The 56,743-nt window shown below is 63.6% G+C and carries 51 protein-coding genes; 31 read left to right on the forward strand and 20 right to left on the reverse strand.

What is annotated here, in order from left to right:
• The first annotated feature begins 11 nt into the window (after window positions 1-11).
• The 3 genes from rpoZ to KP004_RS04455 all read left to right on the forward strand — a co-directional run bounded on the left by rpoZ (window position 12) and on the right by KP004_RS04455 (window position 2,896).
• Entirely contained in the window at window positions 12-218 is a 207-nt protein-coding gene (rpoZ, locus tag KP004_RS04445; protein ID WP_015721519.1) for a DNA-directed RNA polymerase subunit omega, read from the forward strand.
• A gap of 120 nt (window positions 219-338) precedes the next feature.
• Complete coding sequence (locus KP004_RS04450) at window positions 339-2,489, forward strand: RelA/SpoT family protein (RefSeq protein ID WP_216801185.1); 2,151 nt, start codon at window positions 339-341, stop codon at window positions 2,487-2,489.
• A 26-nt stretch (window positions 2,490-2,515) separates the two neighbouring features.
• Window positions 2,516-2,896 (forward strand): RidA family protein, encoded by a 381-nt coding sequence (locus tag KP004_RS04455; protein WP_216801186.1) that lies wholly within the window; start codon window positions 2,516-2,518, stop codon window positions 2,894-2,896.
• A 74-nt stretch (window positions 2,897-2,970) separates the two neighbouring features.
• On the opposite strand, the gene rpmB is transcribed toward KP004_RS04455, so the two are convergent.
• A complete protein-coding gene (gene rpmB, locus KP004_RS04460) occupies window positions 2,971-3,162 on the reverse strand; it encodes a 50S ribosomal protein L28 (protein ID WP_012531640.1) in 192 nt (63 codons plus the stop codon).
• A 105-nt stretch (window positions 3,163-3,267) separates the two neighbouring features.
• On the opposite strand from rpmB, the gene KP004_RS04465 reads away from it, so the two are divergent.
• Window positions 3,268-3,858, forward strand: a complete 591-nt coding sequence (locus tag KP004_RS04465; protein WP_216801187.1) for a YdcF family protein — start codon at window positions 3,268-3,270, stop codon at window positions 3,856-3,858.
• 187 nt (window positions 3,859-4,045) lie between these two features.
• Here the strand turns inward: KP004_RS04465 and metG are convergent, their stop codons facing one another.
• The 4 genes from metG to tmk all read right to left on the reverse strand — a co-directional run bounded on the left by metG (window position 4,046) and on the right by tmk (window position 8,185).
• A complete protein-coding gene (metG, locus tag KP004_RS04470) occupies window positions 4,046-5,575 on the reverse strand; it encodes a methionine--tRNA ligase (protein ID WP_216801188.1) in 1,530 nt (509 codons plus the stop codon).
• Window positions 5,572-6,510, reverse strand: a complete 939-nt coding sequence (locus tag KP004_RS04475) for a PSP1 domain-containing protein (RefSeq protein WP_216801189.1) — start codon at window positions 6,508-6,510, stop codon at window positions 5,572-5,574. The genes metG and KP004_RS04475 overlap by 4 nt, the downstream gene beginning before the upstream one ends.
• 64 nt (window positions 6,511-6,574) lie before the next feature.
• A complete protein-coding gene (holB, locus tag KP004_RS04480; RefSeq protein ID WP_216801190.1) occupies window positions 6,575-7,537 on the reverse strand; it encodes a DNA polymerase III subunit delta' in 963 nt (320 codons plus the stop codon).
• Window positions 7,538-8,185 (reverse strand): dTMP kinase, encoded by a 648-nt coding sequence (tmk, locus tag KP004_RS04485; protein ID WP_216801191.1) that lies wholly within the window; start codon window positions 8,183-8,185, stop codon window positions 7,538-7,540.
• A gap of 246 nt (window positions 8,186-8,431) precedes the next feature.
• Between tmk and rnc the strand changes: the two genes are divergently transcribed.
• The 6 genes from rnc to KP004_RS04515 all read left to right on the forward strand — a co-directional run bounded on the left by rnc (window position 8,432) and on the right by KP004_RS04515 (window position 16,142).
• Window positions 8,432-9,130, forward strand: a complete 699-nt coding sequence (gene rnc, locus KP004_RS04490) for a ribonuclease III (RefSeq protein WP_216801192.1) — start codon at window positions 8,432-8,434, stop codon at window positions 9,128-9,130.
• Window positions 9,127-10,179 (forward strand): elongator complex protein 3, encoded by a 1,053-nt coding sequence (locus tag KP004_RS04495; RefSeq protein ID WP_216801193.1) that lies wholly within the window; start codon window positions 9,127-9,129, stop codon window positions 10,177-10,179. Before rnc ends, KP004_RS04495 begins: the two co-directional genes overlap by 4 nt.
• A 137-nt stretch (window positions 10,180-10,316) precedes the next feature.
• Entirely contained in the window at window positions 10,317-11,213 is an 897-nt protein-coding gene (gene era, locus KP004_RS04500; RefSeq protein WP_216801194.1) for a GTPase Era, read from the forward strand.
• Window positions 11,214-11,484: 271 nt separating this feature from the next.
• Window positions 11,485-13,011, forward strand: a complete 1,527-nt coding sequence (locus KP004_RS04505) for a NapC/NirT family cytochrome c (protein WP_216801195.1) — start codon at window positions 11,485-11,487, stop codon at window positions 13,009-13,011.
• Window positions 13,012-13,458: 447 nt separating this feature from the next.
• Window positions 13,459-14,133 (forward strand): PTS sugar transporter subunit IIA, encoded by a 675-nt coding sequence (locus tag KP004_RS04510; RefSeq protein ID WP_216801196.1) that lies wholly within the window; start codon window positions 13,459-13,461, stop codon window positions 14,131-14,133.
• A gap of 2 nt (window positions 14,134-14,135) precedes the next feature.
• The gene (locus KP004_RS04515; protein WP_216801197.1) at window positions 14,136-16,142 is read left to right on the forward strand and encodes a proton-conducting transporter transmembrane domain-containing protein; all 2,007 of its coding nucleotides are present in this window, start codon (window positions 14,136-14,138) and stop codon (window positions 16,140-16,142) included.
• A gap of 246 nt (window positions 16,143-16,388) precedes the next feature.
• On the opposite strand, the gene nrfD is transcribed toward KP004_RS04515, so the two are convergent.
• Genes nrfD through KP004_RS04530 form a run of 3 tightly spaced genes read right to left on the reverse strand, consistent with a single transcriptional unit; the run spans window position 16,389 to window position 18,894 of the window.
• Complete coding sequence (gene nrfD / locus KP004_RS04520; RefSeq protein WP_216801198.1) at window positions 16,389-17,636, reverse strand: NrfD/PsrC family molybdoenzyme membrane anchor subunit; 1,248 nt, start codon at window positions 17,634-17,636, stop codon at window positions 16,389-16,391.
• 2 nt (window positions 17,637-17,638) lie between these two features.
• Window positions 17,639-18,421: a 4Fe-4S dicluster domain-containing protein gene (locus KP004_RS04525; RefSeq protein WP_216801199.1), complete on the reverse strand. Its 783-nt coding sequence runs from the start codon at window positions 18,419-18,421 to the stop codon at window positions 17,639-17,641.
• Window positions 18,418-18,894: a cytochrome c3 family protein gene (locus tag KP004_RS04530; protein WP_216801200.1), complete on the reverse strand. Its 477-nt coding sequence runs from the start codon at window positions 18,892-18,894 to the stop codon at window positions 18,418-18,420. Before KP004_RS04530 ends, KP004_RS04525 begins: the two co-directional genes overlap by 4 nt.
• 401 nt (window positions 18,895-19,295) lie before the next feature.
• Here KP004_RS04530 and KP004_RS04535 point away from each other — a divergent pair, with 401 nt between their 5' ends.
• The 13 genes from KP004_RS04535 to KP004_RS21255 all read left to right on the forward strand — a co-directional run bounded on the left by KP004_RS04535 (window position 19,296) and on the right by KP004_RS21255 (window position 35,236).
• Window positions 19,296-21,272 carry a proton-conducting transporter transmembrane domain-containing protein gene (locus KP004_RS04535; RefSeq protein WP_239026940.1) on the forward strand — a complete coding sequence of 659 codons (1,977 nt, stop codon included), beginning with the start codon at window positions 19,296-19,298 and terminating at the stop codon, window positions 21,270-21,272.
• A gap of 208 nt (window positions 21,273-21,480) precedes the next feature.
• A complete protein-coding gene (locus tag KP004_RS04540; RefSeq protein ID WP_199389066.1) occupies window positions 21,481-22,389 on the forward strand; it encodes a respiratory chain complex I subunit 1 family protein in 909 nt (302 codons plus the stop codon).
• Between the two features lie 4 nt (window positions 22,390-22,393).
• The gene (locus KP004_RS04545) at window positions 22,394-23,035 is read left to right on the forward strand and encodes a hydrogenase (protein ID WP_216801201.1); all 642 of its coding nucleotides are present in this window, start codon (window positions 22,394-22,396) and stop codon (window positions 23,033-23,035) included.
• Window positions 23,036-23,039: 4 nt separating this feature from the next.
• Window positions 23,040-24,473, forward strand: coding sequence for a proton-conducting transporter transmembrane domain-containing protein (locus KP004_RS04550; protein ID WP_216801202.1), 1,434 nt, complete (start codon window positions 23,040-23,042; stop codon window positions 24,471-24,473).
• On the forward strand, window positions 24,470-25,981 hold the full coding sequence (locus tag KP004_RS04555) for a hydrogenase large subunit (RefSeq protein ID WP_216801203.1): 1,512 nt from the start codon (window positions 24,470-24,472) through the stop codon (window positions 25,979-25,981). Before KP004_RS04550 ends, KP004_RS04555 begins: the two co-directional genes overlap by 4 nt.
• A gap of 97 nt (window positions 25,982-26,078) precedes the next feature.
• Window positions 26,079-26,837, forward strand: a complete 759-nt coding sequence (locus tag KP004_RS04560; protein WP_216801204.1) for an NADH-quinone oxidoreductase subunit B family protein — start codon at window positions 26,079-26,081, stop codon at window positions 26,835-26,837.
• 96 nt (window positions 26,838-26,933) lie between these two features.
• The gene (locus KP004_RS04565; RefSeq protein WP_216801205.1) at window positions 26,934-29,474 is read left to right on the forward strand and encodes an ATP-binding protein; all 2,541 of its coding nucleotides are present in this window, start codon (window positions 26,934-26,936) and stop codon (window positions 29,472-29,474) included.
• Window positions 29,475-29,544: 70 nt separating this feature from the next.
• A complete protein-coding gene (locus KP004_RS04570; RefSeq protein ID WP_216801206.1) occupies window positions 29,545-30,273 on the forward strand; it encodes a hypothetical protein in 729 nt (242 codons plus the stop codon).
• Window positions 30,274-30,406: 133 nt separating this feature from the next.
• A complete protein-coding gene (locus KP004_RS04575; protein ID WP_183347803.1) occupies window positions 30,407-30,607 on the forward strand; it encodes a cold-shock protein in 201 nt (66 codons plus the stop codon).
• A 323-nt stretch (window positions 30,608-30,930) separates the two neighbouring features.
• On the forward strand, window positions 30,931-31,065 hold the full coding sequence (locus KP004_RS21250; protein ID WP_275423150.1) for a hypothetical protein: 135 nt from the start codon (window positions 30,931-30,933) through the stop codon (window positions 31,063-31,065).
• 52 nt (window positions 31,066-31,117) lie between these two features.
• Window positions 31,118-31,810, forward strand: a complete 693-nt coding sequence (locus KP004_RS04580) for a lipid-binding SYLF domain-containing protein (RefSeq protein WP_216801207.1) — start codon at window positions 31,118-31,120, stop codon at window positions 31,808-31,810.
• Window positions 31,811-31,903: 93 nt separating this feature from the next.
• Window positions 31,904-32,599, forward strand: a complete 696-nt coding sequence (locus KP004_RS04585; protein WP_216801208.1) for a PilZ domain-containing protein — start codon at window positions 31,904-31,906, stop codon at window positions 32,597-32,599.
• Between the two features lie 132 nt (window positions 32,600-32,731).
• Window positions 32,732-35,236 carry an ATP-binding protein gene (locus KP004_RS21255; RefSeq protein WP_216801209.1) on the forward strand — a complete coding sequence of 835 codons (2,505 nt, stop codon included), beginning with the start codon at window positions 32,732-32,734 and terminating at the stop codon, window positions 35,234-35,236.
• Here KP004_RS21255 and murB read toward each other — a convergent pair.
• The 3 genes from murB to KP004_RS04605 form a co-directional block, all read right to left on the reverse strand.
• Window positions 35,233-36,198, reverse strand: coding sequence for a UDP-N-acetylmuramate dehydrogenase (gene murB, locus KP004_RS04595; RefSeq protein ID WP_216801210.1), 966 nt, complete (start codon window positions 36,196-36,198; stop codon window positions 35,233-35,235). The genes KP004_RS21255 and murB overlap by 4 nt on opposite strands.
• 161 nt (window positions 36,199-36,359) lie before the next feature.
• Window positions 36,360-37,958 carry a methyl-accepting chemotaxis protein gene (locus KP004_RS04600; RefSeq protein WP_239026941.1) on the reverse strand — a complete coding sequence of 533 codons (1,599 nt, stop codon included), beginning with the start codon at window positions 37,956-37,958 and terminating at the stop codon, window positions 36,360-36,362.
• 625 nt (window positions 37,959-38,583) lie between these two features.
• Window positions 38,584-39,786: an exo-beta-N-acetylmuramidase NamZ family protein gene (locus KP004_RS04605; protein WP_216801212.1), complete on the reverse strand. Its 1,203-nt coding sequence runs from the start codon at window positions 39,784-39,786 to the stop codon at window positions 38,584-38,586.
• A 66-nt stretch (window positions 39,787-39,852) separates the two neighbouring features.
• Between KP004_RS04605 and KP004_RS04610 the strand changes: the two genes are divergently transcribed.
• The 4 genes from KP004_RS04610 (at window position 39,853) to KP004_RS04625 (ending at window position 42,041) form a co-directional block, all read left to right on the forward strand.
• The gene (locus KP004_RS04610; protein WP_216801213.1) at window positions 39,853-40,011 is read left to right on the forward strand and encodes a hypothetical protein; all 159 of its coding nucleotides are present in this window, start codon (window positions 39,853-39,855) and stop codon (window positions 40,009-40,011) included.
• Between the two features lie 66 nt (window positions 40,012-40,077).
• Window positions 40,078-40,872 carry a c(7)-type cytochrome triheme domain-containing protein gene (locus KP004_RS04615; protein ID WP_216801214.1) on the forward strand — a complete coding sequence of 265 codons (795 nt, stop codon included), beginning with the start codon at window positions 40,078-40,080 and terminating at the stop codon, window positions 40,870-40,872.
• A gap of 9 nt (window positions 40,873-40,881) precedes the next feature.
• Complete coding sequence (locus KP004_RS04620; protein WP_216801215.1) at window positions 40,882-41,184, forward strand: hypothetical protein; 303 nt, start codon at window positions 40,882-40,884, stop codon at window positions 41,182-41,184.
• A 38-nt stretch (window positions 41,185-41,222) separates the two neighbouring features.
• On the forward strand, window positions 41,223-42,041 hold the full coding sequence (locus KP004_RS04625) for a c(7)-type cytochrome triheme domain-containing protein (protein ID WP_239026942.1): 819 nt from the start codon (window positions 41,223-41,225) through the stop codon (window positions 42,039-42,041).
• 14 nt (window positions 42,042-42,055) lie between these two features.
• On the opposite strand, the gene KP004_RS04630 is transcribed toward KP004_RS04625, so the two are convergent.
• On the reverse strand, window positions 42,056-43,261 hold the full coding sequence (locus tag KP004_RS04630) for a M20 family metallopeptidase (protein WP_216801217.1): 1,206 nt from the start codon (window positions 43,259-43,261) through the stop codon (window positions 42,056-42,058).
• On the reverse strand, window positions 43,258-43,770 hold the full coding sequence (locus KP004_RS04635) for a GNAT family N-acetyltransferase (protein WP_216801218.1): 513 nt from the start codon (window positions 43,768-43,770) through the stop codon (window positions 43,258-43,260). The genes KP004_RS04630 and KP004_RS04635 overlap by 4 nt, the downstream gene beginning before the upstream one ends.
• Before the next feature lie 473 nt (window positions 43,771-44,243).
• Here KP004_RS04635 and KP004_RS04640 point away from each other — a divergent pair, with 473 nt between their 5' ends.
• The 4 genes from KP004_RS04640 to KP004_RS04655 all read left to right on the forward strand — a co-directional run bounded on the left by KP004_RS04640 (window position 44,244) and on the right by KP004_RS04655 (window position 51,217).
• Window positions 44,244-46,013: an autotransporter assembly complex protein TamA gene (locus tag KP004_RS04640; RefSeq protein ID WP_216801219.1), complete on the forward strand. Its 1,770-nt coding sequence runs from the start codon at window positions 44,244-44,246 to the stop codon at window positions 46,011-46,013.
• On the forward strand, window positions 46,010-50,458 hold the full coding sequence (locus KP004_RS04645; RefSeq protein ID WP_239026943.1) for a translocation/assembly module TamB domain-containing protein: 4,449 nt from the start codon (window positions 46,010-46,012) through the stop codon (window positions 50,456-50,458). The genes KP004_RS04640 and KP004_RS04645 overlap by 4 nt, the downstream gene beginning before the upstream one ends.
• A 112-nt stretch (window positions 50,459-50,570) precedes the next feature.
• Entirely contained in the window at window positions 50,571-50,804 is a 234-nt protein-coding gene (locus KP004_RS04650) for an AbrB/MazE/SpoVT family DNA-binding domain-containing protein (RefSeq protein WP_216801220.1), read from the forward strand.
• Entirely contained in the window at window positions 50,801-51,217 is a 417-nt protein-coding gene (locus KP004_RS04655; protein WP_216801221.1) for a type II toxin-antitoxin system VapC family toxin, read from the forward strand. The genes KP004_RS04650 and KP004_RS04655 overlap by 4 nt, the downstream gene beginning before the upstream one ends.
• A 36-nt stretch (window positions 51,218-51,253) precedes the next feature.
• Here KP004_RS04655 and KP004_RS04660 read toward each other — a convergent pair whose 3' ends face one another.
• The 7 genes from KP004_RS04660 to KP004_RS04690 all read right to left on the reverse strand — a co-directional run bounded on the left by KP004_RS04660 (window position 51,254) and on the right by KP004_RS04690 (window position 56,694).
• Entirely contained in the window at window positions 51,254-51,862 is a 609-nt protein-coding gene (locus KP004_RS04660) for a hypothetical protein (protein ID WP_216801222.1), read from the reverse strand.
• 48 nt (window positions 51,863-51,910) lie between these two features.
• Window positions 51,911-52,399 (reverse strand): hypothetical protein, encoded by a 489-nt coding sequence (locus tag KP004_RS04665; RefSeq protein WP_216801223.1) that lies wholly within the window; start codon window positions 52,397-52,399, stop codon window positions 51,911-51,913.
• A gap of 394 nt (window positions 52,400-52,793) precedes the next feature.
• Complete coding sequence (locus tag KP004_RS04670) at window positions 52,794-53,699, reverse strand: MBL fold metallo-hydrolase (RefSeq protein ID WP_216801224.1); 906 nt, start codon at window positions 53,697-53,699, stop codon at window positions 52,794-52,796.
• A gap of 162 nt (window positions 53,700-53,861) precedes the next feature.
• Window positions 53,862-54,467 carry a transglutaminase-like domain-containing protein gene (locus KP004_RS04675; protein WP_216801225.1) on the reverse strand — a complete coding sequence of 202 codons (606 nt, stop codon included), beginning with the start codon at window positions 54,465-54,467 and terminating at the stop codon, window positions 53,862-53,864.
• Between the two features lie 24 nt (window positions 54,468-54,491).
• Window positions 54,492-55,724, reverse strand: a complete 1,233-nt coding sequence (locus tag KP004_RS04680; protein WP_216801226.1) for an MFS transporter — start codon at window positions 55,722-55,724, stop codon at window positions 54,492-54,494.
• A 65-nt stretch (window positions 55,725-55,789) separates the two neighbouring features.
• Window positions 55,790-56,278 carry a nucleoside 2-deoxyribosyltransferase gene (locus tag KP004_RS04685; RefSeq protein ID WP_239026944.1) on the reverse strand — a complete coding sequence of 163 codons (489 nt, stop codon included), beginning with the start codon at window positions 56,276-56,278 and terminating at the stop codon, window positions 55,790-55,792.
• Window positions 56,275-56,694: a hypothetical protein gene (locus KP004_RS04690; protein ID WP_216801227.1), complete on the reverse strand. Its 420-nt coding sequence runs from the start codon at window positions 56,692-56,694 to the stop codon at window positions 56,275-56,277. The genes KP004_RS04685 and KP004_RS04690 overlap by 4 nt, the downstream gene beginning before the upstream one ends.
• Window positions 56,695-56,743 lie beyond the last annotated feature (49 nt).

The raw sequence follows: 56,743 nt of genomic DNA on the forward strand, positions 1-56,743 counted from the left end.
GGGATTCACTTATGGCAAGGGTTACCGTAGAAGATTGCCTCGAGAAGGTGGACAACCGCTTCCTCCTGGTCATGCTCGCCTCCAAGAGGGTGAAGCAGCTGTTCAAGGGCGCGAAGCCGCTCATCGACAACAGGGCAGCCAACAAGAACGTGGTCGTCTCCCTCAGGGAAATCGCCGCCGGCAAGATCGGCTGCGAGATCGGCAAGAAAGGTCGTTAACAGACGAAAGGGAGACGCATGAACGGTCTCCCTTTTTTTCAAACCGGCTGGGGCTATCGGCTGACGGGGCATCTGCCCCGGTGCTGTTAGCCCCTTCTTTTTCCGCATGAAACGGACGCGATGATACGACTTAACGACATACTCGACAAGGTTTCCTCCTACAACCCGGGCGCGGACCTGGATCTCCTGCGCAAGGCCTACGTCTTCTGCGCCAAGGTGCACCAGGGGCAGACCCGGCTCTCGGGGGAGCCCTACCTGATCCACCCGATGGAGGTGGCGGGGATCCTGGCCGACCTGAAGCTGGATCTTCCCGCCGTGGTGACCGGCCTGTTGCACGACACCGTCGAGGACACCCTCACCACCCACGAGGAGCTGGAGGCGCTCTTCGGCGCCGAGGTGGCGCGCCTGGTGGACGGGGTCACCAAGATCGGCAAGATCCATTTCAAGACCAAGGAAGAGAGCCAGGCCGAGAACTTCCGCAAGATGCTGCTCGCCATGGCCAACGACATCCGGGTCATCCTGGTGAAACTCGCCGACCGCCTGCACAACATGCGCACCCTGCAGTACCAGCCCGAGCCCAAGCAGCGCACCATCGCCAAAGAGACGCTGGACATCTACGCCCCCATCGCCAACCGGCTCGGTATCTCCTGGGTCAAGGGCGAACTGGAGGACCTCTCCTTCCGCTACCTGGAGCCGCAGCTCTACTACGATCTCGCCGGCAAGGTGGCCAAGAAGAAGCAGGAGCGCGAGTCCTACGTCGCCACGGTCAAGGACATCATCAAGAAGCAGCTGGAGGAACACGGCATCAAGGGTGACGTCTCCGGCCGCTCCAAGCACCTCTACTCCATCTACAAGAAGATGCAGAGCCGCAACGTCGACATCGACGAGATCTACGACCTGATCGCGATCCGCGTCTCGGTGGACGACATCCGCGAGTGCTACGAGGTGCTGGGGATCATCCATTCCACCTGGAAGCCGATCCCCGGGCGCTTCAAAGACTACATCGCCATGCCCAAGGGGAACATGTACCAGTCGCTGCACACCACCGTGATCGGTCCCTACGGCGAAAGGATGGAGGTGCAGATCCGGACCGCCGAGATGCACCGGGTCGCCGAAAGCGGCATCGCGGCGCACTGGAAGTACAAGGAAGGGAAGGGGTACGACGAGAAGGAGGTCCGGCGCTTCACCTGGATTAGGCAGCTTCTGGAGTGGCAGCAGGAACTGGACGACTCCAAGGAGTTCATGGACACCGTCAAGGTCGAGCTCTTCCCGGAGGACGTCTTCATCTTCACCCCGAAGGGGGACGTGAAGGGGTTCCCGAAAGGCTCCACCCCCATCGATTTCGCCTACTCGGTGCACACCGACGTCGGCCACCGCTGCGTCGGCGCCAAGGTGAACGGCAAGCTGGTGCCGCTTAAGTACGAGCTGAAGACCGGCGACATCGTCGAGGTGATCACCTCGCCGCACCACACCCCGAGCAAGGACTGGCTGAAGATCGTCAAGAGCTCGCGGGCGCGCAACAAGATCCGCGCCTGGGTGAAGACCGAGGAGCGCATGCGCAGCATCACCCTCGGGCGCGAGATCTGCGAGAAGGACTTCCGCCGCTATTCCCTCAACTTCGGCAAGCTGCAGAAGACGGGTGAGCTTAAGAAGGTGGCCCAGGAGTTCGGCTTCCAGACCGAGGACGACCTGATGGCGTCGGTGGGCTACGGCAAGCTCTCCGCCAACCAGGTGGTCGGCAAGTTGGTCCCGGCCGACAAGATAGAGGCGGCCAAGGAGCAGAAGGAAACCCGCATCGGCAAGGTGATCGGGGCCCTCAAGGGGAAATCGTCCTCCGCCATCGAGATCAACGGCGTCGAGGACGTGCTGGTGCGTTTCGGCAAGTGCTGCAACCCCCTTCCCGGCGACGAGATCACCGGCTTCATCACCCGCGGACGCGGCGTCACCGTGCACACAGCCGACTGCCCCTTTGCCATGGCGCTGGAGCCGGAGCGGCGCATCGAGGTGGCCTGGAACAAGGGGAAAAAGAGCGCGCTGCCGGTCAAGATCCGGGTCGTATGCAACGACGAGAAGGGGATCCTGGCCAACATCGCCACCGCCATCACCAACTGCGAGGCCAACATCTCCAGCGCCTCCATCCAGAGTACGCTGGATAAAAGGGGTGAGAACCTGTTCGAGGTGGACGTCACCGACCTCGATCACCTGAAGAAGGTGTTCGCCGCCATCATGAAGGTGAAGGGCGTCATCAAGGTGGAGAGGTTGAAGAGCTAGTTGAAAAAACCATCAAGGAGGACGGCATGAAGGAAATCATCAGCACTGAAAACGCGCCCAAGGCGATCGGCCCGTACTCCCAGGGGGTGAAAGCCGGGGGCTTTCTCTTCCTCTCCGGCGCCATAGCGCTCGACCCGGCCACCGGTGAAGTGGTGCAGGGGGGAGTCGTGGCGGAGACCGAGCAGGTCATGAAGAACATCGGCGCGCTTTTGGCGGCCGCCGGCCTGGGCTTCCAGGACGTGGTCAAGACCACCATCTACCTGGCCAACATGGGGGATTTTGCAACGGTGAACGGCATCTATGGTGGCTACTTCCAGGAGAACCCGCCGGCCCGCAGCACCGTCGAGGTGAAGGGGTTGCCGCGTGGCGTCCTGGTGGAGATAGAGGTCACCGCTCTTTGCCGCTAAGGGAAGGGGCGGACACAAATAAAGCCGCGGGCGCTGATTGCGCCGCGGCTTTAGGGACTGTGCGGAAGATCTTCTTAGAGAGCCTTGGTGACGTGACCGGAGCGGATGCAGCGGGTGCAGACCTTGATGCTCCTGACGGTACCGTTTTTCACGGCCTTGATCTTCTGCAGGTTCGGGCGCCAAATTTTGCTGGTCTTGTTGTTGGCGTGGCTAACGTTGTTCCCGAAGCTAGGGCCTTTACCGCAAATCTCGCATATTCTGGACATTTCTTTGTACCCTCCGGTGATTACTGAAGTCGCAATTAATAGCAGAAAGTCGTCACGGTTGCAAGTAAAAAGTGGCGGTGTTCTTGTTTTTTCAGGTGCTAAATCATGGCTTTATTGAAGGGGCTGTTCTCCCTGTTGTTGCTGATACTGATCGTGCTGAGTGTGCTGTTCGTGGACTTCGTCTACAAGACCTTCTCCCTTACCCCGCGCGATGTGAAGAGTGACGCCATCGTGGTGTTGACCGGCGGCCGCGGCCGGGTCGAGGAGGGGGTGCGTCTGTACCGGGCCGGGCAGGGGAAGAAGCTGTTCCTGATCGGCGTTGATCCCGCGGTGAAAAAACGCGAGTTGTACCAGGGGGAGGGTGCGGGGAACGTCTACCTGGAGCAGAACTCCCGCAACACCCTGGAGAATGCGATCTACGCCCGGGATCTCATCATGAAGCACAAGGTCGGTTCCATCAAGCTGATCACCTCGCGTTACCACATGAAGCGTTCCACCATCCTGTTCCGCAACGCCCTCCCCAAGGACGTGGCCATCTATCCGCACCCTGTCGATTCCAGCAACCTCAAGGAGGAGTGGTGGAGTCATTCCGGGAGCTTCAAACTCTTGTTCTCCGAGTTCTACAAGTACTGCATCCTGCGTTTCTTCTTCATGTTCGCGCCCGGCGAGCTGCGGCCGCTGCCGGGGAACAACTAAGGCGTCTCACGCAAAGCCGCAAAGGCGCAAAGAAAGAACCAACTGCATAAACAAACAGAGATAAAAGGGATCAAAGGGATAAACCAAACTACGCTTTGGTTTTATCCCCGTTATCCCTTTTATCCCTGTTAAACGTTGTACGCCTTGCTTTCTTTGCGTCTTGGCGGCTTTTGCGTGAGGCTTGTCTTTACTCCGCCTTTTCCTCGATCCTCGGGAAGAGGGCCTCGGCCTTGGCGATGGTGGTGCCGGGCTTGAGGCCGCCCCAGGCGAGCCCTTCGGCGCTGGCTTCTTCCGGCCAACCCAGGCAGCACAGACCCTTCTGCGCGGTCTTGGGCATGAAGGCGGAGAGAAGCGTGTAGACCACCCTCTGGCTCTCCAGCATGTAGTACATGACGGTGGAGAGACGCTCCCGCTGCTCGGGGTCCTTGGCCAGGGCCCACGGGGCGGTTTCATCGATGTACTTGTTGCCGGCGGAGATCACTTCCCAGATCGCCTGCAGCGCGCGGCTGAAGGCCAGCTCCTCTATGAAGTTGTCCACCTGATCGATCATGGCCACGGTCTTCTCACGGTACGCCTTGTCCAACTCGGTTTCCTCGCCCGGCGCCTGCAGTATCCCGCCGAAGTACTTGCCCAGCATGGCGGTGGAGCGGTTCAAAAGGTTGCCCAGGTCGTTGGCCAGGTCGGAGTTGATGCGGTGAATGAGCGCCTGGTGCGAGAAGTCGCCGTCGAGACCGAAGGGGACCTCGCGCAAGAGGAAGTAGCGCACCGCGTCCACGCCGTACTTGTCGACCAGCATGTTGGGCTCGACCACGTTCTGCAGGCTCTTGCTCATCTTCTGCCCCTCGACGGTCCACCAGCCGTGGGCGAACACCTTCTTCGGGATCGGGAGGCCGGCCGCCATCAGGAAGGTGGGCCAGTAGACGGTGTGGAACCTCAGGATGTCCTTGCCGATCAGGTGCACGTCGCAGGGCCAGTACTTGCCGAAGTCGCCGCCCTCCTCGGGGTAGCCGAGCGCGGTGATGTAGTTGGTGAGCGCGTCGAACCAGACGTAGACCACGTGCTTGTCGTTGCCCGGGACCGGGATCCCCCACTGGAAGGTGGTGCGGGACACGGAGAGGTCACGCAACCCCTCTTTCACGAAGGAGATGATCTCGTTCCTACGGCTCTTGGGCTGGATGAAGTCCGGGTTGGCCTCGATGTGGGCCAGCAACTGGTCCTGGTACTTGCTCATCCTGAAGAAGTAGGACTCCTCCTTGAGCTTTTCGGTGGGACGGTTGCAGTCCGGGCACTTGTAGTCGATCAGCTGGGTCTCGGTCCAGAAGGTCTCGCACGGGGTGCAGTACCAATCCTCGTACTCGCCCAGATAGATGTCGCCCTTCTCCATGACCCGCTCAAAGAGGACGGAAACCCCCTTCTTGTGGCGCTCCTGGGTGGTGCGGATGAAGTCGGTGTTGGAGATCTCCAGCTTCTCCCAGAGCGACTGGAAGCGCTTCATGACGCGGTCTGCCAGCTCAAGCGGGGTCTCGCCGGCCGCGGTGGCTGCCTTCTCGACCTTCTGGCCGTGCTCGTCGGTGCCGGTCAGGAAGAAGACGTCGAAACCCTTGAGCCGTTTGTAGCGCGCCAGCACGTCCGCGGCCAGGGTGGTGTAAGCGTGCCCTATGTGCGGGACGTCATTTACGTAGTAGATGGGGGTGGTGACGTAAAAAGCGGGTTTCATTGTGGTTTCTCCTTTTTCCTTTCCTTGACGTCGACGGGCCTGTTGCGGCGCTGCTTGCCGGGACCCTGGGGTTTCCCCTTGTCGCCCCCCTGCTGTTCACCCTTGCCCTGCGGCGGCTTCTTGACGCGGTCGCTGATGTTCTCGGGTGCGATGTCCTCCCCTTTCAGCGTCACCAGCGAGTCGTCGGCCGTTTTCAGCGTCACCGTCTGTTCCAGCACGTTCACCTTGACCACCTCGCCGTCGTGGCAGCCGCACTGCACCCGCTTGCCGCACTTGGGGAGACCCTTTCTGAGCGAGCAGTAGGTGTCGAACTCGTAGGAGAGGCAGCACAGGAGCCTGCCGCATTGCCCCGAGATCTTGCTCGGGTTGAGCGCCAGGTTCTGTTCCTTGGCCATCTTTACCGAGACCGGCTCGAACTCGCGCAGGTAAGAGGAGCAGCAAAGCTCGCGACCGCAGATGCCGATGCCGCCGACCATCTTGGATTCGTCCCTCACCCCGATCTGGCGCATCTCGATTCTGGTGTGGAAGGCGTGGGCCAGGTCCTTGACCAGTTCGCGGAAGTCCACACGGCCGTCGGCGGTGAAGTAGAAGATCGCCTTGGAACCGTCGAAGAGGTATTCAACCTTTACGAGCTTCATGTCCATGTTCCGCTCTTTGATCCGGGCGAGGCAGAACTTGTGGGCTTCCTTCTCCTTTGCCGTGTTAGCGGCAAGGGTCGCCAGGTCGGCCAGTTCGGCCAGACGCTGCACCGGCTTGGTCCCCTCCGGGACCAGCGCGTCGTCCACCTCGATGGGACCCGCCACGACCTGTCCTATGCTTTTACCCCGCTCGGTCTCCACGATAACCCGGTCGCCCGCCTTCACGTTGGCCTTGCCGGCGGTGAAGTCGTAGAGTTTGCCCGCGGTGGTGAATTGAATCCTTACAATCTTTGCCAAAAATGCCTCCAAAGAGAAAACAGGTCTTGGTTAACCTGTGGTTCGTGTACCAGGTGCTACTGGTCTACCGCGCCGCGAGGCGCATGAAGAAAACCTCCAGTGCCAGCCTCGCGTTCACGTTGCGAACAAGCAGGCGGCGCATGCTGACCAGCTGCTCGATCAGTTCGATGCTTGCCTCCTCCGTGCAGCGCCCGGCCTCTCTCGCCACCAGGTGCGCCAGGTCCGAGTTGGCCAGCGCGTCCGGCGTCGAGCGGTAGATGAGCACGTCCCGGAGAAAGGACAGGAGCAGCTCGAGGAATCCGGGAAGCCCTTCCTTATCCGCGGCAAGTTCCTCCGCGGTGGAAAACAGGGTGTTGATGTCCTTGAGGTTCAGGGCGAGCACCCGTTCCAGAAAGCTCACCCGACCTTCGAGGACGCCGTCCCCGGCAACCTCCAGGGCCCGGCTCAGGCTGCCGCCGGAAAGCGAGGCCGCCACCCGCGCCGCCTCTGCCGGGAACTGGTCCCGCACCAGGCGCCCCTCGATCAGCTCGGCCGGTAGCGGCTGGAAATCGAGCGTCTGGCAGCGGGACAGGATGGTCTGCAAGACGGCGGAGCGCTCGGCGGTGATCAGGATCATCAGCGCGTTGCCAGGCGGTTCCTCCAGGGTCTTCAGCAGGGCGTTGCCCGAGGCCAGGTTGAGCTTCTCGGCGCCGTCGATGATGCACGCCTTCTTGGGCGCCTCGAACGGACGGTAGGAGAGCTCCTTCTGCAGTTCCCTGACTTGGTCGATCTTGATGAAGGCGCCGTCGGGCTCCAGGATGTGCAGGTCCGGGTGCTGCCCGCTGGCGATCTTGCGGCAGGAGGAGCAGACCCCGCAGGCCTCTTCCTTGCCGCAGAAAACCGCCTGAACCATGGCCAGGGCGGTCTTTTTCTTGCCGCACCCGTCGATGCCGGAGAAGAGGTACGCATGCGCCACCCGCTCCAGCGCAATGGAGCGCTTCAGCACCGAGATGGCCCGGTCCTGTCCGATTACTTCCGAGAAGGGCATCTAGCGCCTACCTGCCGGGAGTCGGTCCATGAGCGCCGCGGTGACCAGTACCTCGGTCCTCGCCACGTCGCCGGAGCCGTCCACCACCACGAAGCGTTCCGGATAGGCCCGCGCCAGCGCCAGGTAGCCATCGCGCACCCGCTCGTGGAAGCGTACCGATTCCAGCTCGAAACGCTCTTCGCGTGCGCCGGTGGTGGCCTCGATGCGGGACAGGGCGCGGGACAGCCCTACCTGGACCGGGCAGTCGATGAGCACGGTGAGGTCCGGTTGTACCCCGCCGGTGGCGAGCACGTTCAACTGGTGGATGACGTCGAGGTCGAGCTCCCTGCCGTGTCCCTGGTAGGCCACGGTGGCGTCGGTGAACCGGTCGCACAGCACCGTTTCGCCCCGCTTAAGCGCCGGGGCGATCACCTCCTGAACGTGCTGGGCGCGTGCCGCCGCGTAGAGCAACAGTTCGGCCAGCGGCGTGATGGCGCTGTTATTGGCGTCGAGCAGGATGGCGCGCATCTGGTCCGCGATGGGGCACCCCCCCGGCTCGCGGGTCGCCACCACCGTCTCTCCGGCCGACTCCAGGCGCTCCTTGAGGAGCCTCAACTGGGTTGTTTTGCCGCACCCTTCAACGCCTTCAAATGTAATGAAAAAGCCCATGTCTTAGGTCTCATGATCCCCTATAAAATCACTGAATTATATGGGAGGGGTGATTATTATGCAAGATTTAAATGCCCCCGCGAAGGCCTGTGGCGCAAGGGCTGGCCGCCACTGGCGCCGGTTTACGTGACACCGCCGGAAGAGCTCCCTCACGCGGCCACGCCGCTGCCGCTGAGAACCCTATTGCCATGCCGCCCCCCTTTGTCTATATTTGGCTCAAATTAAGGATAGGTACGGGCATTCATCATGAACGAAAAGCTGGACGATACCCTGGCGGGACTCGAGGCGCGCATCAAGTACCGGTTCGCCAACCCCGAGCTGCTGCAAGAGGCGCTGACCCATCGCACCTACGTCAACGAGGCAGGGGGGAAGGACAATCAGCGGCTGGAGTTCTTCGGGGACGCCGTGCTCGATTTCCTGCTCTCCGATCTTTTGCTGCGACGCTTTCCGGAGAGCCGCGAGGGGGAGCTGACCAAGATGCGGGCGGCGCTGGTGGACGAGGTGAGTCTGGCACGCATCGCTGCCGAACTGGAGCTGGGCGCCTCCCTGCGCCTCGGGCGCGGCGAGGAGAAAGGGGGAGGGCGGCAGAAACGCTCGCTTTTGGCGGACGCCTTCGAGGCCCTGCTCGCCGCACTCTATCTGGACGGCGGCATCGAGGCGGCGCGGCGCGTGGTGCACGAGCTGTTCGAGCCCCTGCTGGATTCTCCGGATATGCTCTGCGGGCGGGACGCCAAGACCGAGCTGCAGGAGCAGGCGAGAACCCTGCGCCGGGAGCTGCCGCGCTACCAACTGAAAGAGGCCACCGGCCCCGACCACGACCGCCGCTTCACCGTCGAGGTGTACCTGGGCGATGATCTGATGGGGGAGGGGGTGGGCAGGACCAAGAAAGAAGCCGAGCAGGACGCCGCCCGTGCCGCTACCTTCCTCCTCAAGGGGGAGCGGTGAGACCGCTGCTGGTCCCCTTCTTCATTTCCCACCAGGGGTGCCCGCACCGCTGTGTGTTCTGCAATCAGGTCCGGGTTGCCGGCGCGGCAGGGACCCTGCCTACCCCGGCGCAACTGCTGCACCGCATCGAGGAGTACCACCTGGGAGCTCCGGCGCGGCAACTGGAAGTCGCCTTTTACGGCGGCAGCTTCACCGCTATGCCGCGCCGGGACCAGGAGGGGCTGTTGCTCCCCCTGCAACCGCTTTTGCGCGCCGGCGCCCTGCAGTCGGTGCGGCTCTCCACGCGACCCGATGCAGTAGACCCGGATACGGCGCGTTTCCTGAAACGGCACGGCGTGGCCACCGTTGAGCTCGGTGTGCAGTCGCTGCATGCCGAGGTGCTCGAGCTGTCCGGGCGCGGCCATGGGGCAGACGAGGTGGAGCGGTCGGTGGCGGTCCTCAAGGAGGCTGGCATCGAGGTCGGCATCCAGCTCATGCCGGGACTCCCCGGCGATACGCCGCAGCGCGCGCTCGCTTCGCTGCGGCGGGCCCTCGATCTGAAACCTGCCTTTCTGCGCATCTACCCCACCCTGGTGATCGAGGGGACCGAACTGGCGCGGCGCTACCGCGAGGGAAGCTACCGGCCCCTCGACCTGCCGCAGGCGGTGACCCTGTGCAAGGAGATGTTGGAGGCGGCCGGGCGGGCAGGCATCCCGGTGATCCGCTTCGGGCTGCAGCCCACCTCCGAGCTCGACTCGCCCGGGGTGGTGCTGGCCGGTCCCTACCATCCAGCCTTCGGACAGCTGGTCGAGTCCGAACTCTGCTTCGACCGCATGTGCGACCTGCTCGACGGGGTTCCCGCCGGAAGCCGGGTCAGCTTTGGCGCTCCTCCCGGCAGGGTTTCCGACCTCGTCGGGCAGAGAAGGGCAAACCTCCACCGGCTGGCGGCACGCTACGGCGTGACGGCTTCCGTGAGCGAGGAGCACGACCTCGCCCCCGACGTCATCTCCCTCACCTGGGACGAGCTCAGGCGGCACGCCCGACTCTTCGAGCCTCATTCCCGCCACTAGGCAGAACGCCTGTTCGAGGTATACTGTGTCGGTGCGCCTTACACCGGTGCGGATGCAAAGAACGCTTTCCTTGCCGAATCAATTCCCGTATGTTGTAACGCTTTGACTACCGCAACAAGAGCCAGGAGGGCATGTAGATGTCTGATAAGATATTCCGTTCCGGTTTCGTCTCCATCGTGGGGCGGCCGAACGTCGGTAAATCCACGTTGTTGAACCGCATCCTCGGTGAGAAGCTGATGATCACCTCGGACAAGCCGCAGACCACCCGCAACCAGATCAAGGGGATCCACAACGTGCCGGGGGGGCAGATCGTTTTCCTCGACACCCCGGGCATCCACCGCGCCAAGACCCGCCTCAACAAGTTCATGGTCGAGGAGGCGCTCTCCTCGGTGCAGGGCGTGGACCTGATCCTGTTCCTGGTCGACGGCGCCTTCGATCCCGAGAAAGAGGCGGGCATGATCAAGGAGGTCCTCTCCGGCGTCGAGGCCCCGGTGATCCTGGTGCTGAACAAGATCGACCTGATACCGAAGGGGGATCTGCTGGGGCGCATGGCGGCCTACGGGGAGACCTACCCCTTCAAGGAGATCATCCCGGTGTCCGCCGCTTCCGGCGACGGCGTCGAGCAACTGGTGCAACTGGTGCACGGGCTCTTGCCCGAGGGGCCCTGCTATTTTCCGGACGACATCCTGACCGACGTGCCGGAGCGCTTTATCGTGGCCGAGATCATCCGCGAGAAGATCTTCCGGCTGACCCGCGACGAGGTTCCCTATTCGACGGCGGTGGTGGTGGACAGCTTCAAGGAGCGGGAAACCGGGGTGGTGGCGATCCAGGCCACCATCAATGTGGAGCGCGACTCCCAGAAGGGGATCATCATCGGCCGCAAGGGCGACATGCTCAAGAAGATAGGTTCCCAGGCGCGCCAGGAGATCGAGCGGCTCTTGGACACCAAGGTTTTCCTGGAGCTGTTCGTGCGGGTGAGTGGCGAGTGGAGCGACAACAGCCGCATGCTCAAGGAGTTCGGCTACGACTCGTGATGGGAGGATAACGCCTCCCGGGGCTCCTCATGAGTAATCGCTTGCATCGTATAAGTTTGTTTGATAGTATAACATTGTTTTTTAATTCTGGATCGCTGGCTTCAGTGGTCACTTCAATTCTCCAGTTTTTTCTGCGGGTTTTTCGTAGATAGCCGTTTTAAAATATCGCGTATACATTAACATAGTTTTTTTTGACATAAGTCATGTCGGATAGTAAGGTTCTGCCCTATTTTTCTGTAACCATACGTAAACACGCAAGGAGACGAACACTATGGCACTTAGAAAGTATGCCGGCTACGCCTGGAACCTGATCAGTCTGGTCGGCATGATCCTGGCCGTCACCGCGACGGGCCTGATCATCGGCTTCCTCTCCTACGAGGGGATCACCGGCGTTGAGAAGCCCTACCTCGGCCTGATGACCTACTTCCTCTTCCCGGGCATGCTTATCGTGGGCCTCATCCTGGTCCCGCTGGGCGCGTACGTGGTACGGGAAAAGAGGCGCAGGCACCCCGACGAGGACATCCCCCCGTTCCCGCGGGTGGACTTCAACGACGCGCACAAGCGCCATCTGTTTCTCTTCTTCGTCGTCGCCAGCATCGGCTTCGTGCTCATCGTCTCCGTGGCCTCCCTGAAAGGGTACGAGTTCACCGAGTCGACCACCTTCTGCGGTGAGCTCTGCCACCAAGTCATGGAGCCCGAGCACGTGGCGTGGGCCAACTCCCCGCACGCCAAGGTGAAATGCGTCGAGTGCCACGTGGGCCCCGGCGCCGCCTGGTACGTCAAGGCCAAGATCTCCGGCATGAGGCAGCTCTACGCGGTAGCGTTCCACACCTACCCGGAGACCATCGAAACCCCGATCGACAACCTCCGTCCGGCGCGTGATACCTGTGAGCACTGCCATTGGCCCGAGAAGTTCTACGCCGGGCGCCAGAAGGTGTTCTACCACTACGCTCCCAACGAGGAGAACACCCCGCGCGAGATCAACATGCTGATCAACATCGGCGGGACCCCGAAGAGCGAGCACCACAGGGGCATCCACTGGCACATCGGCCAGGAGGTCTCCTACATCGCTCTCGACAGGCAGCGCTCGAGCATCCCGTACATCGCCGTCAAGGAGAAGGACGGGTCCGTGACCGAGTATATGGATACCGAGAAGCCGCTCTCCAAGGACGACGTGGCCAAGGCGCAGAAGCGGGTCATGGACTGCCTGGACTGCCACAACCGTCCGGCGCACGTGTACCGCTCCCCGGCTGTGGAGATGGACGAGGCCTTCGCCGCCAAGCGCATCGATCTCGGCCTGCCGTACCTGAAGAAGGCCGCGGTGGAGATCCTGACCAGGCCGTACAAGAACAAGGAAGAGGCCAAGGCGACCATCGCCAAGGAACTCCCCGAGTACTACAACAAGAATTATCCGCAGGTGGCCAAGGACAAGGCGAAGGAACTCGCCCACGCCGTGACCGTGGTGCAGGACATCTACAACAGGAACTTCTTCCCCGCGATGAAGATCACCTGGAACACCTATCCGAACCACATCGGGCACTTCTACAGCCCGGGATGCTTCCGCTGCCACGACGGCAAGCATAAGACCGCGGCCGGCAAGGTGATTTCCAAGGACTGCAACATGTGCCACACCGTGCTGGGGCAGAAGCAGGAGAACATCCCTGCGACCAGCGCACCGGTGAAACAGTTCGTCCACCCGGTCGACATCGGCGACGAGCTCTACAAGGCGAACTGCAGCGACTGCCATGCGGCAGGCGGCCAGGACGTCCCCGGCGGCGAGAAGCACGCCAAGAAATAACAGTGGCAACAAAAAGCCCCCGGAGCGATCCGGGGGCTTTTTCATTTCACCGGGACCTGCAGAGTATGTTGCCCACCAAACGTTGAACGTGATCCGCGTTCCCGATGCTGCACGTGAATCGGCGTTCCCCCCCTTTAACGAAGGGGGGACAGGGGGGATTTGCAGTTTAGCCAGGCATCCGCAAAGGACAGGGGGATAAGCACAAGGCAAATCCCCTCTGTCTCCCCTTCGCAAAGGGGAGGACGTGGGGGCAACGGTAGAGCTTCGGTATGGGCTGTTTCCTCTGGGCGAGGCGACAAAGATTCGCTTGTAGTCATGACGGTGTCTTTTCTGCCGATTCGGGCCGCCAACCGGCCGGGAAGATTCGCTTTTTCGACATTAACGACGTTGCATCTTCATCTTAACGGTGCTATACCTTTTCCTGTTCTGCAATGGGGGTAACTGTCGATGTTGATGAAGGCTTCAGAAGTGGCCGCGCTGCTGCACCAGGACGAGAGCACGGTCCTCAAGTGGATCAAGAAGGAAAAGCTCCCCGCCACGCTGGTGCACGGCATCTACCAGATCAACCGGGTCGACCTCCTCGAGTGGGCCACCGAGCACGGCATCAAGGTGCCCCCCGAGCTGTTCGAGGCGGTGCAGGCGGACCTCGACCTTCCTTCCCTGGCCCAGGCGCTGGAGGCCGGCGGGATTCACTGCGGCGTGCCCGGAGACGACAAGCTCTCCGTGCTGCGCAACGTGGTGAACCTGATGCAGCTCCCGCCGCAGGTGGACCCCGAGTTCCTGCTCCAGGTGCTCCTGGCCCGCGAGGCGCTGGGCACCACCGCCGTCGGCGACGGCATCGCCATTCCCCACGTCCGCAACCCCATCCTGCTGCAGACCAAACCGAAGCCCGCGGTATCCCTCTGCTTCCTGGAGCACCCGATCGACTTCGGGGCTCTCGACGGCATCCCGGTGCGCATCCTGTTTCTCATCACCAGCCCCACCGTGAAGGTCCACCTGCACCTTCTGTCCCGGCTCGCCTACGCCCTGCACGACCGGGAGTTCCGGGGCACCCTCAACGCCTGTCATCCCACGACCATCATGGAGGCCGCCCGACGCTGCGAGCGCGGCAAGAGGAGCTGATCATGACCTTCTCCGGCGAGCCTGCGACTTCTCTTGGACTGTTGTTGCTCGCCGTTTGCTGCCAAGCCGTGTCCGGGCTGCCGCTGCTTTGGCGCAAGGGGTCGGACCTCGCCCAGCGCGCGGGAGCCGCCCTCATGGCGGCAGCGTCGCTGATCGGCTGTGCCGGTGCCCTCTGCGCCGTCTTCTCTCCCACCGCCGGAACCTGGCTGCTCCCGTCCGGCCTTCCCTTCGGGGGGCTGGAGGTCGGGGTCGATGCCCTTTCCGCACTGTTTCTGCTCCCCATCTTCATCGTCACCGGCTGCTGCGCCGTCTACGGTGCCGGCTACTGGCCGGTGGCACGCCACATGGAGCACGGCGGCAAGCTCGCCTTCTTCCTGGGACTGCTGTCCGCGGCCCTCACCGTCGTGCTGCTGGCCAAAAGCACCATGCTCTTCCTAATGGGATGGGAGGTAATGGCCCTGGCCGCCTACTTCGCCCTTACTACCGAGGACGAAAAGCACGAGGTGCGCGAGGCGGGGGTACTCTACCTGATCACGGCCCACCTGGGCGCCCTGGCGCTCTTTGCCACCTTCTCGCTCCTCAACGCCGCCACCGGCGCCTACATCTTCCCGGCGCCCGGCTCTCTTACTGCTGCAGGTCCCTTGGCCACCGCCGTCTTTCTGACCGCCCTGTTCGGCTTCAGCATGAAAGCCGGGGTGATGCCGCTGCACATCTGGCTCCCCTCGGCGCACGCCAACGCCCCCAGCCACGTTTCTGCCATCCTTTCCGGCGTGGTGTTGAAAACCGGCATCTACGGGATGATGCGCGTCTTCTCCGCCTTTGCTGATCCGCCGCTATGGTGGGGCGCCCTGGTCCTCGTGTTGGGCTGCATCTCGGCCGTGCTCGGGGTCGCCTACGCCATCGGACAGCACGACCTAAAGCGGCTTCTGGCCTACCACAGCATCGAGAACATCGGCATCATCCTGATCGGACTGGGCATGGCGCTCATCGGCGCGAACCAGGGGTGGGAGGCGCTGGTCGCTCTGGGCGCGGCGGGCGCGCTCTTGCACGTCGTGAACCACGCCCTGTTCAAGGCGCTGCTCTTTCTTTCGGCCGGTTCGGTCATTCATGCCACCGGTACCAGGGAGATCGATCTCATGGGAGGCGTGGCGCGCCGGCTGCCCAGGACGGCGCTGCTTTTCCTGGTGGGAGCGGTCGCCATCTGCGGCCTTCCCCCTTTGAACGGGTTCGTCAGCGAGTTGATGATCTACCTGGGCGCGTTCAACTCGATCGGCGCAGCGGTCGGCCTGGGACCGTCGCTCCCCGCACTGGCCGCGCCGGTGCTGGCGCTGGTGGGTGGGCTGGCGGTTGCCTGCTTCGTGAAGGTGTACGGGGTCGTTTTCCTGGGGCTGCCGCGCTCGAGGGTGCATGAAGGAGCACACGAGGCGGGTGTCGGGATGCTGGTTCCCATGGGGATCCTGGCGGGGTGCTGCGTGCTGATCGGGTTGGCGCCGGGGCTCTTCGTTCCCGTCTTGAATGGCGCCCTGCGCGAGTACGGCGGAGCGCTGGCGTTGCAGCAAGGGGTCGCGGGGCTGGTTCCCTTCGGATGGATTTCGATTCTGGGGGTGGGGCTGCTTCTGCTGCTGGTCCTGCTCTGGGTTTTCTTTGCCAGGCGTGCCGCCATGTTGCCGGTTCCGGTCGCTCCCACCTGGGGCTGCGGCTACCTGAGGCCCGCGCCCCGGATGCAGTACACGGCCTCCTCCTTCGGCGCCATCCTGGTGGGATGGTTCGCGCTGCTGCTCCGTCCCGTGCGGCACCGCACCGAGGTGCAGGGGCTTTTCCCGGGGCACTCGAGCCACGAGAGTCACGTTCCGGAGACGGTGCTGGAGAAAGGGTACCTTCCGTTTCTCGAGTACCTGTTCGAAAAAGCGCAGCCGGTACGGCGTCTGCAGCATGGCAAGTTGAATATCTACATCTTTTACACCTTCGTGACGCTGGTGTTGCTGCTTGCCATTACCAGCGGGCAGTAGCTTCGTGAAAAGAAAGGCGGGCGAATGCGAAGAAAAGCGGGCGAATAATTATTCGCCCGCCTCTGTTTTTGTAACGCCTGTTACCCTTCACCCCCGCCTCTCTTCCACCTGCGCCTAGGCTACGGTGGACATGCCCGGAGGGCGAGGGGCGGCAACGTAGAACTTAGAACTTAGAACGTAGAACGTAGAACTTAGAACGTAGAACGTAGAACGTAGAACGTAGAACGTAGAACGTCCTTCGCCTTTTCAATGTGTTTCCTTGAACACCGGCATCACCTTGTTCAGCAGGTAGAACAGGCAGAACGGCACCCCGGCGACGATGAGGGCGCCCACCAGCCCCTCCTTCAGCGTTTCCATGCTGTCCGGCCACAGCGGCAGGACGTAGTGCATGAACCCTGAGAAGGACGACGAGAACGCCTGCCCGCCGATGACGACGTTCCAGCGCATCATGAAGACGCCCAAAAGCACCAGCACGGTCCCCACCGCTGCCCGCCGTATGGTCAACCCCGGAATCAGGAACAGGACGAACGGCACCAGGTTCCCCAGCCCGTACTGCACCACGAAGATGTTCACGAAGTCCCGCTCATAGATGACGCTCCTCAGGATGTCCCACGACTTTACCGCCGTATAACCCCTGAATATCAGGTCCAAAAGCTCCAGCGTGATGGCCGCCACCATGAACATGAGCAGGTAGCGCGAGGTCATGGCCACGACGTGGGCTTCCGCGCTCTTCAACTCGTCCATGGAGGGGAGCTCGGGGTGGGCGAGCCTGCGCCGACGTGACAGCTGCTTTCGTATCTCCATGGTGAGGATGTAGGTCAGGATGCACAGGGCGATGCCGGAAACGACCGCGGAACAGATGAAGATGACCGGCATGAGCGGCGTCATCCAAAGCGCGTTCGCCTTGACGGAGCCGAAGATGAACCCGGCGTAGCCGTGCAGGAAGCAGGCAACCGGGATACCGGCGGCGGCAAGCTTCTTGACCGCCCGCTCGTCCGCCTCGAGCGCATCGTGGGAGATGTCCCAGGCCCCAAGTGTCAGGATGCTGAACAACAGATACTGCCCCTGTTGCAGTACGGTCCGTCCCTCTATCGCCTTGAGCGCAAGCGCCGTCTCCACGAAGTGCTTGCGAAACACGAACCAGAGCTCGGAGGCGACGATCATGCCGTAGGTGCTGAACACGATGCCGAAGGCGGCGATGGCGGAGGTGAAGTGCGGCGTCAGCATCACCTCGATACCGCGCAGCGGCTGCTGCAGGTGCATCAAAAGGGGGAGCATGGCGACCGGCAGCAGCGCGAAGGAAAACACCAGCGAGAACCGCGCGATCCCCTTCAACTGCTTCACGCCGAAGACGTGGTACAGCGAGGAGAGTACGAAGGCGCCGGCGACGAGGCCGGTCATGAACGGGTACATGACGATCTGGATGGTCCAGTAGATGTACTCGTTGGGGTAGGTGAAAAACTCCTTTATGGTCCAGGCTTCTCCGTGCACCATGGCTATTTCACCTCCTTGGAAAGGCCGAGGTAGAAGACCTGCGGCTTGGTGCCGTACTCTTCCTTGAGCACGTTGACCCGCTCGGTCATGATGACTTTGGTCACCGGGTCCTCGGGGTCCCTGAGGTTTCCTACCCGGCGCGCCCCGAAGGCACAGCTGTCGACGCAGGCGGTCTGCATCCCCTTGGTGATGCGGTGGTAGCAGAAGTTGCACTTCTCCGCGACGTGGAAGACGGGATGGAAGAAGCGCACGCCATAGGGGCACCCCATGATGCAGTAGCCGCAGCCGATGCACCACTTCCGGTCCACCAGCACCACGCCGTCCGCGGTCTGGTAGGTGGCCCCCACCGGACAGACCTGGACGCAGGGCGGGTTGTCGCACTGGTTGCAGAGCTTGGGCACGAAGAACGCCTTTTCGATGTCCTCGTCCTTGATCTCCTCCAACTTGCCATGGCCGATGTCGATCCCCTTGTTGGGGAAGCCGTCGCGTGCCCCCTTGGGGGAGTCGATGTGGGTCTTGCCGTCCTTGGTCACCACGTAGCGCTCCACCCAGGTGCGGGTCACGTTGGCGTCGTAAGGCACTTCGTTCTCCACCTTGCACCCCTTGACGCAGAAGCCGCACCCCACGCATTTGCGGGTGTCGACCAGGAAGACCCAGCGCGCCCCTTTCTCGTCCTTCTCGGCGAGAAGCCGTTTCGGGTCGAAGAGTTCCAGGCAGGAGAGGGGAATCGCCAGCCCCCCGGCGATGAGCAGGGATTTCTTGCAGAAGGATCGTCTCGAAATCATCTCTTGTGCCCCTCCTTCCTGGGATCGTGCGGCCAGTGGCAGGTGACGCAGTCCAGTCCGACGTTGTGGGTCTTGGGGTCGATCCCCTTCATCACGCCGCGTCCGCTGTTGGGGTAGGGGAGGCGGGTGTGGCAGCGGGCACAGAGCTCGCGGCTACGGTCGATGGTCAACGACTTGGGATCGTCCGGATGGTTGAGGGCGGGGCCGTGGCAGTTCTCGCAGTTGATGTTGCGGTGCGGCGATTCCTTCATCTCGTCATACTTGTCGGGATGGCAATCCTTGCAGAAGGCGGCGGTCTTGTACTTCACCTTCACGTCCTTCCACTGCTGCTCGTTGCCGGCGCGATGCCAGCCGTACATGTACCCCCTGGCGCCGATCCCGAAATCGGCCGGGACCAGCACTTCGCGCGCCACCAGCACCAGGGCGATCACCGCCAGCACCACGACCAGCGGGCGCCAAACATGACTCTTCACAGGTTCCCTCCTTTGATGCAGTCGTAACGGTTTCCGACAGCGCCGGGCAAAAACTCCGGGCCGTCGATGTTCCTATAACAATGTTCGAAACAAAAACGAAACTCGTGTTTAATGATAACGGCAGACCGCTTGAAAACAAGCAACTTCGCCAGTATTGTTGTTTTATCGGCCTTGCCAAACAGATTAGAAATCTTTTTTTGACAAATCGATTTTCAGGGAGTATGGTGAGGTCCCTGTCGCCCTTGTATACCGTATCGACACCCAGTCGCTGCAGTTGAAGGGAAAAGCGGCAGTTCTGGCAGCCTTGCTCCCCTTCCGCACCGCCGGCATTCCCGGTTGCGCGGAAGGTTGAAACTCGATGGGCAGATTGACGATCCGTTCCTGGTTCGAAAGGGTGGGTTATGTTGTTTTTTGACATGATGCGGGACCCGGCTATCCTGGTCCTTTGCTCAATAGCTCTAGCCGGCTGTTCGGGGCTTCCCGGTCTTGTGTTGCGAGACGGGACACTCGGACAACGGCTGGCCTCGGTAGCCGCGCTGACCAGCTCTCTCCTCGCGCTTCCGTCTCTTCTCTACCTGCTGATAGGTGGTGGAGAAGCAAGCTTCCTCCTGAACTGGAACCTCCCTTTCGGCCCCTGCGAAGTCGCCCTCGACCCTCTCTCTCTATTCTTTCTGATCCCCATCTTTCTGATCTTCCCCGCCGGCTCCCTCTACGCCCTTGGTTACTGGCCCGCCGCCTCGCACAGCTCCCAAAGAAGCGTCACCTTTTTTTACGGTTTGCTGGCCTGCGCGATGGCGCTGGTGGTGGTGTCCCGCAACGGCGCCCTGTTCGTGATGGCGTGGGAGATCATGGCCCTTTCCGGCTATTTCCTGCTGGTCGCTGAGCACCGTGAAGGTGAGGTCCGCGGTGCCGGTACGGTCTACCTGGTGGCGAGCCATCTCGGCGGCGCGGCGCTCCTGGTCCTGTTCGCCTCGCTGTTCATGATCACCGGCAGCTTCGGATTTCCCGCGGCCGGCTCGCTTGCCGTCGGCGCGGGGCTTGCTGCGACGCTGTTTTGGCTCGTCCTGGCCGGCTTCGGATCGAAGGCGGGCATCATGCCGCTGCACCTGTGGCTCCCCTCTGCCCACGCCAACGCCCCGAGTCACGTCTCGGCGCTCCTCTCCGGCGTCATGCTGAAGATCGGGATCTACGGCATCCTGCGCGTGATCTCGTTCTTTACGGAGCGCCCGCTCTGGTGGGGCGGGGTGCTCACCGTGGCGGGGCTTGGCTCGGCCGTGATGGGGATCTGTGTCGCCTCGGCACAGAAGGACATCAAGCGCCTTTTGGCCTACAGCAGCATTGAGAACCTCGGCATCATCAGCGCCGGTATCGGGATGTTCCTCTTAGGGGATGGGACCGGCAACCAGCGGCTCGCCTTCCTGGGGCTTGCCGGCGCGCTCTTCCACGTGCTGAACCACGTCATCTTCAAGCCGCTGCTCTTCTTCTGTGCCGGAAGCGTCATGCACGCCACCGGTACCCGCGACCTGGACCGGATGGGGGGGCTGGCGCGCCGGCTGCCTTACACCGCCTTCTTCACCCTGTGCGGCGCCGTCGCCATCTGCGGCCTCCCCCCCTTCAATGGTTTCGCCAGCGAAATGCTTCTCTACCTTGGCTTCTTCGGCGAGGCCCGTGCCGGCCAGCCCTTCGTCGCCCTCGGCGCGCCGGTGCTGGCACTGGTGGGGGGCGTCGCGGTGATCTCCTTCGTGAAACTCTACGGCATCGCCTTTTTGGGTGAGCCGCGCACGGCTGCCGCAGCCGAGGCCCACGAGGCGACCGGCACCATGCTTGCCCCCATCGCCCTGCTCGCCTGCCTCGCCCTCACCGGCGGACTTTTCCCGCAACTCTTCCTTGCCCTGGTGCAGCCCGCCATGCGGGTCCTCGCCCCTGGCCTGGCCCGCGCAGCCGTGCTCCCCATCGCACCGGTCTGGTTCGCGCTGGCGGGGGTAAGCGTCATCTGCCTGGCGGCGATCCTGTACCTGTTCCTGAAGGCGAAGACCGGCGGCAGTGCGGTATCCGCCCCCACCTGGGGCTGCGGCTACCTCCGTCCCTCCCCGCGCATCCAGTACACCGGGAGTTCGTTCGGCGCGTTCTTCTCCTCGCTTTCAGGCTCGTTGATCCGTACCCGGATCACGGTGGGGCAGGTGGCCGGCCTTACCCCGGCAGCGGTACGGTTGAGCTATCACCCCGAGGAAACCCTGCTGCACCGGGTGGTGCTGCCGGTGCTGAACGTCCTCGGCATCGGCTGCGCCTTCGTGAGGAGGCTGCAGCACGGCGAGGTGCAGATCTATATTCTCTATATCTTCGTGACGTTGATGTTGCTCCTTTTGTGGGTGCATTAGAGTTTGAGACAGCCGTTTGCGCGGTAACTCCTCCCCCCGGAGGGGGGAGGTCGGGAGGGGGGATCAGATGGTGGTTATCCCCCTCCCTAGCCCTCCCCCTCCGGGGGAGGGGACCTGGTGCCTTTCGGGTGGAAGGGGCCGGGTCACGAGAGCGCTCAACGGCTGCAGTAAACGATTCTCCAGGAGTCTTACTCAATAGGAGTTGGACATGATCGACACAATCTTCCACGTGGTGCTGGTGCTGGCCATGCCGCCGCTGCTGCTGGGGGTGATCGGCAAGACCAAGGCGGCCTTCGCCGGACGGGTGGGCGCTCCCTTCCTGCAGCCCTACTACGACATGGGGCGGCTCATGAAAAAGGGGATCGTCCTCTCCGACAGCACCACTTGGATCTTCCGGGCCGGGCCGGTGGTCACGCTCGCCGCCACGCTCTTCGCCGCGCTCCTGGTGCCGCTGGGCAAGCACCCGGCACCGATCTCGTTCGAGGGGGACATGATCCTCTTCGCCTACCTCTTCGCGCTGGGACGATTCTTCACCACCACGGCGGCGCTCGACACCGCCTCCAGCTTCGAGGGGATGGGGGCGGCCCGCGAGGTGAGCTTCTCCTGCCTCGCCGAACCGACGCTCTTCTTCGCCCTGATCACCCTGACCAGGCTCTCCGGGACCATGAGCCTTACCCCCATGCTGCAGCACGTAACGCTCCCGGTCTGGATGGGGACCGGCGCTTCGCTTATCCTGCTGCTGGCCGGCCTCTTCGTGGTGCTCTTGGCGGAGAACTGCCGCATTCCCTTCGACGACCCCAACACCCACTTAGAGCTCACCATGATCCACGAGGTGATGGTGCTGGACCACAGCGGCCCCTATTTCTGCTGCGTCCTCTACGGCGCCGCGTTGAAGCTCTACCTCTTAGGGGCGCTCTTCGTGAACATCGCGCTCCCCTTCGCCTCGGGCAACGCCTACCTCGACTGGGTGGTGTTCGCGGCCGGAATGCTGCTCCTTGCCGTCGCCATCGGGGTGGTGGAATCGGTGATGGCGCGTCTGAGGCTGATCCGCGTGCCGCAGCTTCTGGTGGCGGCCTTGATCCTGACCGCATTCTCCCTGGTCCTGGTTGTGAGGTGACCCTATGAATTCCCTGGCCGACCAGCTGCTGGTTCTCTGCCTTTTGATCAACTTCGCCGTCCTGGGCACCAGCCGCCTCGCCTTCTCGGTGCGCTGCGTCGCGGTGCAGGGGGTGCTGCTCGGGACGCTCCCGGCGCTGGTGCATCCCTTCTCCTGGCACGTCAGCTTCATCGTGGTGAGCATCATCCTGGTCAAGGGAGGGTTGATCCCGATCCTGATCATCCGCGCCATCAAGAAGGCGGAGATCGAGCGCGAGTTCTCCCCCTTCATCGGCTACATCCCCTCGCTGGTGCTGGGGGCGCTCTTCACCTCGCTCGCCTTCATCTTCGCGGCGAAGCTCCCGCTTTCTCCGGAGCACGAGGGGCTCCTGATCGTGCCCGCCGCCGCCGCGACCCTCATGAGCGGCTTCCTGGTGCTCATGGGGCGGCGCAAGGCGATCTCGCAGGTGCTGGGGTATCTCCTCATGGAAAACGGCATCTTCCTGTTCGGTCTGCTCCTGGCCGACGCCATGCCGGTCATGGTGGAGGCGGGGGCGCTCCTCGACCTCCTGGTCGGCATCTTCGTGATGGGCATCGTCATCAACCACATCAGCCGCGAGTTCTCGAGCATCGACACCTCGAGACTCTCCGCGCTGAGGGAGGAATAGCGACATGATGTGGGCCCTGGTCCTGCTTCCGCTTCTCGGCGCCGCGCTCTCCTGGCTTGTACCGGACAACCGCCGGCGCGTCTGGGTGCTCCCCGTTTTCTCGCTTGCGCAGCTCGGGGTGAGTGCCGCGCTCCTGGTGCACACGCCGCCCCCGTCCCCGGCGGGATGGATCTGGCTCGATCCCCTGGGCAAGCTGGTGCTCATGGCCAACAGCGTGCTCTTCACCATCTGCTCCCTGTATGCGGTCGGCTACCTGAGCTACCGGTTGAAGCGTCCGAACCGTATCCTGTGCGCCTCGCTGCTGGTCTGTCTCTCCGCGACCTCGCTGGTGGTCATCTCGCAGCACCTGGGGCTTTTGTGGATCGCGCTGGAGGCGACCACCCTGACCATGGCGCCGCTCATCTACTTCAACCACAACGCCCGCTCCATCGAGGCCACCTGGAAATACCTCCTCATCTGCTCGGTCGGTATCGCCATCGCGCTTTTGGGGCTGTTCTTCCTCGCCTACTCCACCATCGTCGCCAAGCAGGAGGTGAGCCTCCTTCTCCCGACCCTGATCCGGGACGCGGCCGCGCTGCACCCGGGGTGGCGCCACGCCGCTTTCATCTTCCTGCTGGTCGGCTTCGGCTCCAAGATGGGGCTCGCTCCCCTGCACACCTGGAAGCCGGACGCCTACGGCGAGGCCCCGGGGCTCGTGGGGGCGCTGCTTGCCGGCGGGCTGGTGAACTGCGCCCTTCTTGCGCTGTTGCGCGTCTACCAGGTCGCGGTCGCCTCGACCGAAGGGGCGCTTTTCCAGCAGGTGCTCCTGACCATGGGGCTCGTCTCCATGGCCTTCGCCGCCGTGTTCATGGCGCGCCAAAGCGACTTCAAGCGGATGCTCGCCTACTCGAGCGTCGAGCACGTCGGCATCATCGCGGTGGCGCTGGGGCTGGGGAAGGGGGCGCTCTTCGCGGGGCTTTTGCACATGATCAACAACTCCCTCACCAAGGGGGTGCTCTTTCTCTCCTGCGGCAACATCCACCGCGCCTTCAACTCCAAGAGCACCCAGTTCGTGCGCGGCGCCCTGCGGCGCACCCCCTGGTCCGCGGCGCTCTTTCTCGCCGCGTTCCTCGCCATCACCGGGTCGCCTCCCTTCGCCCCCTTCGTCAGCGAATTCCTGATCGTCTCCTCCGCTTTCGGGCAGGGGAACCACTGGACCGGTGCGCTGTTCCTGCTGTTCCTGGCGCTCATCTTCATCGGTATGGCCTCCACCGTGCTCCCGGTGGTCCTGGGCGAGCTGCCGCCGGACCTGGAGCGGACCCGGTACCGCGATGCCGTACCCACCGTCGTCCCCCCCCTGCTGCTGATGGGGCTGGTGCTGGTGCTGGGGCTGTGGATCCCGTCGCCGCTGCAGGATCTCTTGCACGAGGCGGCGCAGCTTTTGGGAGGTGAGGCATGAGTCCCGCCATGGTCTTCACCCAAAACGGCGGCGTCCTGTCGCGCCGCGAGATCCCGCAGCACGCGCCGGAGCGCTTCGCCCAGGCGCTTCTTTCCGCCCTGGCCGGCGGGTGGCGCGTGGTCTCCTACTTCGGCATGCAGGAGGAGGACGGCGTGCGCCTGTTCTGCCTCCTCTCCTTTAAAAGCCACGCCACCATCGGTGTCATGAGTACCCTGATCACCGGCAAGAGCTTCTACTCGCTGGTGCCCCAGGCGCCGCAGCTGCACCTCTTCGAGCGCGAGATCGCCGAGCAGTTCTACCTGAACCTGGAGGGGCACCCCTGGCCCAAGCCGGTCCGCTTCGCCCCGGCACTCGGCTCCCTTCCCGGGGATACCCCGGAGCCCCCGCCGACCATCGGCGTGATGGACTTTTACCGGGTGGAAGGCGAGGAGGTGCACGAGGTAGCCGTCGGCCCGGTGCATGCCGGCATCATCGAGCCGGGGCATTTCCGCTTCCAGTGCTTCGGCGAGGAGGTGATGCACCTGGAGATCTCGCTGGGGTACCAGCACCGCGGCGTCGAGCGCATGATGCAGGGGCGCCCGGGCGAGCGGATGCGCAAGCTCATGGAGACCGTGGCGGGCGACACCACTATCGGCCACGGCACCGCTTACGCCATGATCGTCGAGGCGCTCTCCGAGACGCGGGTGCCCGCCAGGGCCCAGGCGGTGCGCGGCATCGCGCTGGAGCTGGAGCGGCTTGCCAACCACACCGGCGACCTGGGCGCCATCGCGGGGGACGTGGGCTATCTTCCCACCGCTTCCTTTTGCGGCAGGATCCGCGGCGACTTCCTCAACATGACCGCGGGGATCTGCGGCAGCCGCTTCGGCCGCGACCTGGTCCTCCCCGGCGGGGTCCGCTTCGATCTCGGCGCCGACGGCGCCCGCCAGCTCTCCGACCGCATCAAGGTGGCCCGCGAGGAGGTGCAGAACGCGGTCGATCTCCTCTGGGACACGCCGTCGGTACTGGCGAGGCTCGAGGGGACCGGCGTGGTGAGCGAGCAGACGGCCATCGAGCTGGGGCTCGTCGGCCCCGCCGCCCGCGCCAGCGGCCTGAACCGTGACATCCGGCGCGACCACCCCTTCGGCATCTACAGCATGAGCCAGATCCCGGTGGAGACGGCGAAAAGCGGAGACGTCTACGCGAGGACCCTGGTGCGCTGGCTGGAGATCGAGAAGTCGCTCGATTTCATCGAGGAGCAGCTCTCCCAGCTTCCCGGCGTTGCCGTCGCGAATCCCGTGCGCGAGGTGGCGGGGGAACAGCTGGCCGTGGCGCTCACCGAAGGGTGGCGCGGCGAGGTCTGCCACGTGGCGCTGACCGACGCGCGCGGCCACTTCCAGCGCTACAAGGTGACCGATCCCTCCTTCCACAACTGGACCGGTCTCGCCCTGGCGCTCCGTGGGGGGCAGATCTCCGACTTCCCGCTGTGCAACAAGAGCTTCAACCTTTCCTACTGCGGGTTCGACCTCTAGTGCACAGAATCCCCTAGGAGGCTGGGCCGATTTCAACTCCCCCTCCCGCGAGGGGAGGGGGAATCGTAACTGTTGGTGTAAAGACAGGAGTCGCATCATGATCAAGGCCATACTCGCCCGCATCAAGCAGGGGCATCGCACCATGGCGTACCCGAAACAGCCGCTGCCGCTGCCGGAGCGCTTCCGCGGCTATCCTGAGCTGAAGAGCTCCCTGTGCCCCCCGGACTGCCGTCTCTGTGCCGACGCCTGTCCGGTGGGAGCGGTGGGGTGTGAAAACGGGCTCGCCGTCGACCTCGGCAAGTGCCTGTTCTGTGCCGGGTGCACCGACGCCTGCCCGAGCGGTGCCATCTCCTACAGCAACGACGCGCGCCTGGCCGTCAACTCCCGCGAAGACCTGGTAGTGCGGGCTGGGGAGGAGCGCAGGCTGGCGCAGGCCCTGGACCGGAAGATGCTGGCCCTTTTCGGCCGCTCGCTCAAGTTCCGCTCGGTAGTCGCCGGCGGCTGCAACGCCTGCGAGGCCGACAGCAACGTCCTCTCCACCATCGGCTGGGACATAGGGCGCTTCGGGCTGCAGTTCGTCGCCAGCCCGCGTCACGCCGACGCCCTCTGGGTCACCGGCCCGGTCACCGAAAACATGCGCGAGGCGCTTTTGCAGACCTACCGGGCCATCCCCGCCCCGAAGCTCGTCGTCGCCTGCGGCGCCTGCGCCATCAACGGCGGCCCCTTCATAGGCTCCCCCGCCGCCCATGACGGCGTGGACCGCCTGCTTCCGGTCGACCTCTACATCCCGGGGTGCCCGCCACACCCGGTGACCATCCTCGACGGCCTGTTGCGCCTGCTGGACCGGATGGGTTGAAACGGCTTCCGCTGAAAAGGCTTGCACTCCTGCGGAGTTTCGGTTATTCAGGAGGTTGCCGCTTCTTTCGCAGTACTGCCGCTACAGCGAGTCGCCATGAACGATGCGCACATGGGCCCCGCGCCCACCACCTCCTCCGCCGTACCCCACTCCACCCGCCCGGATAGCGTCCCGGTCTGGAGTGTCGCCCTCCTCGCCTTTCTGCTCGCCCTGTTCCTGTCCGGCTCGATCATGCTCTTGTACGAGGCCAAGCGCCAGGACGCCCGCCGCCAGCAGGTCATCGGTCTCACCGTCAAGGCTGCCCACGACATCCAGGAACAACTGAACCGCTCGATTTCCTCGACTTACGCCCTGGCCGCCGTGATACGGCAAGGCAACGGCAAGATAGACAACTTCCAGGAACTGGCCAGGGAGATGCTCGAGCTCTACCCGGGACTCAGCGCCCTGCAACTGGTCCCCGGCGGCGTCATCTCGGAGATCTACCCGCTGCAGGGAAACGAGAAGGCGATCGGTCTGAACCTCCTGGACCAGGCTAACGCCAACAAGGAGGCCATGGAGGCGTTGCGCCACCGTTCGCTCACGCTGGCGGGACCCTTCGAACTGGTCCAGGGCGGATTGGCGCTCATGGGAAGGCTCCCGGTGTATGTGAAGGGGGGCGAGGGACAACAGCGTTTCTGGGGCTTCACCGCAGCCATGATCAGGCTGGAGACCTTCTTCGACACGTTGCAGTTGCACCGAACGCTCAGCGCCGAGTTCAACTTCCGTCTTTCCAGGATCAAGCCCGACACCGGGACGCTCGACGTCTTCTGGAAGCAGGGGGGGAAGCTCACGCGACCGGTGAGCCAGAAGATCGTCATCCCCAACGGCGAATGGACCCTTTCCGTGGAGCCGGTGGGAGGGTGGTACCAGTGGCGGACGCTCCTTGCCGAGGGGGGACTGGTCCTCATCCTGAGTTCCCTCGCCGCCCTGACGGCCTACTGGCTGGCCAGGCAGCCCGTCATCCTGCGCCGCATGGTCGAGGAAAGAACCCGTGAGCTTTCCCAGACCAACGCGCGGCTTGAAAACGAGGTGGTCGAACGCAGGCATGCCGAAGAGGCGCTGCATGCCTCGGAGTTGAAACTGCGCTCCATCTTCGCCTCGCTCACCGAGGTCATCCTTGTCCTGGACGCCGAGGGGCGCTACCTGGAGATCGCCCCCACCAGTACGAAGAAGCTGTATCTCCCGCCCAACGAGCTGCTGGGGCGGAAAATCCCCGATCTCTTCCCGAAACAGATCGCAGATTTCTTCGTCTCCACCATCCGCAAGGCCCTCGCCGCCGGAACGACCGTCGCGGTCGACTACAGTCTCGACATCGAGGGTGAGGAGATCTGGTTCACCGGCAACGTGACTCCCATGCCCGGCGGCCGGGTGATCTGGTCCGCCCACGACATCACCCAGAGAAAGAGGGCCGAAGAGGAACGCCTGAAGCTGGAAAAGCAGATGCTGCACGCCCAGAAGCTGGAGAGCCTCGGGGTGCTGGCAGGGGGCATCGCCCACGACTTCAACAACATCCTCACCGTCATCGTCGGCAACACGGACCTGGCCCTGATGCGGCTTTCCCCCGATGCTCCGGTTGTCGAAAACCTGCGCCGGATCGAGCTGGCGGCGGCGAGGGCCTCGGACCTGGCCCACCAGATGCTTGCCTACTCCGGCAAGGGACATTTCGTGACCGAGGAGCTGGACCTGAACCGCCTGGTGGAGGAGATGGGGCACATGCTGAGCGTCTCGGTCTCGAAGAAGGCCCAGCTCGTCTACAACCTGTGCCGTCCCCTGCCTGCCGTCACCGCCGACGCCACCCAGATCCGCCAGGTGCTGATGAACCTGGTCATCAACGCCTCCGAGGCGATCGGCGACCGCAGCGGGATCATCACCATCTCGACCGGGTGCGAGCAGTGCGCCGAGTCCCGCCTCGACCGCGCATGGCTCTCCGATCCGGTCCGGCCCGGGCTCTACGTCTACGTGGAGGTGTCCGACACCGGCTGCGGCATGGACCGCGACACCATGGCCAAGATTTTCGAGCCGTTCTTCACCACCAAGTTCACCGGGCGCGGACTGGGGATGGCGGCCGTGCTCGGCATCGTCCGTGGCCATCAGGGCGCGATCCGGGTCCAGAGCGAACCGGGGCAGGGGAGCACCTTCAGGGTGTTCCTCCCCGCCGGCGACGCGCCGGCCCGGCTCGAGCACCCGGAATCCCCGCCGGGGGAGACCTGGCGGGGGAGCGGCACCGTCCTGCTCATCGACGATGAAGACAACATCCGCGCCCTCGGCACCGAGATGCTGGGGGAGTTGGGGTTCCAGGTGGTGACGGCCGCCGACGGGCAGGAGGGGGTGGAGATCTTTCGCCGCCGCAACGACATCGTCCTGGTACTGCTCGACCTGACCATGCCGCAGATGGACGGGGAACAGTGCCTGAGGGAACTGCACCTGATCGACCCGCAGGTGAGGGTGATCATGTCCAGCGGGTTCAGCGAGCACGAGATCTCCCGCAAGTTCCCGGGGACAGGGATTTCCGGTTTCGTACAGAAGCCTTACAAGCTCTCGGCGTTGCGGGAAGTCCTTTCCTCGCTGAATTGGGACAGCTCTCGTCCGCTTCGTTAATCCTCTTGTCAATGCCTGCTTCTTTGAGTACTATCCGGACTTTACAAATACTCCCCGAGGGAGGCATCTCATGAAGTTCCCTTTCTTCCGTGCCCTTTTGCGGACGCTCCCCTTGTTGCTGGTCCTTTCCGTCGCCGGTTGCGGCGATATCGAGTGGTTCCCCCCCTACGTGAGGCAGCCGACTTCCCCGGACCCGTTCTCCTTCAAAGCGGTGACCGGCACCGACAAGAATGTGGATGTCACCTCCGCTGCCATAACGGTCGGTGGGCTCACCGCCGCTACCTCCCCCATCAGCGTGGGCGGTGCCACCGGCAGCAGTTACTCCGTCAACGGTGGCGCAGCCACCAGTAGCGCCGGGACGGTGAAAAACGGCGACACGGTCACCGTGACCCACAAGTCCGCAACCACCCTGGGGACGCTGACCAAGAGCACGCTCACCATCGGCGACCAGAGCGCCGACTTCTTGAGCACCACGCGCTACATCGATACGCCGACCTTTTCGTTGACCGTGCTGCAGCCGGCGCCGTTTCGTCAGGCCATGGCGACCATCACCAGTGTGGACGGGGCGGTCGGGACGCACGTGATCAGCATCAAGGATTCGTCGAATTCGGGCCTGGCGCAGTACGGGATCAGTGACAACGACACCATTCCGACCAACTTCACCACGGTCACCCAGACCATTGCGTTCCTGAACACCCGGAGGATCTTCGTGCGCAACCGCTCCGATATCGTCGATGCAGGCGCCGTAACCACGCTGACCATCGACGGCGTCGATGTCGTGGTGACGCTGACCCCGTAGCAGGAGCCGCTCCGGGCAAAAGCACGAAATTTTAAATAGCTTGCATTGTCACAATCAAGCTGCTAAGGTGGCCAAGGTCCGGAATGACCCGGACAATTAAAACAAGCAGAAAGCATGGAGAAGGTAAAAGTAAATGGTTAACGGAACTGTAAAATGGTTTAACGACAGCAAGGGGTTTGGTTTCATCGAGCAGGAGAACGGCGACGACGTGTTCGTGCACTTCTCCGCCATCACCGGCGACGGGTTCAAATCCCTGGCTGAAGGCGATAGCGTCACCTTCGAAGTGGTGAAAGGACCGAAAGGGCTGCAGGCCGCCAACGTGTCCCGCGTCTAAAGGTTTTCCTCAGCGCTGCAAAAAAGTCCCGGAGCAATCCGGGACTTTTTTTTTGCCTTCCCGCCGTACTCCCCCTGCCGCCGTACTCCCCCTGCCGCCGTACTCCCCCTGCCGCCGTACTCCCCCTGCCGCCGTACTCCCCCTGCCGCCGTACTCCCCCTCCGCCGTACTCCCCCTCCGCCGTACTCCCCCTCCGCCGTACTCCCCCTCCCGCTGCGCGCCGCCTCCCGCTGCGCGCCGCCTGTCGCGGCGCCGTCGTTGACAACATCTCCCCTTATGTTATGCATTATTGGTCAAAATTAATGTCAATAGGGGGCACGTTCATGAAGATCAACAGGAAAACACGTTATTGCTGCATCGCAGTCATCGTGGCCGGCATCGCGGTGGTGGGGCAGGCGGTCGTCCGGGACCGCGGGGTGACGTCGTATCACGAGGATGTGGCACATGCAAAGCGCTAGCAGAATCACGGGCCCGCAGGCCTTGAGGCCGGGGCGGAAAAGGAGGTAGACCATGGGCATCACCAAGAAGATCTCTCTAGTTATGGTTGCCATGTTGCTGGTCGCGCTCTGGACCGGCGTCGCCTGCGCCAGGAACGAGGCCAAGAAGGTGCAGAAATCCGCCGACGTGCTGCAGGACATCATGAAGATCCCGGAGAAGGGCATCCCTCCTGCGCTGCTGCACGATGCCAAGGCGGTCGCCATCATACCCGGGGTGATCAAGGGGGCCTTCGTGGTGGGCGGCAGGCACGGTACCGGCGTCTTGTCCGTGCGCAAGGAGGATAACAGCTGGAGCGACCCGATCTTCGTCAGCATCACCGGCGGCAGCGTCGGGTGGCAGGTGGGGGCGACCTCCACGGACCTGATCCTGGTCTTCAAGGAGTTGACCGACGTGAACAAGCTGCTCCAGGGTAAATTCACTCTCGGTGCGGACGCCGGGGTCGCCGCCGGCCCGGTGGGGCGCAAGGCGGAAGCCGCGACCGACATCACCTTCAAGTCGGGCATCCTCTCCTATTCGCGCAGCCGCGGCCTGTTCGCCGGCCTCTCGCTGGAAGGCGCGGCACTGCAGGTGGACGACGAGGCCGCTGCCGCCTACTACGGCAAGGACATCTCCGCGCAGGACATCATGGCGGGCAACGTCGGCAAGAGGCTCGCGGCGAGCAACAGGCTGCGCCAGGAGCTCGGCAAGGCGACCGAGGAGAAGTAGGGCGCCGGCAGGTCGAAACTTCATCCAGCTCCGGTGCCCGGGCGGGCAACTCCCCGGGCACCGGTTTTTCAGGGACGGGGGTGATCGGACGTCATGGAAGACCCGAGGATACTGATGGTGGTGCGCGAGCCGGAGGCGAGGTCCGCCTACGAGCGGATCCTGGACCGGATCGGCGTCAGCTACCACACCGCCGGCGATTTCAACGAGGTGCTGCGCATGACCGTGGCGTCCGCGTACAACGGGCTGCTGGTCGACATCCTGACTTTAGTGCGCTGTTCCAAGGAAGAGAAGAACATCGCCTACGATTGCATCAACTTCTACCCAACCTTGCGCATCAAGTGGGATTCCAGGCAGCAGAGCATCACCCTGGGGCCCCAGGAAGAGTCCTCCGCCACCGCTGACACCGCCGCCGCGCTGACCCGCTTCGTGCAGGATCGCTGCGGCACCTTCTCCGCGCGCTGCCTCAGGCGCTTCGCCAGGAAGGACACCTACCTGAGCCTGCTCCTCTCCTCCAGCAGCAGCGGCCTTTCCGGCGCCGCCGCGCTGAAGACCTTCACCGTCAACATCTCCCAGGGTGGCGCCTTCGTGCACACCACCCACCCCTTCGGCAAGGCCGACCGCGTCTGGCTCAGCTTCCCGGAACTGGTCGGGGAGGCGCCCCTCGAGGCAGGGGTCTGCTGGAGCATCCCCTGGGGAGGGTGCCGCAGCATACCCGGCATCGGCGTCATGTTCGACCAGGGGCTGTCGCCGCGCCAGGTCGAATGGCTGAAGCAGGTCGCACCCAACTGACCCGTGCCCTCGGTGGTGCCGCTGCATTTGCGCTAAAGAATCCGCTGGCGATGCCGACTAATGAGCTAAGGAATACCAAGCTCGTCGGTGTTCAGCGTTCTCGCGCTGCGCCCCGGCACCACGGGAATGTAGATGATCAACCGGCTCCGCGACCTCTCCATCCGACGAAAACTCATCGCCATGCTGCTTTGCACCAACGCCGTGGTGCTCGCGCTGGTATCGGCCGCCTTCGTGGTAAACGAGGCGACCCGCTTCCGCAGCGAGATGCAGACCGAGCTCACGGCCCTCGCGGAGATCATCGGCAACAACAGCTCCGCCGCGGTAGCCTTCAACGACCGGCAGTCCGCCGGTGAAACCCTCGCCGCCCTCCGGGCCAAACCGTACATACGCACCGCCTTCATAGTGCTCCAGGACGACACGGTCCTGGCCCGCTACCTGGCGCCGGGCAACCCGGAACGTCCGCTCTCCTTTGCCGTCGTTGCCGGCGACCGGATCAGCATCGACCAGAAGAGCTTCCGCGCCACCCTGCAGCGCTCCAGTTCTCCCCTGGCCGTAGGGGAAGACATCTACGGCGTGCACCGCATCCTGCTGGACGGCCAGCAGATCGGTACCGTGGTACTTCAGTCCGACCCCCGCGAGTTCACCGACCGGCTGGCCCGCTTCTTCGTCCTGGTCACCGGGGTCATGCTGAGCGCCTTGATTCTCGTGTACTTCCTCGCTTCGCGGCTGCAGCGCCTGATCTCGGCGCCCATCACGCACCTGGCGCAGGTGATCCAGGCGGTGTCGGCGGGGAAGAACTACTCGATGCGTGCGCAAAAGCAGGGAAACGACGAACTGGGGACCCTGATCGAGGGGTTCAACGAGATGCTGGTACAGATCCAGCGGCGCGACCAGCAGCTGGAGGCGCAGCGGCAGCAACTCGAGGGTGAGGTGCTGCGCCGCACCGCGCAGCTCTCGGCGGCCAACCGGGAATTGAACCAGACCGTGGCCGAACTGCTGACTTCCAAGGAGGCCGCCGAAGCGGCGAGTCTCGCCAAGTCCCAGTTCCTGGCCAACATGAGCCACGAGATCAGGACCCCGATGAACGGGGTGCTGGGGATGACCAGGGTGCTGCTGGAGAGCGGGCTGGCGGGCGAACAGCGCCGTTTTGCGGAAGCGGTACGCAATTCGGGCGAATCCCTGTTGTCCATCATCAACGACATCCTGGACTTCTCGAAGATCGAGGCCGGGCGCATGGAGCTCGAACCCGCCCCGTTCGACCTGCACGACCTCCTCGGTGGGGTGCTGGAGATGTTCGCCGCGGTGGCGCAGCGCAAGGGGGTCGGCATCTCGTTGCAGCTCGACCCGGCCCTGCCGCGCTACGTGGAGGGAGACCCGGTCCGTCTGCGCCAGATCCTCGTCAACCTCTTGGGCAACGCGGTCAAGTTCACCAGCCGCGGCGAGGTCCGCTTGACCGCGGCACCCCTGGCGGAGCAGAGCGAGGGGTGGCTCAGGTTCGAAGTGGCCGACACCGGGATCGGTATCCGCCCCGAGGCGCAGGCGCACATCTTCGAAAGCTTCTCCCAGGCGGACTATTCGACCACAAGGACCTTCGGCGGCACCGGACTCGGGTTGGCAATCTCCCGGCAGCTGGCCCAGTTGATGGAAGGGGAGCTCGGTCTTACCAGCGAGTACGGCGTCGGGTCCACCTTCTGGTTCAGCGTCAGGCTCGAGGTGCTCAAGGAAATTCCGGAAAGCCTGGCGAGCCAGTCGGCCGTGCTGGAAGGGGTGGCAAAGCCCTGTTTCGATGCCCTGATCCTGGTGGCGGAGGACAACCCGGTGAACCAGGACGTGGTCCGGCACATGCTGGGGCAGTTGAACTGCCGGGTGGACATCGTGGCCAACGGCGAGCTTGCCGTTGCCGCCTCAGGGGAGGGGAAATACCACCTGGTCTTCATGGATTGCCAGATGCCGCACATGGACGGCTTCGCCGCGACCCGGGCCATCAGGGCTCGTGAGGAGAGCGAGGGGGGAGGGCGCCTGCCGGTGGTCGCGCTGACCGCCAACGCGCTGGCCGGCGATCGCGAACTGTGCCTCGCCGCAGGGATGGACGATTATCTCAGCAAACCATTCGACTGCCGTCAACTGGCCGAGGTGCTGTTGCGCTGGATACCGGAGCGCGTCACCGCGTGCCCCGAGGCCTGCACCGCGTGGGGGGCATACGCCGCGGCGGGGGAGGGTATTCCGGAACAGACAGGGGCGCCGGCCCCGCTCGGGGGGACGCCGCAGGCGGGATCGCCGCACCCCGCCCCGCCCGAGCAGGCGGAAGTGCCCGTCTTCGACGTGGCTGGGCTGGTTCAACGGCTGGGGGATGACGAGTTCGTGGAGATGTTCGTGGAGAAGTACCTGGAGAGTACCGACAAGCTGATGACGCAGCTGAAGCGGGCGATCGAGGCGGAGGACTACCCGGAGGTGCGCCTGCAGGCGCACAGCATCAAGGGTGCCGCCGCAAGTATCGGGGCCGAGGTGATGCGCGCGGTGTCGCTGCGGATGGAACAGGCGGCGCAGGCGGAAAAGGAGCGCGCACTGCTGCCGGAACTTTTCGTTGCGCTGGAACGGGCCCTGGCGGATTTCAGACGCGTGGCGTCGCCGGCCTAGATCACCAGACCGACGGGGCTCACCTCTTCCTTGAGTACGACCCCCAGTTTCACCTGCACTTCCTTTTTCACCAGCCTGGCAAGTTCCACCACTTCCGCCGCCGTGGCGGCCCCGGTGTTGACCAGGTAGTTGGCATGCCGGTGGCTCACCGCCGCTCCCCCCACCTTCAGGCTGCGCAGCCCGGCCTGGTCTATGAGCCACCCCGCCGGGATGCGGCATTCCCGGCAGCGCACCCCCTGGTCCTCCTCGAACCGCCTGATCAGCACTGCGTCGTCCACCATCGGGTTCATGAAGAAGGAACCGGCGCTTCTGTCGCAGGAAAGTTGTTTCGCCTCCCGCTTGGCGAGCGTTTCCGCCACTTTGGACCCGATCTCGCCCCGGTCTCCCGGGGTGAGCGCCAGCAGAGCCCCCACCACTATCAGTCCCGGCTCGCGTTTGAAGCGGCTGTCCCGGTAGGCGAAGGCGCACTGGTCGCGGCGCAGCGTCAACGGCTGGAGCGTGCCGGCGTCAAGCGCCGAGACCGTCGCCAGCACATCGGCCATGGCGCCTCCGTAGGCACCGGCATTGCCCCGTACCGCGCCTCCCACCGTCCCCGGGATCCCCGCCAGCGACTCCAGCCCCGACAGCCCCCAGCCGACGGTGCGGTGCACCAGTGCGGTCAGGTCGAAGCCTGCCTGGACCTGGACCATGCCGCCGGACCGGGTGACCCGGTTCATCAGCAGCCGTATCACCACACCGGGAAAACCGGCGTCGCTCACCAGTAGGTTGCTCCCCCCGCCCAGGATGCAGAAGGGGAGCTTCATCCTCTCGGCAAAGCGCAACGCTTCCTGGAGCTCGCGCAGCGTCCGGACGCCGATGAGGAAGCGGGCCGGCCCGCCGACCCGGAAGGAGGTGAAGGGCGCCAGCGGCACGTTTTCTTCGATGTTGAGGTGGATTTGTCGATCGAGGTCGGATTTCGGCATAGCGAATATGATACACGACTTGGCCCGAATGCCAATGCACAGGTGGGCAAAGTCGGGCCGGTGCTGCTGCCTGATACTACCTGGAGCTGGTTTGAGCCGGAAAGGGGTAAAGGGGGGGAAGGGGACCGGCACCTGGCGGAGCCAGTCCCCCCTTTACCCGGTTAGAGCCTGAACCTCTGCACCATCTCCTGCATCTCACCCGAGAGCGCGGAGAGCCGTTCCGAGGCCGCCGAGATCTCCTGCGACCCCCGGGCGCTTTGCTGCACGGTCCCGGAGATCTGCTGAATGTTGTTGGTGATCTCCTGCGTGGTGGCGGTCTGCTCCTCGGCTGCGGTGACGATCTGGTTGATCTGGCTGGTGACCTCGTTGATCTGGGTGAGGATGTCTTCGAGGGCCTCGCCCGAGCGGGCCGCCTCGCCGGTGCCCCGGGAGACTTCCTCGACCCCTTCCTCCATGGCCTGCACCGCGAGCTTGGTTTCCTGCTGGATGTTCTTGATCATGGTGCCGATCTCGCGGGTCGCCTTGGTGGTCCGCTCGGCCAGCGCGCGGACCTCGTCCGCGACCACGGCGAAGCCGCGTCCCTGCTCCCCGGCGCGGGCAGCCTCGATGGCGGCGTTCAGCGCCAGCAGGTTGGTCTGGTCGGCGATGTCCTCGATGGTGGCCACGATCTCGCCGATCTGGTCGCTGCGGGTCCCCAACTGCTCGACAACGTTGGCTGAATTGCGCACGTGGTCCGCGATCCTGTTCATTCCCTGAACGGTTTCCCTGACGATGGCGGCGCCGTTTTGCGCCGAAGCGCTTGCCTGCCCGGAGCTGCCGGCGGCCAGGTGGCAGTTCCGGGAGATGTCGTTGCTGGTGCAGGACATTTCCTCGCTGGCCACCGCCACCGTCTCGGCCTGGTTCACCACCGCGCCGGCGTCGTCAGCCATGTGGCGCGCGTTGGCGTTCAGTTCCCCCGCCGCGGCCGAGACGTCCAGGGCGCTGCGGTTCACCTTTTCCATCACCTCCCGCAGCCCTTCGACCATGCGGCGCATGGCCTCGTAGATGCCGGTTTTGCCGGCCTCCAGCCGCACGGTGAGGTCGCCCGCCGCCACCTGCTGGGCGATTTCCTCCAGCTCTTCCGGCTCGGTGCCGATGTGGGCGATCAGCCTGCGTACCACCAGGATGGCCACCACGCAGATGCTCACCAGGATGACCACGGTGAGCGCCACCACCAGGTAGACGTCCTTGAGGATCAACTGCTTGTTCTCGTCTGCGGCTTTCGTCACCAGTGCACCCAGGTCGTCGACGTAGGTGCCGGTGCCGATGACCCAGTCGAATGGGGCGAAGTAGAGGGAATAGCCGCGCTTGGGAGCCGGCGTGTCGCTTCCGGGGCGCGGGAAATGGTAATCGGTGAACCCGCCGCCGGGCTGTTTGCCGTTCTTGATGATCTCCCGGATCAGGTATTTCCCCTTGGCGTCCTGAAGGTTCATGCGGTTCTTGCCTTCGGCGGGTTTGCCCAAAAGGACCACGTTGGTGCCGTCGGAGGTGTCGGCCCAGAAGTAGCCGTCTTTTCCGAACTTGAGCCCCCGGAGCAGGTCGGCGCCCTGCTTCTTCGCCTCGTCCATCGTGAACTCGCCTTTTTGCTGCCGGTCGCTGATTTCCTGCAACAGGCTGACGGCGGTCTGGACCTCGGCCTTGGCCAGCAGGTCGGAGTTGGCGTACAGGGACTCGCGGTAGGACTCGTTGAACCTGGTGGTGAGGTCATAAAACTGCTTCATCACTGTCAGACCGGTGGGGGCTCCGAGTACGCAGCAGCTTAACAGCACCAATAGGAGTATCTTCGATTGAAAGGACAGCCTGTTTTTCTGGATCATGTGTGTTTCCTCATTCACGGCGACGTCGCCTTTCTTCTCTATCAGCTGTCATATCGGCAGATCGTGCCATAGATTGAGTATTTTTTGAGTGGGAGAGGGCACCAGGCGCAGCTGCTGTCCCTTTGGCGCAGGCCGTAATCAAGGAATGGAGCGCGTCGAGCAGAAAACCCTCAAGTAGCGGGGAGCCGTGGCGATAAGGTCACAGCGTTGACATGGAGGGGATGCCGGGCACAGAAGTGCGCCAGACCGGGCTAGGGCCGGTACCGGCGCCAGAACGGCGCCAGAGGCGACTTTCCCTTCTGCCATGTGATCGGTGCTGTGTGGCGGCCGATACCGATGACAATTGCACCGAGGGGTACCCGAGAGGGTGCCCCTTTTTTTTTTGTTTGGATTCGATGCCTGTGGGAGGGGGACTGGCTCCGCGAGGTGCCTGTCCCCTTACTGCTTCTTGCTGCTTGGGAAAGGTGGCTGGGGTTAAAGGAGCGTTCCGCTAAAGGGACCGGCACCTTACGGAGCCAGTCCCTTGGGGTCAGTAGAGGAGGTACGGCCTGCGCTGCTCCAGGAAGTGCTTCACCCCAGGAGTCCAGCGGGCCTCGATCGCCGCCGGGGTCTCCCCCGCCTGAAGCCCCTTGCGCAGATCCGGAGAGCCGGCCATGTCGTCGATGCCCCCCCGGAAGAACAGGGGACGGCTCTTCTCGGGGAGCGCCGCCTGCAGCGCGGCCAAAACGGCCACCCCCGTCTGCACCGGCATGACCTTGCGGTAGTCGGTGATCTCGATGCTCACCCCGGCCACCTCGCGGTCGCGGTACTTCGGCGCGCTGGAGATGCCGGGGAGCCGGACCGGGGTGAACTGCAGCGCATCGAAGTGCAGTCCAGGCAGCTGTGCTTCGTTCAGGCGCAGCGCCAGCGCCTTGGCGTCGATGCCGGGCCACCCCGTGATCTGGAACGGCCTCGGCGTGCCGCGCCCTTCCGAGGCTCCCGTCCCCTCCAAAAGACCGGTGCCGGGGTACAGCAGCACCGAGTCGATGGCGGCCAGGTTCGGGCTGGTGGCGACCCAGCGCAGCCCGGTATCCGGCCAGCGCATATCCCGCTGCCACCCCTGCATGCGCACTACCTGCAGGTCCAGCTTGTCCAGGTCCGGCAGCATCGCCTCGCCCTTGATCATCCCCGCCAGCTCCCCTACCGTCATGCCGTGGGCCAGCGGGATCGGGTAGAGCGAGGTGAAGCTCCCCGGGATCTTCTCTCTCACGAAGCCGGCGACGTAGTCCCCTCCAAGCGGGTTGGGGCGGTCCAGCACCATGAAAGGGATGCCGGCCTGGGCCGCGGCCTGCATGGCGAGCCCCATGGTGGAGATGTAGGTGTAGAAACGGGCCCCGGCGTCCTGGATGTCGAACACCATGAGGTCGATCCCCTTCAGGTCGTCGGGACGCGGCTTCTTAAGGGCGCCGTAGAGGCTCTTTACCGGTATGGGCGCCGCGTTGTCGTCGGAGAGCTTGACGCCGTCCTCGGCATTTCCCTTCAGGCCGTGCTCCGGAGAGAAGATGACGGCCGGCTTCACCCCTTTTCGCTCCATCAGCGCCAGCAGGTGGGTGTCCCCCACCATGGCGGACTGGTTGGTGATCAGGGCGAAGTGTTTTCCCTGCAGCGGCATGAAATCCTGATCGCACAGGACCTCGGCGCCGGTTTTTACCATGTGGGCTCGGGAAGAAAACGGGAACAACAGGACCAGCATCAAGGCTGCAGCGAGAACGGATGGTGCGACTCGAAACACGAAAGGTACCGCCTTCTGGATGAAATGATGGCAGAGCTTACCTCACAATTTCCCGCCAAGGCAAGCACCATGCGGCTCTTCGGTGAGCTGTATCACACTGAGGGTGGGAAGGATCCTTTTGTGTTGGTGCATTTTCGTGAACAGGCAGTAAAATTAACCCTTGTCTTATTGAAGTATTTGAAATAGATTATTCACATTTGCTGATGATAATCATGACTTCCCATCTGTCAGGGATGGCCGGGAGGGAGAGCAATGAAACGACTTTTTCTGGTTTGTCTGATCCTTTTGTGTGGGGCCGGCGTGCTTTGGGGGGCCGGGACCAAGAAGAAGAAACCTCTGCCGCAGGACTTCGGGAGTGTGACCATCAGCAACTTCTCACAGCAGGCGGGGATGCCTCCCGTGGTGTTCGACCACTGGGTGCACCGCAAGAACTACACCTGCCGCCTGTGTCATGTCGACATCGGCTTCGGCATGACCGCCAACTCCACCCAGATCCGCGCAGTCGACAACAGCAAGCGCTTTTTCTGCGGCGTCTGCCATAACGGCACCTCCACCATGAACAAGGTGAAGATCTTCGACGCCTGCGGCACCAGCTACACCAGGGAGGAGTACAAGCGCTGCGTCAAGTGCCACGCCCTGGAGAAGGATCCGGCCAAGGAAGAGGCCTTCTACCGCTTCCAGGAGAAGATGCCGCGCGAGACCTTCGGCAACGGCATCAATTGGGAAAAGGCCGAGGAGACGGGCCAGCTGAAACTGGTCGACTCCCTCGAGGGTGTCTCCTTCAAGAAGAGCGCGATGAAGGTGCAGAAGGACTTCGCCCTCAAGGGTAAGGTCGAGGGCATGCCCGACATCATCTTCTCCCACGCCAAGCACACCGTCTGGAACGGCTGCGAGGTGTGCCATCCCGACATCTTCGTCGGCATCAAGAAGGGGGCGACCAAGTACTCCATGATCGATCTCTTCGACGGCAAGTACTGCGGCGTCTGTCACGACAAGGTCGCCTTCCCGCAGAGCGACTGCAAGCGCTGCCATGCCAAGCCGGTGTAGGGGAGAGTCATGAATCCGTTACGCGTGAAAGGCGTGATCGCGGCGGCGCTGCTGGCGCTGGCCCTGGCGCAGCCGGCACGGGCCGAGCAGGCCTGGCAGGCGACCTTCGACGAGACCTGCTCCAAGAGCAACCAGGCCATGACCATGTCGGTGCAGGAACTGCGTGACCTCCTGGCCACGTGCGACGCGCTGCAGAAGGTGATCGAGACCCAGGAGGAATCGGTTCGCAAGGTCTACCTCAAACGCCTGTCGCTGTGCCGCAACCTGTACGCATACATGCTGGAGTTCAAGCAGAGCAACCAGGGCAAGTAGACCTGATCGGGATGAAGGGAGTGCCAAGGATGGAGGGGGTGTTGCGGAAGGTGATGAGGATGCTGCTGCGTGCCGCGCCTGCATGTGCGCTGGTGCTCGCCCTGAGCTCCGGGGGGGCCGCCATGGACCGCAGCGAGTTGGCCAAGGTGCTGAAGACCATTCCCCCCAACGGACCCTTCGCCAAGTTCGGCAACGTCACCATGCGCACGCGCGCCAAGCAGGCCGGGATGGCACCGGTGGTCTTCCCGCACTGGGTGCACCGGGCGCGTTACACCTGCCGGGTCTGCCATCTCGAGCTCAACTTCGGCATGAAGCGCGGCGATACCGGCATCACCCGCGCCCTCTACACCAAGGGGAGGTTCTGCGGCGTCTGCCATGACGGCACCGTCGCTTTCGGGGTGCAGACGGCGGACAAGCAGTGCCACCGCTGCCATATGGAGAACACCAAGGAGCTGGACCAGCGCTTCGAGGACTTCTCCGAGGGGCTTCCCCTTGCCAGCTTCGGAAACGGCATCGACTGGGCCGCCGCCCTGCGCGACGGCAGCATCCGTCCCACCAACTCCATCAACGGGCAGATCACGCTACCCTTCCCCGAAAAGCTGAAGCAGCCGCTCAAGCTGGGGACCGCCTCGCCCAGAAGCGACGTGAGCTTCTCTCACGAGGAGCATTTCGCCGAGCTTGACTGCTCCAGCTGCCACCCCGACATCTTCAACATCAAGGTGAAGTCCACCAGCGCCTTCACCATGGAAACCAACATCTACGGCAACTTCTGCGGTGCCTGCCACATGCTGGTGTCCTTCCCCATGAACGACTGCAAGCGCTGCCACAAGGGGATGAACAGCAGCTTCGGTACCTAGTTCCGGCCCTCCGCTCAGCACCCCACCCAGCTCGCCTGCCGATCGAAGCAGTTCAGCGACCCCCTGCGCTCCAGTGCGAGCGCCGCGTACTGGTCCAATCCCAGGCACAGCGCCGCGTAGATCTTCGCCGCCGCCAGCACTTCCGGGAAGCTGACCTGTTCCTCGGGGGTGTGCGAGATCTCCAGCGCGCCCGGACCCAGGATGAGCGGCCGGCATCCCGCCGCGTGGAACAGGTTGCCGTCGGAGTGCGACCGGAAGGCCTCGAATTTCAGGGTGAGCCCGAGGCGCTGGTAGGTCTGCTCCAGGATGCGGGCCGGCGCGTTGTCGGTGCCCAGGTTGTAGCCGGGGGAGGCGAAGTCGAAGTCGACCGAGAGGTCGAGACCCGGAATGAACTGGCCGGCGCCGGCGGTGATGCGGCGGATCGCCTGTTCCACGGAGGCGGGATCCCGCTCCGGGGGGAGGTGCAGGTCGATCCACGCCTCGCAGCGGTCCGGCACCACGAATCCCTTCTGCGAGGAACGCATCTCCCTGATCGAGTAGACGATCTCGGATTCGCCCCGCTTGAACAGCGAGTCCTTGCCCAGGTGCAAAAGCACCCGCAGCATCGATTCGACGGCGTTGTGTCCCAGTTCGGGGAGGGAAGAGTGGCTGCGCACCCCCCGGGTCACGAACCCCGCCTCCAGGTAGCCGAAGTGCGCGAAGCAGGCGGAGAGCCCGGTCGGTTCCCCGATCACGGCCCACGGCGCGCTGCACTGTTTGAGGAAGGTGGCGCTGCCGTCGCCGTTCTCCTCCTCGCCCACCACCAGCAGCAGCCCCACACTCGGACGACGCGCCGGCTTGAGCGCCTGTGCCAGGGCGAGCCAGGTCTCCAGCATGGCGGCGCAGCCCCCCTTCATGTCGGCGCTCCCCAGCCCCCGGACCAGGTCCCCCTCCTCGCGCGCCCCGAACTCCTCCAGGTCCCAGGCGGGAACCGTGTCCACGTGTCCCACCAGGTAGAGCCTCGGTTCGTCCTCCCCCATGGTGACGCGCAGGTTGTAGCGCTCCTCCTCGACCTCCTGGCGCTCCACCGAGAACCCGGCGCGGGAAAGGAGGTCTTCCAGGTAGAGCTGGATGTCCTCTTCCTTGCCGGAGGGGGAATAGATGTCGAGCATGTCGGTGAGGGTCCCCTTGAGCCGGACCGGGTCGATGGCGGCCATGACCTCTTCGAGTCGGCCGCTCATGGCTTTTTCACCGCCTTCTTCTTGTGCCGCTTGGACAGGTTGAGGGTCATGTAGAGGTGCTCCTGCACGTTGTCGAAACCGTGCTTCTTGAAGAACCGGATGGCCGGCTCGTTGTCGGCCGAGGTGTCGATGATGATCATGCGTACCCCCTGTTCCTTGAAGCGCCTTTTCAGTTCCTTGAAGAGACGGGCGCCCACCTGCATCTTCTGCAGCTCGCGGCGCACTCCGAGCCACACCAGGTAGCCGTACTTCCAGGGCGAGTGGTGCTTCTTCACGGTGGTGCCCAGGGCGAACCCCAGGATGCGGTCCTCGTGCTCGGCGACGATGCAGAGCTCGTTGTCCGAGTTGAACAGCGTGGTGATCTCGTACTCGTCCCAGGTGCGGTAGAGGCTTTGTGAATATTCCGCGGTGAAGACCTCCTCCCCGATGTGAAACACCTCCGGCAGGTCCTCGATGATCATCTGCCGGATCCGGGGGGCCTCCTCCTCGTGCTGGTCGTTGAGCGGCATGACCTACCTCGTGAACTGCTAAGTTGGCTGCTGCTGACATTATAACAGAGTTGCGGCGGGGGGGACTGGGACAGCTTTGCTGTAAGCCGGCAAGGGGGAGTCACAAGCTTCAACGCCAAGACGAGGAGCCGCAAAGGTACACGGCATAAAAGATGTGGTGCCACCCGGCAGCATCTTGCCGCCAGGATGTCGCGCGGCGTGTGAGAGCGTAACTTCAGGCGTGATGGTGCTTATTCAGCCCGCCGCGCACCCGCGTGCTCATAGGCGAAATAGGCGCTGTCTCGGTCCTGACAGGCGGCTTCGCTCTGTCTGCCGGATATTGTTGAGGAAACGAGATGATCGCGGCCCGACATGGTAAACTTCATGGATTCGCAAACCCGGAAAGGTTAGTCGCCTCCCATGTTGTGCCGCAGCTTCTGTCATGCGAGGAGCGCCGGGACGCACAGAGGGCGCGCCGCCAAACCTGGAGCCTCATGTTCCGACCAGTTGTCACATACCTCGTTATCGCCCTCTGCCTGGCCTGGCTCTTGTGCCTTGCCGCGCCGGCCTGCGCCGCGGAGCCGGTAGAGGTCGCCGTCTCCGGCGTCGAGGGAGACGCTCAGGACAACGTGCGCCGGGCGCTCGAGCTGCCGCACGGCCTGGTGCGCGACGGCAAGGTCGACCGACTCTGGCTGGAGCGCTTTGCGCGCCAGGCGCCGGAAAAGGCGCGGGTGGCCCTGCAGCCGTACGGCTTCTACCGCGCCAAAGCGACTGCTACGGTGCGGGAAGGGGAGGGTGGGAAGAGCAGGGTGGAGGTGGTGGTCGATCCCGGCGAACCGGTGCGCGTGGTCGAGTTCGACCTGAAGCTCGAGGGGGAAGGGGCGGATCAGAAGGAGCTGCGCCGGCAGGCCTCAGCTTTCCCGGTCGCCAGCGGGAACGTGCTGCTGCAGACCGACTACGAACGGGGCAAGAGCACGCTGCTGGCGCAGGCCCAGACCCTGGGCTACCTCGATGCCGCCTTCCCGCGCCACGAGATCCGGATTTCGCCCGATCTCGCCTCCGCCCGCGTCCACCTCACCCTGGATACCGGCGCCCGCTACTACTTCGACGGCACCCGCATCGAGGGGGGGAGCGACTACCCGGACGTTTTCCTGAAACGGTTCGTCGCCTTCAAGGAGGGGGAACCGTTCTCCTACGCGAAGCTCGGCGAGACCCAGCTCAACTTCGCCAACTCGGAGCGCTTCCGGCAGGTGGTGGTGACGCCGCAGCGCGAGGAGGCCAAGGAGCACAAGGTCCCGATCCTGGTGCGGCTCACCAGCGCGCCGCGGCGTACCCTGCGTCCCGGCGTCGGCTACGGCACCGATACCGGCGGCAGGTTCTCGGTACACTACCGCGATCTCAACCTCGCCCACGAGGGGAACGATCTCGACCTCAGCCTGTACGTGGCGGAGCGCCTGCAGGGCTTCGCCGGGCGCTACACCATGCCCAGCGCGAGCGATTTCAGGAGCTCGACCTCGATCCAGCTGAACCTGCAGCGCGAGACCGTATCCACCTATCAAAGCAGGCTGGCGGCCATGGAAGTCGACCGTAACTTCGGCCTGGGACGCGGCGAAGTCGCCACCCCCTACCTGAAGATCCAGCAGGAAAACTACAAGGTGGCCAACGTGAATTCCCAGTCCCGGCTGGTGCTCCCGGGCTTTCGTTTCTCCAAGGACAAGTTCAACGACCTGGTCCGCCCGACCAGCGGGTACCGGTTTTCCGTCGACCTGCGCGGCGCCCACCAGTACTTCGGCTCCGACACCGGACTCATCCAGGCCATCGGCAACGCCAGCCTGCTGGTCCCCATGCCGGGGCGCCTCACCTTCCATACCCGCGTCAACACGGGGTACAGCCTCCTCACCAATCCGCTTTCGGATCTCCCCCCCTCGATCCGGTTCTTCGCCGGCGGCGACCAGAGCGTGCGCGGCTACGCCTATCAAAGCCTCGGCCCTAAAGACGCGGCCGGCAGGGTGGTGGGGGGGAAACACCTGCTGGTCGGCAGCGTCGAACTGGAGCGGGCCCTGTTCAAGAACTGGGGCGTCTCGATATTCGACGACATCGGCAACGCCTTCAACGACTTCGGCAACGTTGACCTGAGGCAGGGGGTGGGGGTGGGCGCCCACTACTACACGCCGGTCGGCGGACTGAACCTCTACCTGGCCCATCCGCTCGCGCCCGGCGCCCCCCCGATCCGGATCCATTTCTCCGTGGGGTTTGAATTTTGAGGCGGCTCGTCCTCTACATAGGGCTTCCCCTGCTGGGGCTCCTCATCGTCCTGTCACTGGGGCTCTTCTGGCTGCTCGGCACCGGCTCCGGCGCGCGCTTCGCCCTCACCACCCTCGGAGGGCTCGCCGGGGAAAAGGTGACCGTGCGGCAGGTCGAGGGGCGGCTTTGGGACCGGCTGAGGTTGACCGGGGTGCGGCTGGACCGCCCCAAAGTGGTGCTGCAGCTGGAGCGGCTGGATCTTGCCTGGGCACCGGTCGGTCTCCTGCACGGCAGGCTCCTGGTGCACGATCTCTCCCTGACCGCGCTGCGCATCCAGGACGACACGCCGCTGGTAGCCAAGACGCCGCAGCTGCGCTGGCCTAAGGTAAGCGAGACCGTGCGTCGACTGGAGGCGCGGGTGGAGCGCTTCAGCCTGAAGGGTATGAGCTACCGTCACTTCCAGGGCGACCCCTTCCTGCTGAGCGAGCTGGCAGGCGGGTTGACCCTGCGCGACGGCGTCCTCACCGTCTCGGCAGGGAGCGTTTCCGCCGCCCAAGGGAGCGCGTCGGGCGAAATAACCGCAGGACTTTTGCGCCCCTCGCTGCACCTCGACCTGCGCCTCGCCCCGGCCACGCCGATGGCGGACCTGGACGCCATTTCAGTGCTGGCGCGCCTCGAGCCGGGGCGGGAGCCCGAGCAACTGGCCGGGCCGGTCGCGCTCGCCGGCAGCCGCCAGGGAGCAAAACGCCTGGACCTCACCAGCGAGCTCGGCATCACCCGCACCGGTTTCAATTTCAGGAACTTCCATATGCTGCGCCCCGGCCGCCCCGGGGTTCTCACCGGCAACGGCAGCATGACCCTCACCAAGGACGAGCCCCTCTTCGCGCTGGCGCTCCACGCCGACCATCTCGACCTCGGGCGGGAGCTCGATCATCCCGCCCTCATCGACGGCGACCTCACCTTCTCCGGGAGCCCGGCCCGCTACCTGGGCACCTTCTCCCTCACCAACAAGGGGCCCGGCTGGGAGAGCATGGGGCTTGCCGCGCGCTATCGCGGCGACAAGAACGGGCTGCGCCTGGACCCTCTCTCCGGCACGTGGCTCAAGGGGAGCGTGCACGGCGCGCTCGACGTGGAGTGGAGCCGAGGCTGGCGGGTGAGCGGGAAACTATCCGGCCGGGGCCTCGATCCGGAAGCGCTTGCCGCGGATTGGAAAGGGGTGGTGAACCTCGACCTGGCCGGGGTGGTGGGGCAGCATGACCGGGGGGCGGTGCAGGGGAGCGTGCAGGCGCGGCTCCTCGAGAGCAGGCTGAAGGGGCAGGAGCTGACCGGCGCAGTAGAGGGGAGCTTCACCGGCGCGAGGATCGCGGTGCAGCGTCTGCTGCTGGCGGGGAAAGGGTTCAGGTTCCGGGGCAGCGGCGAGCCCGACCGGCGTTTCGATTTCGCGGCCGACGTGACCGATCTCTCGGGGCTGCTGCCGGGAAGTGCCGGTGCCGTTGCCGCCGACGGCTGGCTGCGCTGGCGCGAGGGGATGCTCTCCGGTACCGCCGCCGCCAGGGGGATGAACCTGGCGATGGGCGGCGTCCGCGCCGGTGCCTTCGACCTGCAGGCAAGCCTCGGTGAGGGGAAGGATTACCCGGTTTCGCTGCGGGGGACGGCGACCGCCGTGCGGGCCGGACAGCTGGCGGTGGAGGCCGCCTCCTTCGCGCTGCGCGGCACCTCCAGGCGGCACACTTTCGCAGCGCGGCTCACCTCCGGCGTCGCCGACGTCGATCTTTCCGCCTCGGGCGGTTATGCCGACGGCGTCTGGCGCGGCGAGCTCTCCCGCTTCTCCGGCAACGACGAGGTGGGACCCTTCGCGCTCGCCGCCCCGGCGCAAGTGACCGTCGGGCAGGGGCGCTTCAGCACCACGCCGCTGGTCATCGACGGCGCTCCCGGCGAGCGGCTGGAACTGGCCGGCAACCTGAACCGCGACCGCTCGGGCGCCTTCCGGGGCGGCTGGAGCGGGCTGAACCTGGCGCGGGCCGACGTCTGGCTCCCCAAGGGGGAGCTCTCCGGCGCCACTTCCGGCAGCTTCGACCTGCACCTCGCCCCCGGTGGGCGTGCCACCTTGAACGTCCGCGCCGAGGCGAGCGGCGCCGTGGTCGCAGACGGCAAGCGGGTCGGGCTGGACCACTTCCTGGCGACGCTAAAGGGAGGGGAACGGGGGGTGGATGCCGCCGCCGATCTCGCCCTGGAAAAGGGTGCCGGCAGCGCCCGTCTCACCTTCCATTCCGGTGAGCCCGCAGCCCTGGCGCTGCCGCGGCGCGGCGATCTCACCATCGACTGGAGCAATCTCGACCTGACGCTGCTGCGCCCCTATCTCTCGCCCGAGCTGAACCTGGAGGGGAGGCTTGGCGGCCAAGTGAAGGGAACGCTCCTGCCGGGACGGCGCATGGACCTCTCCGGCACCACCGCGCTCACCGGCGGCCGGGTCATCTGGCGGGCCAAGGGGGACCAGTTCGACGCCGCCATCGACCGGGCGGAACTCGCCTTCCAGCGGCGCGACACCGGCAAACCCGGCGGCGAAATGGTCCTGCACGGCAGCGCCGACGCCACCGGGGCCTACCAGTCCCAGGGGGAGAAGGTGATCGGCAGCCAGTTCACCGTCCGCGTCGACGCCGACGGCACAGGGACCCGCGCCGCTGCCGATCTCTGGCTCGACACCGGCGGCAGCCTCCGGGCCGCGCTTTCCTCCGACTCTCCGGCCGGCAGCGCGCTTCCCGAGACCGGCGACTTCAGTGTCGAGTGGGACGACATCAAGCCATCCCTGCTGCGTCCCTGGCTCCCGGGGACCATGGACCTCCAGGGGGAGCTGCACGGCAGCGCCAAGGGAAGGCTCCTCCCCGGCAAGCGGCTGGAACTGGCGGGGCAGGCGGGCTTCTCGCAGGGGAGCGCCCGGTGGCAGGGCAATGCCGGCGAGGCGAGCGCCGCCATCCGTTCGGCCCTGGTGAACTTCGCCTGGCGCGGCGAGAGCCTGACCGGCAACCTCGACCTCTCCCTCGCCGACTACGGGCAGGCCAAGGGCGATTTTCTCCTGCCGATACCGGCACGGTTGCCGGTGACTCCCAACCGGGACGGTGCGGTGCAGGGGCGCCTGTCGGGGAGCCTGCAGGAGCACGGATTCCTCACTGCGTTCTTCCCGGGGCTGGTGCAGGAGACCCGCGGCACGCTCACCGTCGATATCATGGCCGGGGGGACCTGGGGCGATCCCACCGTGAACGGGACCCTGGAGCTCGCCGATGCGGGTGCCTATCTCCCCAGCGCAGGGATCACCTTGACCGGGGCGCAGCTCCTGGCGCGCCTGGACCACAACGAGATGCGCATCGAGCGGCTGCGGGCGCTCTCCGGTGGCGGCGAGCTGGTCGGCAACCTGCTGATGAGGCTCAAGGGGTGGCAGGTGCAGGATTACCGCGGCACCCTGAGCGGGCAGCGTTTCCAGACCGTGTACCTGCCGGAACTGACCATGTACACCTCGCCGCAACTCACTTTCGAAGGCGATGCGAAAAAGGCCACCGTCAACGGCGAGGTCGGCATCCCCGAAATGCTGATCTCCGGCTCCCCCGCCCAGCACGTGGTCGCGCCGAGCGAGGACGTCGTTTTCGAGGGGGCTCCCCCAAAAGCCAAGGAGCCGCGCATCCCGTTACTGGTAGATGGGAAGGTGAAGGTGGTGCTCGGGGACAAGGTGAAGGTGGAGGCGTCCGGAATCGACGCGCAGCTCGGGGGGAGCATGGACCTCGTGCTGAACGGGATCGACAAGATCGAGAGTTCCGGGGAGATCAAGGTGGTCAAGGGACGCTACCGCGCCTACGGCATGAACCTCGACATCGTGCGGGGACGGATCTACTACGTGAACGACCCGGTCACCCGTCCCACCCTCGACGTCCTGGCCCTGCGCACGGTCGGGGACGTCAAGGCGGGGGTGACCGTGGGCGGGTTCCTGAACGCCCCGGTGGTGAAGCTCTACTCCGAGCCGGCCATGCCCGAGGTGGACATCCTGGCCTACATGGTGCTCGGGCATCCCATGGGGACCAGCGGCGAGCAGGGGAGCGCGCTTGCCACCGCCGCGGCCGGCCTGTTCTCCTTCGGCAAATCCGAGTCGCTGCAAGAGCAGATCAAGGACCGGCTCGGCCTGAGCACGCTGGGGCTGGAGCAGGTCGACACCACGAGCACCGGACGGATGGGGTACAAGGAGATCGCCACCACCCCGACCGGCGCCATTTCCGCCAAGACCCCCGCCGCAGGCGAATCGGTCTTCTCGGTCGGCAAGTATCTCACTCCGGATCTCTACCTCAGCTACGGCCGGTCGCTGATCACCGGGCAGAACCTGTTCCGGCTGCGCTACGACATCTTCAAGCGCCTGCAGATCGAAACCCAAAGCGGCTCCGAGTCCGGCGTGGATCTCTATTACAAGCTGGAGTTCAGGTGATCGGACCGCCGCGCTCGCAGCCTCTCCCATTTGCCGGTTCATCCGTTATCTTGACACCGGGTGTTCCTTACCTTATCATCAAAACGTAAGGACAACCTGAGCGGAGACCGTTATGAAATCAACCGTTACGTCGAAATTCCAAACCACCATACCCAAGGCCATACGCGAGAAACTCGGCATCTCGGTTAACGACGCACTGGAATGGGGCATCGAGAAAGGCCAGGTGGTCGTCCACCCTGTGAACAACGAGTTCCTCCGCTACCAGGGATGTGTAAAGACTGGCCCAGGTGATATTGGGGCCGATATTCAGTCAGCTCGTGATCAACGCCTGGAGAAGTATCGGTGAAGAAGTATGTCATCGACACCAATGCGATCATTTCCTTCGTTACAGATCGCAATCCTGCGCAACAGGAAGCCGTCATTCCTTTGTTTACCGCTGCCTCCCGTTTGAAATGCACACTGGTCTGCCACCAGTTCGTGTTGACCGAGTTCATTTTCGTCATGGACACAGTCTATGGCATACCGAAGAAGACGATCAATGCCATGGTTCTCGACCTCATTGCCATGCCAGGGGTTGAAGTGCGGCATGAAATCGATTTCAATAAGGTGCTGTCTCTATGGCCGGACCAAGTCGGCGATTTCGGAGATGCGATCGTCGCCTCAGTGGGCGTTGCCGTCAAAGGGGCTATTGTGGTCACCTTCGATGGGAAGTTCAAATCGGCCTTAAAGCGGCAGGGTGTTGACGTGTACCAAGCTTGAGCCCGATACCCTTAGCCCTGCCGTGCTTACTTGTCGCTATTTGGCACCTATTGATGGGCCGGCGGGAAGATACCAAACCGGGTTTATGCCACCTTGCTTTATCCACCCTTCCTTGGGCATCCAGTCACAGTACAACACTCTCAGCCAAAGCCTGTCGTCTCTTGGGTCCCACCAGCATTTTCCGTCGTCGTCCGCCTTTTGAACTACACGAGTAACAACATTCAAAACACCCGGTTCCTCTTTTTTAGGAGGATGTCCGACTCTCACCTCAACTATATCGCCCAAAGCCACACTAAGTCCTTTGGGGACATAGAGCATCGTTGAATTGACTACCTCGGAACTCCAGCTTTTAGTCATTCCGCCACAGCAGTATATGCGCGCGAGGACCACGCTGCCATCGGCAATTTCTGAATCCTTTATGCCTGATGCTATGATGGCATCGTACAAGTCCTTGGCTTGCACGACCTCCTCCCGGCTGCCAGTCGCAGTGACCTGGGCTAGTCGTAATGAGCCAGTCGGGACGAAATCCATGTGAATTCGCAGCGGACCACGAGAGCAACCCGTCATCCCCACTATCAGAAGAAGGACCACATGTTTCAGCAGCGACTTTCGATATTGACTCCAGCCGACCATGTTGCCATTCATAGTGTTCCTCCTTATTGAAGTTGCAGTCTCTGTTCCCTTCTACCTTCCTCAATCACCTTCTGGTGGCTTGGCGTCAAGTAACGATTTTCTGCCTTTTTCGTTGTCCACTATTTCCAGGGTTACGGCGATTTTTCCACCGCCTGAAAGGAGAAAGTCCGCTGGGCTCCAATCCGGGCTAACATGGGCAATCACGTAGTAAACTGCACCGGCATCTACTTTTAAATCAACTGTGCTTTTACTCTGGTCTGCGTAAGCAGTTATGGTGGAAATGCCAGGTACACGCTCCCAGCAAAGATACCTGTGCCCTGCTATATATCCGATGTGCGTGTCGTCGGCTATAACAGACACAGTCGTGCCGTGGCTTGCTATGTTTAGTAAAAACGGCTTACCGATGAGATAGATCCGTCCTTTTCCACTCTCCTCAACATGCTTGCTCTGTTCGGGGAAATGAACCATCTGCTTGGTAGTGCCGCATCCACAGGACAGAAGCGAAAAAACAATGAACGCGACAATTCGAATAAACCTCAGGTTTATCATTTGTCGTACCTCCATCTTTATCTGCTTCTTCGGATGTTACAGGCTGTGCTGAGGCTGAAAAGCTGGAAGGGCAAGCAGTTGGCACATTGTCATCTGCGTGAGGACACCATTGCAAAACAGTCACTACCGCTCACGGTAGTGGTGTAGACAGCCATCACGACGGCCTGACACAGTTTTGTTTACTGGCGTTACTGGGTGAGCATTATTTTGACACTTTACTTTCGGGTTGCAAGTGAATCCAGGAATTGCTTATGAGTGAGGAGTCTAAAGGAAGAGTCGAAAAGCATGTGGGGGGCGCTGTCAGCAAGAATGGGCGGCCGGTTACGGCCGCCCATTCTGCTTCTATTCTGCAAGTAGAGGGACAGGCCCCTTACGGAGCCAGTCCCTTCTGCCGCTACTTCTTGGCGAGGTAGCGGCTCTTCACGTTGTAGGTCACCATCCACTCCGCCATGGTGCGCTTGGGGAGGGTCTTCAACAGTTCGGCGCTGATGGCGTCGGCATCGCTGGTCTTCGCCGCCAGTTCGGTCGCTTTCTTGTCGAAGAGCTGGATGTACTCCTTCATCTCTCTCAGGTCCTTCTTCCCGGAAAGGGGGCCGTGACCGGGGACGACCTTGTTCACGTCCATGGCCAGCAGGGCATCTATGGTCCGAATCCAGCCGCTGAAGTCGCCGTCGGCAAGGAAGGGATGGAAGTCGGTGAAAAGGACGTCTCCGGCAAAGAGGATCTTCTCAGCCGGGAGGTAGACGACGAGACTCCCCGCTGTGTGGGAGGGGGCGGTCCGGATCAGACGTACTTCCTCGCCGCCCAGATCGAGCAGCATTTCGTCGCTGAAGGCGAGGGTGGGGAGGGCTATTTCGGTCCCTGCCATGTCCTCGGGTTTCAGGCCGTAGTTCGCGGCCCTCTGCAGCAGCCCCGCGCCGTTGGTGGCGAGATACGTGCGGTCGGCTTCGTGGGAGATGACGGTCGCGCCCAGTTTGGCGAAGACGCAGTTCCCCAGCGCGTGGTCCAGGTGGGTGTGGGTGTTGACCACGTACCTGATCGGCTTGTCGGTCACCTTGCGGATGTCGGCGAGAAAACGCTGCCCTTCCTTGGCGGAGATCAGGGTGTCGATCACCAGCACCCCGTCTTTGCCGATGACGATGCCGGCGTTGGCGGCGAAGCTGTGCGACGGAGAGGCGTCCTTGCTCCCGACGTAGGAGTAGACGTTGTCGGCAAACTTGGTGAGCTCCGCGCAGGCGGCCTGGGCGAGCAGCAGGGTGAAAGCCAGTGTCAGTGCTGTGAGTACGGCGTATTTCTTCATGGACTCCTCCTTTTCAATAGCTTTATTAGGGGAAGGGACTGGCTCCGCCAGGTGCCTGTCCCCTTGGTGGCTCAGCTGAAAGGAGCGTTCCGCTAAAGGGACAGGCACCTGTCGGAGCCTGTCCCTTCTGCCGCGCACCCTCGCCCGCTCCGTTCAGCCGTTTCAGAAGGTCACTGTTTCTCCAAGGCAGTTGGCGATGAGTTCGATGTCAGGCAGGTTGTGGTAGACGTCGGTTACGGTCTTGTGCGTGGTGAGCGCACGGACTACGACCGGCAGCGGCTCGGGCCAGATCTCCGGTAAATCGGCTTCCAGCCGTTCGCTGATCGAGAAGGCGAGACGCTCTTCCGGGGGGGAGAACTGTGCGTCGACACCGGGCTTGTTGCCGCGGGGATCGACCCGGTACCAGCCGTGATCGGGCAGCCAGACGGCGTTCAGGCCGTGCAGGCAGTAAGGCGGGCCGCCATCGTGCAGGGATAGACGCTGGTAGCATAGCCCCGCGGGTATGGCGTTGGCGCGCAGCAGGGCGGCCAGCAGGTGACTCTTGGCATAGCAGTAGCCGGTGCCGTGCTCGAGCACGTCGGAGGCGCGGCAGGTGACCGGATTCAACTTGTAATCCCAGCTGTGCTTGATCCGGTCACGGACGAACTCGAAACAGCGTCGGGCGATGACTGTCTTGTTGAGTTCTCCCGCCGACAGGTGCTGTGCCTTTTCAAGTACGGCCGGGTGCTGCCAGTCGATGTATTCCGTCGCCTCCAGGTACTGTTTCATGCTCCACCTTTTCCTGTGTCTTTGTTACTTCTGCTGATCCTTGTTTGCCGGAGTCAACATGGTATCACGGTATAGATAAGAGAAAAGTACTGCCAGAATAAAAGTGACGGCACCGGCAGTGAAAAAGCCGGTGGCAAAATCGGCCGCTTTGATGACCATACCCATGGTGGCGGAGCTGAGCATCATGCCCAGGTAGATACAGCTGTTGTACAGTCCCAGCCCGAGTCCGCGCTGCTTGGGGGGCATCACGACCACCACCAGGGCGCTCAACGCGGTGAATCCGATGCCCATGCCGGCGCCGAGGATGCAGGCGCAGATGAGAAGTGTCGCCATGCCGTGGGCGAGGCCGACGGCACCTACGGCGTGCGCGCAGAGCACCAGGCCGATGCCGGACATCAGTCCCCGGTCCACACGGTCGCTCAGGTGGCCGAACGGGATGCGCAAAAGCACGTTCACCAGCGCCTGCGCCGCGAAGATGATGCCGATCTGCCCCACGTTGAGCCCCAGGGCCCGGGCGTGCAGGGGGAGAAAGGAGATGAACATGCCGAAGCCGAAGCAGCCTCCCAGCGTTCCCACCAGCGCCGCCAGGAGGCGACGGTTGGAGAGGATGCCGGTGGGGAGCTGTTCGGCGTGCTCGTCGTGGTGCTGCTCCTCCGAGCGGGGGAGGAAGCATACAACCGCAACGAGCGCCGCCACGATCAGCCCGCCGGACACGAAGAAGACTTCGCGGATGCCCAGAGCCTTGCCGAACCAGCCGCCGCTGGCCGGACCGAAGGTCATGGCGAGGTAGACGGCCGTGGTGTACCAGCTGTAGGCCCGCCCGACGTGGGAACGCGGCACGACCCGGGCCACCGAGGACATCATGGTGGGGGTGAAGGCGGAGAGCCCCATGCCGAAGATGAGGTAGACGGCGCCCAGCAGCAGGGCCGTGTTGCAGAAGGGGATCAAAAGGGAGGCGCAGCTCATCAGGGCGAGGCCGGTGATGAGGACGGGCCTGATGCCGATCCGGTCCGAGAGCAGACCGGAGGGGACGGCGAGGATGCCGGCGGAAAGCATGAAGGCGGCGTTGATGAGTCCGATCTGCGCGGTGCCGGCGCCGATACTGCTGGCCAGAAGCGGCAGCACCGGGATGCGCATGTAGGCGCCGAGAAAGCAGATGAAGCCGATGACGCAGCAGGTAAGCACCTGGATGCTCTGGCGATGGTTAGGCGTCCGGTACTGCCGGGTGAGGTCGATGTCGAGGTCGGTATCGCTCATGATCCGGCCAAGCTAGCGGCAACGACGGGCGCTGTCAATGAGAAAATCCGTCAGCTGCCGCAGGGTTACAGTTCGATCTCCTCGATCCTTCTGAACAGCCGGCCGCCGCTCTCCTCGATGAAGTAAAGGACCTGCAGGTTCAGCGCTACCCCGGGGAAGTCGCCGCAGTCCCTGAAGTCGGTGCGCAGTCCGTAGCACTTCTTCCCGATCCCGCAGCCGTAGCCCAGCTCGGCCACCGTGCCGCTGTCCGGCTCGGTGCCGTCCAGGACCGCCAGCACCAGGTCGCTTCCCTTGAGTCCCTGCGCGTTAACCGCGCCGGTGAAGCGTGCCGCCTCCTGGATGGCCCGCGCCCGCTCCGCTCCTTCCGCGATGGACATCGCTTCCTCGATCCGCTGCGCCACCTCCTCCTGTTCCCAGGGATCGAAGACGCTTAAGCCCAGTCGTTCCAGTCGCTCCTTGATCCGCTCGCGGTACGGGTTGTTTTCACGGCTGAAGCCTAAAGGGGAGGCGAGGTACACCCTCAATCGTTCATCAGTTTTGTCGTTTTCCATCATGAGCGGGGTGTATCCTTGGCGTTGTCGTAGACCCTGGCGCCGCGGATGCGCTGGTCGCCGATCTTGTTCTCCAGGTCGTGCCGCTCGACCTTGTGGTTCACCACGAGCTCCTCGTATCCCATGTAGCCGGCCTTGGCCAGGTCGGCCACGATCTGTACGAACTGTTCCTTGTCCTCGGGGGAGAGCTTGTGGAAGGCATCGAAGCGGTTGGACGCGCCCAGGTTGAAGAAGTTGTCGACCGCGCCGAACACGTCCTGGGAGGTGGATATGTCGACCAGATCGGCATCGGCTGCACGGTTCTCCTGGGCACCGTCAGGCATAGAGCCGGCTGCTGCGGACTCCTTCTCTTTGACCGGGCTCTTGGCGCCGACTGATGCCTGTATCATCGCTTTGTATGCCGAGAGTGCTGAGATCATCACGACACCTCCTCTGTGTGCTGCATCGAGCAGTATTTTACCCGATACT

Source organism: Geomonas oryzisoli, assembly GCF_018986915.1.
Taxonomy (GTDB): domain Bacteria; phylum Desulfobacterota; class Desulfuromonadia; order Geobacterales; family Geobacteraceae; genus Geomonas; species Geomonas oryzisoli.

Excerpts from the sequence above, each read along its gene's own strand:
- KP004_RS04570 (WP_216801206.1), top strand. The coding sequence starts at position 29,545 with ATGAAGTTCCCTTTCTTCCGTGCCCTTTTGCGGACGCTCCCCTTGTTG.
- era (WP_216801194.1), top strand. The coding sequence starts at position 10,317 with ATGTCTGATAAGATATTCCGTTCCGGTTTCGTCTCCATCGTGGGGCGG.
- rpmB (WP_012531640.1), bottom strand. The coding sequence starts at position 3,162 with ATGTCCAGAATATGCGAGATTTGCGGTAAAGGCCCTAGCTTCGGGAAC.
- KP004_RS04515 (WP_216801197.1), top strand. The coding sequence starts at position 14,136 with ATGACCTTCTCCGGCGAGCCTGCGACTTCTCTTGGACTGTTGTTGCTC.
- KP004_RS04565 (WP_216801205.1), top strand. The coding sequence starts at position 26,934 with ATGAACGATGCGCACATGGGCCCCGCGCCCACCACCTCCTCCGCCGTA.
- holB (WP_216801190.1), bottom strand. The coding sequence starts at position 7,537 with ATGCCCTTCTCGGAAGTAATCGGACAGGACCGGGCCATCTCGGTGCTG.
- KP004_RS04670 (WP_216801224.1), bottom strand. The coding sequence starts at position 53,699 with ATGAAGAAATACGCCGTACTCACAGCACTGACACTGGCTTTCACCCTG.
- KP004_RS04535 (WP_239026940.1), top strand. The coding sequence starts at position 19,296 with ATGTTGTTTTTTGACATGATGCGGGACCCGGCTATCCTGGTCCTTTGC.
- KP004_RS21250 (WP_275423150.1), top strand. The coding sequence starts at position 30,931 with ATGAAGATCAACAGGAAAACACGTTATTGCTGCATCGCAGTCATCGTG.
- KP004_RS04605 (WP_216801212.1), bottom strand. The coding sequence starts at position 39,786 with ATGCTGGTCCTGTTGTTCCCGTTTTCTTCCCGAGCCCACATGGTAAAA.
- KP004_RS04665 (WP_216801223.1), bottom strand. The coding sequence starts at position 52,399 with ATGATAAACCTGAGGTTTATTCGAATTGTCGCGTTCATTGTTTTTTCG.
- KP004_RS04615 (WP_216801214.1), top strand. The coding sequence starts at position 40,078 with ATGAAACGACTTTTTCTGGTTTGTCTGATCCTTTTGTGTGGGGCCGGC.
- KP004_RS04685 (WP_239026944.1), bottom strand. The coding sequence starts at position 56,278 with ATGATGGAAAACGACAAAACTGATGAACGATTGAGGGTGTACCTCGCC.
- KP004_RS04580 (WP_216801207.1), top strand. The coding sequence starts at position 31,118 with ATGGGCATCACCAAGAAGATCTCTCTAGTTATGGTTGCCATGTTGCTG.
- KP004_RS04505 (WP_216801195.1), top strand. The coding sequence starts at position 11,485 with ATGGCACTTAGAAAGTATGCCGGCTACGCCTGGAACCTGATCAGTCTG.
- murB (WP_216801210.1), bottom strand. The coding sequence starts at position 36,198 with ATGCCGAAATCCGACCTCGATCGACAAATCCACCTCAACATCGAAGAA.
- KP004_RS04575 (WP_183347803.1), top strand. The coding sequence starts at position 30,407 with ATGGTTAACGGAACTGTAAAATGGTTTAACGACAGCAAGGGGTTTGGT.
- KP004_RS04510 (WP_216801196.1), top strand. The coding sequence starts at position 13,459 with ATGTTGATGAAGGCTTCAGAAGTGGCCGCGCTGCTGCACCAGGACGAG.
- KP004_RS04450 (WP_216801185.1), top strand. The coding sequence starts at position 339 with ATGATACGACTTAACGACATACTCGACAAGGTTTCCTCCTACAACCCG.
- nrfD (WP_216801198.1), bottom strand. The coding sequence starts at position 17,636 with ATGGTGCACGGAGAAGCCTGGACCATAAAGGAGTTTTTCACCTACCCC.
- KP004_RS04585 (WP_216801208.1), top strand. The coding sequence starts at position 31,904 with ATGGAAGACCCGAGGATACTGATGGTGGTGCGCGAGCCGGAGGCGAGG.
- KP004_RS04555 (WP_216801203.1), top strand. The coding sequence starts at position 24,470 with ATGAGTCCCGCCATGGTCTTCACCCAAAACGGCGGCGTCCTGTCGCGC.
- KP004_RS04540 (WP_199389066.1), top strand. The coding sequence starts at position 21,481 with ATGATCGACACAATCTTCCACGTGGTGCTGGTGCTGGCCATGCCGCCG.
- KP004_RS04550 (WP_216801202.1), top strand. The coding sequence starts at position 23,040 with ATGATGTGGGCCCTGGTCCTGCTTCCGCTTCTCGGCGCCGCGCTCTCC.
- KP004_RS04525 (WP_216801199.1), bottom strand. The coding sequence starts at position 18,421 with ATGATTTCGAGACGATCCTTCTGCAAGAAATCCCTGCTCATCGCCGGG.
- KP004_RS04675 (WP_216801225.1), bottom strand. The coding sequence starts at position 54,467 with ATGAAACAGTACCTGGAGGCGACGGAATACATCGACTGGCAGCACCCG.
- KP004_RS04455 (WP_216801186.1), top strand. The coding sequence starts at position 2,516 with ATGAAGGAAATCATCAGCACTGAAAACGCGCCCAAGGCGATCGGCCCG.
- KP004_RS04680 (WP_216801226.1), bottom strand. The coding sequence starts at position 55,724 with ATGAGCGATACCGACCTCGACATCGACCTCACCCGGCAGTACCGGACG.
- tmk (WP_216801191.1), bottom strand. The coding sequence starts at position 8,185 with ATGGGCTTTTTCATTACATTTGAAGGCGTTGAAGGGTGCGGCAAAACA.
- KP004_RS04650 (WP_216801220.1), top strand. The coding sequence starts at position 50,571 with ATGAAATCAACCGTTACGTCGAAATTCCAAACCACCATACCCAAGGCC.
- KP004_RS04545 (WP_216801201.1), top strand. The coding sequence starts at position 22,394 with ATGAATTCCCTGGCCGACCAGCTGCTGGTTCTCTGCCTTTTGATCAAC.
- KP004_RS04560 (WP_216801204.1), top strand. The coding sequence starts at position 26,079 with ATGATCAAGGCCATACTCGCCCGCATCAAGCAGGGGCATCGCACCATG.
- KP004_RS21255 (WP_216801209.1), top strand. The coding sequence starts at position 32,732 with ATGATCAACCGGCTCCGCGACCTCTCCATCCGACGAAAACTCATCGCC.
- KP004_RS04465 (WP_216801187.1), top strand. The coding sequence starts at position 3,268 with ATGGCTTTATTGAAGGGGCTGTTCTCCCTGTTGTTGCTGATACTGATC.
- KP004_RS04660 (WP_216801222.1), bottom strand. The coding sequence starts at position 51,862 with ATGAATGGCAACATGGTCGGCTGGAGTCAATATCGAAAGTCGCTGCTG.
- KP004_RS04640 (WP_216801219.1), top strand. The coding sequence starts at position 44,244 with ATGTTCCGACCAGTTGTCACATACCTCGTTATCGCCCTCTGCCTGGCC.
- KP004_RS04610 (WP_216801213.1), top strand. The coding sequence starts at position 39,853 with ATGGCAGAGCTTACCTCACAATTTCCCGCCAAGGCAAGCACCATGCGG.
- metG (WP_216801188.1), bottom strand. The coding sequence starts at position 5,575 with ATGAAACCCGCTTTTTACGTCACCACCCCCATCTACTACGTAAATGAC.
- KP004_RS04620 (WP_216801215.1), top strand. The coding sequence starts at position 40,882 with ATGAATCCGTTACGCGTGAAAGGCGTGATCGCGGCGGCGCTGCTGGCG.
- KP004_RS04600 (WP_239026941.1), bottom strand. The coding sequence starts at position 37,958 with ATGAAGCAGTTTTATGACCTCACCACCAGGTTCAACGAGTCCTACCGC.
- KP004_RS04630 (WP_216801217.1), bottom strand. The coding sequence starts at position 43,261 with ATGAGCGGCCGACTCGAAGAGGTCATGGCCGCCATCGACCCGGTCCGG.
- KP004_RS04635 (WP_216801218.1), bottom strand. The coding sequence starts at position 43,770 with ATGCCGCTCAACGACCAGCACGAGGAGGAGGCCCCCCGGATCCGGCAG.
- rnc (WP_216801192.1), top strand. The coding sequence starts at position 8,432 with ATGAACGAAAAGCTGGACGATACCCTGGCGGGACTCGAGGCGCGCATC.
- rpoZ (WP_015721519.1), top strand. The coding sequence starts at position 12 with ATGGCAAGGGTTACCGTAGAAGATTGCCTCGAGAAGGTGGACAACCGC.
- KP004_RS04690 (WP_216801227.1), bottom strand. The coding sequence starts at position 56,694 with ATGATCTCAGCACTCTCGGCATACAAAGCGATGATACAGGCATCAGTC.